This window comes from Achromobacter mucicolens (genome assembly GCF_902859725.1).
GTDB lineage: Bacteria > Pseudomonadota > Gammaproteobacteria > Burkholderiales > Burkholderiaceae_B > Achromobacter > Achromobacter mucicolens.
Window position 1 is genome coordinate 1 of the sequence record NZ_CADIJP010000023.1, and the last position, 57671, is coordinate 57671.

Consider the following 57671-nt stretch of genomic DNA (forward strand, 5'->3'; position numbering starts at 1 on the left):
GGAACCGTCGGCGTTCAGGGTGAAGGTGCCACCGTTGGAGCCAGTGATCGCAGCGCCGACGTTGGTCGTCTGGCCGTTGACGGCCGAGACGTGCAGGGTGTCGCCGTCCGGATCGGTGTCGTTGGACAGGACGCCGTTCTGCGCGTTGACGTTCAGGCTCACGCTCTGTTCAGTCGTGCCAGTGTCAGCGACTGCCGTCGGAGCCGGGTTCTTGACGTCCCACGAGAAGTCTTGCGACACCGAAGCGCCGGACTTGTCGGTCGCGGTGATGGTGACGGCGTAGACGCCAGAATCGCCGCCTTGCGAAGCCGACTTGTCGAGCGTGCCGGTGATGATGCCGGTCTTCGAGTCGATGCTCAGGCCGGGAGGCAGGCCGGTGGCCGAGTACGTCAGCACATCGCCGTTGTCCACGTCGGAGAACTGGCCGGAGATGTCCACCGGCGTGATGGCTTGGCCGTCGTTGCCAGCCTGGTCGTCCAGCGTCACGCCCGGGGTCAGGATCGGGGTGTCATTGGTGCCAGTAACGGTGATCGTCAGCGTCGCCGTGCTGGTGGCGCCCTGGAAATCGGAGACCGTGTAGGTGATCGAGGTGGTGGCCGTCTGGTTCGCGCCCAGATTCTGGAACGCCGTGCCGGGGTTGAACGTGTAAGTGCCGTCGGCGTTCAGCGTGAACGTGCCGCCATTAGAGCCCGCCACGGCCGCGCCCACGCCCGCGGCATTGCCGTTGACGTGAGAAACGTGCAGGGGATCGCCGTCCGGATCGGTGTCGTTGCCCAGTACGCCTTCGGTGCGGTGGTCGACCACCAGCACGTTGTCTTGGGTGGTGTCGTTGTTGTCGTCAGCGGCGATCGGCTCGGGGTTGCCCACCTTCCAGATGAAGCTCTGGGTCACGGTGGCGCCAGACTTGTCGGTGGCCGTCACGTTGATGAGGTACTCGCCCTTCACGCCCGTATTGGTGTGATCGGAGACCCAGTTCTTGAAAGTGCCGGAGAACGTACCGGTTGCGCCGTCGAAGGTCAGGCCGCCAGGCAGGTAGTCGACCGTGTACGACAGCGCGTCGCCGTTGTCCACGTCGCTGAAGAAGCCGGCGATGTTGTAGTTGACAGCATCGCCGTCCATGCTGTTCTGGTTGTCCAGGGGCACGGCAGTGGGCGCGTCGTTCGTGCCGAAGATGGCAACCGTCAGCGTGGCGGTGCTGGTGCCGCCTTCGCCGTCCGACACCGTGTAGGTGATCGAGCTGGTGGCGCGTTCGCCATCCGCCAGCTTTTGGAAGTCGGTGCCCGGGTTGAAGGTGTAGGAGCCGTCGGCGTTCAGCGTGAAGGTGCCGCCGCCCAGGCCGGCGACAGCCGTGCCGACGTTGGCGGCCTGGCCGTTGACCTGCGAGACGTGCAGCGCGTCGCCGTCCGGATCCACGTCGTTGGCCAGCACGCCGTTATCGGCGGTGACGTTCAGCGTCGTGTCTTCGTTGGTTTCGCCCTGGTCGTTGTCGGCGGTCGGGGCCGGGTTCTTGACGTCCCACGAGAAGTCCTGCGACACCGAGGCGCCGCTCTTGTCGGTGGCCGTGACGGTGACCGTGTAGACCCCCTGGTCGCCACCTTGCGAGGCGGACTTGTCCAGCGAGCCGGAGATGATGCCGGTGGCCGGATCGATCGTCAGGCCGGGCGGCAGGCCGGTGGCCGAGTAGGTCAGGGAATCGCCGTTGTCGACATCGCGGAACTGGCCGGAAACGTCGACCGGGGTGATGGCATCGCTGTCGTTGCCGGACTGGTTGGCCAGCGTGACTTCCGGCGTCAGCGTCGGGGCGTCGTTGGTGCCCGTGACGGTGACCGTCAGGGTGGCCGTGGACGTGCCGCCTTGGCCGTCGGAGACGGTGTAGGTGATCGAGCTGGTCGCGGTCTGGCCGGCGGCCAGGCTTTGGAAGGTCGAGCCCGGGTTGAAGCTGTACGAACCGTCGGCGTTCAGCGTGAAGGTGCCGCCGTTGGAGCCGGTCACGGCCGTGCCCACATTGGCTGCATTACCGTTGACTTGCGAAACGGTCAGCGTGTCGCCGTCCGGATCCGTGTCGTTGGCCAGCACACCGTTCTGGGCCGTGACGCTGAGCGACGTGTCTTCGTCGGTCGTGCCGCTATCGTTGACCGCGGTCGGGGCCGGGTTGGTGACGTCCCACTTGAATTCCTGCGAGGTCGAGGCGCCGGACGGGTCCGTCGCGGTCACGACCACGGTGTACACGCCGCTGGCGCCGCCTTGCGAGGCGGAATGGTCGATCGTGCCAGTGATGATGCCGGTGTTCGGATCGATCGTCAGGCCGGGCGGAAGGCCGGTGGCCGAGTAAGTCAGCTTGTCGCTGGTGTCCGGATCCGAGAAGCGGTCCGACACGTCGTAGCGCACGTCGGTCTGGGCGTCGACGCCGGCCTGATTGGTCAGGGCGGAGGAGACCGGGCCGTCGTTGGTGCCGGTCACGGTCACGACGACGGTCGCCGTGGAGGTCGCGCCGCTCGGGTCGGTGATGGTGTAGGAAATGGTGCTGGTGGCGGTCTCGCCCACGGCCAGGTAGTCGTATTGGCCACCCGGGGTGAAGACGTAGCTGCCGTCGGGCTGGACGACGAAGGTGCCGCCCGTGGAGCCCAGCACCGAAATGCCACCCGGCACCATGGGACGGCCGTTGATCGAGGTGATTGCCAGCGGGTCACCGTCGGGATCGGAGTCGTTGCCGAGCAGGTTGCCGCGCACTTGCGAGTTCTGATCGCCGGCGGCGGTGTCATTCAGCGCGTTGGGGGCATTGTTGGTGGGCGTGGTCGGCGTGGCGGCAGTGCCGTCGCCGTCGTCGGCGGTCAGCGCCGCGCCGGAAACCCGCGGCAGCGTGTCGTCGCCGCGCGCCGGATTCGGGTAGGCCAGGTCCAGCGGGCTGGTGGTTTCGAGGATGCGGGCCAGACGGACGAAGCTGCTACCGCCGGCTTCACCGCCGCCTGCCACGACGGCGGCGGTCGGGTCGAGTTCGTCGAACGGGTCGCGGCCGGCTTGCAGGGCGGCCAGCAGGCGGTCCGAATCGGTGCCCGAGGGCGGCGCAACCGCGGCTTCGGTCGGATCGGCCAGCGGGCCGGTCATGTCGCTGTTGACCGCGACTTCGCGGCCTTCGCCGATCACGATCGGCATGCCGTTTTCAACCTGAAGCGAAACCGTGGCGCCCGAGGCAGTGACGACGTCGCTGCCGGCGGGGACTTTGCTGCCTTGATGCAGTTCGGTCAGGGAACCGTCGCTATTGCGTATCCACGCGCGACCGGAGATTTCGTTGACGACTGCGGGAGAGGAGTTGGCCATGTTGGTTCCGTTTCAGGGAGTTATCCAAGATGGCCAGATACTACGGGTCGCCGCTGGCGGCGGGTATTGTCCTTGAGGACAGGTTTACGCGGTGATTTTGCTGCGCGCGTCGGTGGGCGCCGAAATGCCGTGCACCAGCAGGGCGAGCTGAAGGCGATCGGTGACGCCGAGCTTATCGAAAACGGCCGACAGGTGCGCCTTGACCGTGCGTTCGGTGATGCCCAGCGCCTCGGCGATCTGGGCGTTGGACTGGCCGCTGGCGGCGTAGCGCGCGACGGTGATTTCGCGCTCGGTGAGCCGGCCGCCGTCCCAGGCGTGCGCGTCCTGCGCACGCTCGGTGACGAGCTTGAGCAGGCGCGACACCAGCGAGCGCCCCATCCAGATGCCGCCGGAGGCGACGACTTCCAGCGCCTGGGCCATCGCGGCGGGCGGCGCATAGCTGTGGCAGTAGCCGTGCGCGCCGGCGCCCAGCGCCTGCGTGCCTTGTTCATCGTTGGGGCTGGCGCTGGCGACCACGACGTGCAGGCCGGCCAGCGTCGGCGTCCAGAACGGATCATGCCAGGCGGGCAGCTTGGGCACGTCGGCGTCCAGCACCGCCAGCGTGCGGCCTTGTTCTCGCCAGCGTTGCAGATCCGCCAGGCCTCGCCCGCGGGCAGCCATCCAGCGCGCCGGGTCAAGCGCGCGCCAGTGCTGCCAGAGCAGGTCGTCGTGCGTAATCAACAGGACGGGAATGGGTTTCATAAGGCCTTGAAGCTCTCCATTAACGTTCGGTGAAGGCGTTGGCCTTCGCCCGCAGAATGGGCTTGAGCAGGTACTGGAGCACCGTGCGCTTGCCTGTCAGGATATGAACCTCCGCCACCATCCCGGGGATGATGGGCAACAGCTTGTCGCCTACCGTGCTGCGGTCCGTGCGCACGCGCACGACGTAGTAGGAGTTGCCTTTCTCGTCGGTCACGGTGTCCGCGCCGATCTGTTCCACGCGGCCTTCCAGGCCCCCGTAGATCGCAAAGTCGTAGGCCGTGAACTTGACCTCGGCCTTCTGGTCCGCGTGCAGGAAACCGATGTCGCGCGGCTGGATGCGCACTTCGAGCAGCAGCGTGTCGTCCTTGGGGACGATTTCGATGATGTCCTTGCCCGGCTGCACCACGCCGCCGACCGTGTTGTTGAACAGGGTCTTGACGGTGCCGCGCACCGGGGCGCGCACTTCGGCCAGCTTGACCCGGTCGACCAGCGCCGCCTTGCCTTCGCGCAGGGTCGCCAGCTTGGTGTTGGTTTCCGAGAGCTCGCTGCGGGCCTGGTTGCGGATGTTCAGCTCGGCTTCCTGGATCTTGCTTTCGGCTTCCTTGATGGACGCCTGGAAGCGGTCGATCTGCGCCTCGGCGCCTTTCTGCTCGCCGCAATAGCGGGCCACGTCGCGCTGCAGGCGCAGCAGATCGACCTCGGACACGGCGCCGCTCTTGAGAAGCGGCCGGGTTACCTGCAGTTCGCGCGAGGTCAGGCCGCAGCTGGCCGACGCCTGGTCGCGCTTGGCGATGGTTTCGCGCAGGTCTTCCTGGCGCTGCTTGAGCTGTTCGCGGGCCACGTTGACCGTGGCGTTCAGCTCGGTGTTGCGCGCCTGCCAGGCGTTGCGTTCCATTTCGCCCAGGCCGGGCGCCTGTTTCAGCACTTCCTCGGGCGTGACGAAGGGTTCGCCCGTGGCCAGCGCCTTCAGCCGGGCCGCCTTGGCCAGCAACGACAGGTACTCGGCGTTGTTCTCGCCCAGCGACGAGTTGAAACGGGTGGAGTCGATCTTGAGCAGGACCTCGCCGGCCTCGACTTCCTGGCCGGGGCGCACCAGGATCTCTTCGACGATGCCGCCGTCCAGGCTCTGGATGATCTGCACCTGGCGCGACGGCACGACCTTGCCTTCGCCGCGGACCACCTCATCGATGCTGCCAAAGCCTGCCCAGACCAGCAGGCCCATCGTGGCCAGCAGCGACGTCCACAGCAGGATGCGCGAGCCGCGGGCCTGCGACTCGTGGATGACCCATTCGGCATTGCCGATGTAGTCGGACCGCTGGGCGGGCTTGCCTTTCTCGGCGCCGTCCAGCAGGCGGTCGAAGAAAAACACGAAAACGTTGCGCGGCGCGCGCAGCAGGTTGCCAAAGAAACCGTGCTTGGGGGCTCCAGGATTGTTCAGCATGGTCTTCTCAGCTTCCGCGTCCAACGCGTCCTTGACGCAGGGCTTCGACGACCTGTTCCTTCGGGCCGTCGGCCACGATATGGCCGTTGTCGATCACGATGAGCCGGTCGACCAGCTCCAGGAGCGCGGTGCGGTGCGTCACCAGCAGGACCGTCTTGGTCGCGCTGGCTTCGCCCAGACGCTTGCGCAGCTGGGCCTCGCTCTGGTGGTCCATGTTGCTGCTGGGTTCGTCCAGCAGCAGGATGGGCGGATCGTTGATCAGCGCGCGCGCCACGGCCACCGATTGGCGCTGGCCGCCGGAAAGCGATTCGCCGCGCTCGCCGATGATCATGTCAAAACCGTTGGGATGCAGGTTGGCGAATTCGGTCACGCCGGCCGTGTTGGCGGCTGCCAGGATGCTGGCGTCGTCGGCGTAGGGCGCGCCCATCGCCAGGTTGTGCTTCAGGCTGCCGTAAAAGAGCAGGGGGTCCTGCGGGACGTGGCCGATGGCCCGGCGCACGTCGGCCGGGTCGATCTGGCGAACGTCCACGCCATCGAGCAGCACGGCGCCTTCGGTGGGCTGGTACAGGGCCAGCGCCAGTTTTTCCAGCGTCGTCTTGCCCGAGCCGATGCGGCCGATGATGCCGACCTTCTCGCCGGGCTTGAGCTTGAACGACACCTTCTTGAGCACCGGCTGCGTGCTGCCGGGATACGTGAAGGTCACGTCGCGGAATTCCAGGCCGCCGTGGAACACGGGGCGATGCAGGAACTCGGCCTCGGCCGGACGCTCGATCGCCATCTTCATGTAATTGTCGATGGAGCCCAGCGAGGTGCGGGCATTCTGGTATTGCATCAGCAGGCCGGCGACCTGGCCCAGCGGCGCCAGGCAGCGGCCGGCGATCATGGACGCGGCAATGATGCCGCCCATCGACAGCGCGGATTCCTGCGCCAGGTACACGCCGATGATCACGACGGCGATCGAGACGAGCTGCTGGACGGCTTGCACGAAGCCGACCGTCGACGAGGAAATCAGCTTGAGCTTGCCGCCCGTCTGGGCGATGAACTCCGTGGCGCGTTCCCAGTTGCGCTGGATCGAGCCCTGGGCGTTCAGCGTCTTGACGGCTTCCAGGCCGGTCAGCGCTTCGACAAGCGTGGCGTTGCGCTGCGACGAGGCCTGGAACGAGGCCATCGTCAGCGCTTCCATGCGCGCCTGCGCCGCCAGCGACACCAGCAGGATCAGCACGATCGCGACCAGCGGCGGCAGGATCATCCACGGCGAAATCCAGGCCAGGGCGCCCAGGAACAGCAGGATGAAGGGCAGGTCGACCAGCGTGGTGATGGTGGCCGAGGCGATGAAGTCGCGGATGGATTCGAACGAGCGCAGGTTGGCCGCGAACGAACCGACGGACACCGGGCGGCCTTCCAGGCGCAGGTCCAGCACGCGCTCCATGATCTGCGAGGACAGGCGCACGTCGACCCGCTTGCTGGCGCTGTCCACGACATGCGAGCGCGCGGTGCTAAGGATCATGTTGAAGATCACCACCAGCGTGATGCCGATGGCCAGCACCCATAGCGTTTCGACGGCGTTGTTCGGCACCACGCGGTCGTACACGTTCATGGTGAACAGCGGCATCGCCATCGCGAACACGTTGATCAGCAGCGCCGCGACCAGGGCGTCGCGGTACAGCCGGCGGTTCTCCATGATGGCGGCCCAGAACCAGTGGCGCTCGCGCACCTTGGCCACTTCCGGGGACCGGGCGTCAAACCGGAATTGCGGACGGACAAAGCAGACCAGCCCGCTGTACTGCTCGGCCAGTTCGGCCGGATCCATGTCGATGGAGCTGCCGCCCAGTTCGGGATGGCTGACCACGAACTTGCCGCCGTCCTTTTTCAGCAGCAGGCAGGCGCGTTCGCCCTTGAGCAGCAGGATGGCGGGAAGCAGGTCCGGCGAAATGTGATCCAGCGAGCGCTTGACCACGCGCGCGGAAAGCTGCGCCCGCGCGGCCGCCCGAGGCAGCAGGGCGGGCGTGAGGCGGTGTTCTTCCAGGGGCAGGCCCGCCGACAGGGCTTGCGAGGTGGCCGCGACGCCGTGCAGGCGGGTGATTTCCACCAGGCAATCGAGCAGCGGGTCGTCGTGCGCGGATCGGGCGTCCGCGCGCCATTCCCGGGCAGCCAGATCAGATAACTTGTCCATCTTCGTCATCCAACAGGTCAAGGTGTTCCGAGAGGCGCGCACGCTGCTGCTTGCGCTGGGTGAGTTTTTGCTGGGCCTGGATAGGCAGGTCCGTCATACGCAAGGTGCCGTTGGCGATCAACGCGTCGATCAAGTCTTCCAGGACGCGGACAAAGTCCGCGTCCAACTGCGAGAAATCACTGCCCTTGTTGGCCATTGGGCCTCCTTGCGGCCTGCTCCGATCAGGGTCGGGCGGCAGGCGAGTTCACCGGCACCAGCGTCGGGGGGAGGGTGCCTTCGTTGTAATGCACGCGAACGGGAGCCAGGCGGGCGGTGTCCGGAACGGTCGAATTGCACAGCTTGATCACTTCGTCCGACACTTCCAGCTTGCCGTTTTCCTCGGGCATTTCGTTGCGCGCGGGTTGCAGCGCCAGCGCCGGCAGCAGGGTGTGGGACAGCGCCAGCCAGCGATACTGCGCAAGACGCAGATCATAAATGGCATTGGTCAACGCACGGCGCGATTCGAACAGTTCATTTTCCGTGTCCAGCAGGTCCAGCAGAGAGCGCTGGCCAATCTGGAACTGTTGCGCGTACGCATCACGCACCTTGGTCGTGGCCACTTCGTGGTCACGCAGGAAGGGCAGCTTCTGGCTCAGGCTGGTGATGTTGTTCCAGGCCACGGCCAGGTCCTGCTGCACGTTGCGGCAGGTGTAGTCGCGGATGTCGCGGGCGGCATACGACTGGTTGGCGGTCTGGCGCACGCGGGCGGAGTCGGCGCCGCCGCGGTACAGGTTGTAGCTCATCACGACCTGGACGCTGGAGCTCTGGATGTCGCGGCTTTGCGGGGTCGGGTCATTCTGGTCGCGGCCGGTGTTGGCCACGAACTCGAACTTGGGCGAGAACGCGCCCTTGGACGACTGCACGCCCGCCTGCGCGGCCTGCAGGCTGGCCTGCTTGGACAGGAAGCTGGGATTGCGGCGCAGGGATTCATTGAAGTTGCCCGGGGCCTTGGGCAGCTTGTCGGCGATATCCGGAGCCGGCAGCATCGATTCGGGCGGCAGGGCGCCGGTCACGCGCTGAAAGCGCTGCTGCACGTCCAGCAGGTTGGCCGTTTCGGTCATCAGGTTGGTCTGGGCCAGCGACAGGCGGCCACCGGCCTGCTCCAGGTCGACGCGACGGCCCACGCCGGATTCCGTGCGCTCGCCAATCTGCTTGAGGGTGTTTTCGTGCAGCGAATAGTTCTGGCGGGCCAAAAGCTCCATGTCGCGGTAGCGCTGCAGGTCGATGTAGGCCTGCACGGCGGTGAACGCGGTGTTGTCGCTGGTGGCCAGCACGTCATAGAAGCGGGCCAGCTTGTCGAAACCGGCCTGCTTGACGTCGTTGGTGGTGCGAAAGCCGTCAAAAATCAGCTGACGCAGCTCGACGCTCCAGCCGGGGCGGTTCCAGCTCTGCGAGCCGACGCCGGGCACGTTGTTGCGCCATTCGCGGCCCAGATAACCTTGCGCATTGATCTGCGGAAAGTAGGCGGCGCGGGCAACGGCCTGGCCTTCCAGGGACGCCTGGAAGTCGTGGTACTTGGCCTGGATTTCGGGGTTGCTGAGCAGGGTCTGCTCAACGATCTGATTCAACGTCACTTGCGGCTGCCCGGCCGGTGCGGTGGCAGCGGGCGTCGCGGACTGTGCAAAAACGGCAGGGGCAAATGCAAGGGCAAGGACCGAGGTCGTGCTTTTGAGCAAAAACGAAGCCATAGTGATTATTCGCGAGTCATGTTGAGATTGAATGGCCGCCATGTTGTATGTAAATGTCAGCTTTGGCCAGTCAAGATTTGTTAATTCTTGAGGTTTGTTGCCGGCGGTCCATAAGGTGAATTTCGCGCAACATCTAACTACTTCTTCGAATTTGCACGAACATCGCTAAATCTAAAATCATTTATTTCTATTAATACGGTTTATTACGCATTATTTCGAAGTGAACGATTTCAGGGCGTGGGACGATTATATCTATTTGAGAGTTCTGTATCTATTTTGTTTACCAATTTGTATCGATAGCGATATTTCCCGGCGCATTAATTGGCTATGCAACAAGTCAACACAACTGCGGGGTCGGCGCCCTGGCGCATCGGTCAGCATGGTAGTTTTAGTACTGGTATATCAGGTGTGCTTGTACTAGGTTTGGTGGCTGGGCATAATTCCCTTCATGCCGCAGCAGCCGGCGCGGCAGGGTAGCGTTTTACCCCTCGCGCCAGGCTCGAGCCGGATTGTCTATTTGCAGAGCGCATCCATGGCCCAAACTCTTTACGACAAACTCTGGGACGCCCACATCGTCCACCAGGAATCAGACGGCACCTGTCTGCTCTATATCGACCGCCACCTGCTGCACGAGGTCACCAGCCCGCAGGCGTTCGAGGGGCTGACGCTGGCAGGCCGCAAGCCGTGGCGCACCGGCGCCAACCTGGCGGTGGCCGATCACAACGTGCCCACGATGAATCGCGCGCAGGGCATCGACGATCCCATCTCGCGCCTGCAGGTGGACACGCTGGATGCCAACTGCGGCAAGTACGGCATCACCGAATTCCGCATGAACGATCTGCGCCAAGGCATCGTCCACGTGATCGGACCGGAGCAGGGCGCCACCCTGCCGGGCATGACCGTGGTCTGTGGCGACTCGCACACCAGCACGCACGGCGCGCTGGGCGCGCTGGCCTTCGGCATCGGCACGTCCGAAGTCGAGCACGTGCTGGCCACGCAGACGCTGCTCATGAAGAAAGCCAAGAGCATGCTCATCAAGGTCGATGGCGAACTGCCCTTCGGCTGTACGGCCAAGGACGTGGTGCTGCACATCATCGGCATCATCGGCACGGCCGGCGGCACGGGTCACGCCATTGAATTTGCCGGCAGCACGATTCGCTCGCTGTCCGTCGAAGGCCGCATGACCGTCTGCAACATGGCGATCGAGGCCGGCGCCCGGTCCGGCATGGTTGCGGTCGACGACAAGACCATCGAATACTTCCGTGGCCGTCCGTTTGCGCCCACCGGCGTCGTCTGGGATCAAGCCGTCAAGTACTGGCGCACCCTGCACACCGATGAAGGCGCCAAGTTCGACACCGTGGTCGAAGTCAATGCGCGCGACATCAAGCCGCAGGTCACCTGGGGCACGTCGCCCGAAATGGTGTTGCCGGTGGATTCGCGCGTGCCGGACCCCGACCGCGAAAAAGACGATGTGCGCCGCAGCGGCATGGAGCGCGCGCTGGAATACATGGGCCTGAAGCCCAACACCCCGCTGACCGATATCCGCGTGGATCGCGTGTTCATCGGTTCGTGCACGAACTCGCGCATTGAAGACCTGCGCGCCGCAGCCGTCGTGGCGCGCGGCAAGCGCGTGGCTTCCAATGTGCGCCAGGCGATGGTCGTGCCGGGCTCCGGCCTGGTCAAGCAGCAGGCCGAACGCGAAGGCCTGGACAAGATCTTCATTGAAGCCGGCTTTGAATGGCGCGAACCGGGCTGTTCCATGTGCCTGGCCATGAACGCCGACCGCCTCGAACCCGGCGAACGTTGCGCCTCGACCTCGAACCGCAATTTCGAGGGCCGGCAAGGGCAGGGCGGCCGCACGCACCTGGTCAGCCCGGCCATGGCCGCCGCCGCGGCCGTCGCCGGCCATTTCGTCGACGTTCGCACGTTCCGATAAGCGTCAAGCACCGAGTAGACAACATGCAAGCATTTACCACTCATGAAGGCCTGGTGGCGCCGCTCGACCGCGAAAACGTCGACACGGACCTCATCATCCCCAAGCAGTTCCTCAAGTCCATCCAGCGCACGGGCTTCGGGCCCAACCTGTTCGACGAGCTCCGTTACCTGGACCACGGCGAACCGGGCATGGACAACAGCAAGCGCCCGCTCAATCCGGACTTCGTGCTGAACCAGCCGCGCTACCAAGGCGCCTCGGTCCTGCTGGCCCGCAAGAACTTCGGCTGCGGCTCCAGCCGCGAGCACGCGCCCTGGGCGCTGACGCAGTTCGGTTTCCGCGCCATCATCGCGCCGTCCTACGCCGACATCTTCTTCAACAACAGCTTCAAGAACGGCCTCTTGCCGATCGTGCTGTCCGAACTGGAAGTGGCGCGCCTTTTCGACGAGGTGAAGGCGTTCCCGGGGTACAAGCTGAACATCGATCTGGACCGCCAGGTCGTGATCGCCGCTGACGGCCGCGCGATGGGCTTTGACATCGAACCCTTCCGCAAATACTGCCTGCTGAACGGCCTGGACGACATCGGTCTCACGCTGCGCCACGCCGACAAGATCCGCGCCTTCGAAGCCGAGCGCCTGGCCCGCCATCCGTGGCTCGAAAGCCGCCCCATTGCCTGATCAAACCATCGAACACAGGATCGTTATTCAATGACCCACAACATCGCAGTCCTGCCGGGTGACGGCATCGGCCCGGAAATCGTCGAACAGGCCGTGCGCGTCCTGAAGGCGCTGGATGTGCCCTTCGACATCAAACAGGCGCCCGTCGGCGGCGCTGCTTTTGACCAGTTCGAGCATCCGCTGCCGCCCGCCACGCTGAACCTGGCCAAGGAATCGCACGCCGTGCTGTTCGGCGCGGTCGGCGACTGGAAGTACGACAGCCTGCCACGCGAGTTTCGTCCGGAACAGGCGATCCTGGGCCTGCGCAAGGCGCTGGGCCTGTTCGCCAACCTGCGTCCGGCCATCCTGTACCCGGAACTGGCCAGCGCCTCGTCGCTCAAGCCGGAGATCGTGTCGGGCCTGGACATCCTGATCATCCGCGAACTCACTGGCGACATCTATTTCGGCACGCCGCGCGGCGTGCGCTCGTCGCCGGACGGCGCCTTTACCGGCGAACGCGAAGGCTACGACACGATGCGCTACGCGGAATCCGAAGTGCGCCGCATCGCGCGCATCGGCTTCGAATCGGCGCAAAAGCGCAACAAGAAGCTGTGCAGCGTGGACAAGGCCAACGTGCTCGAGACCTCGCAGTTCTGGCGCGACATCGTCATCGAAGTGGCGCGAGAGTACCCGGACGTCGAGCTGTCGCACATGTATGTCGACAATGCGGCCATGCAACTGGTGCGCAACCCGCGCCAGTTCGACGTCATCGTCACCGGCAACCTGTTTGGCGACATCCTGTCCGACGAAGCGGCGATGTTGACCGGCTCCATCGGCATGCTGCCCTCGGCGTCCCTGAACGCCAGCGGCCAAGGCCTGTATGAGCCCAGCCACGGTTCGGCGCCCGATATCGCGGGGCAGGGCATCGCCAATCCGCTGGCGACGATCCTGTCGGCCGCCATGCTGCTGCGTTACTCGCTGAACCTCGCGCCGCAGGCGGACCGCATCGAGGCGGCCGTGCGCAGCGTGCTGGCCAGCGGCCTGCGCACCGCGGACATCTTCGAGCCGGGCACGACGAAGGTCACGACCGCCGGCATGGGCGACGCGGTCTTGAAGGCGCTTGCCTGATGACGCAAAGGGGGCCGCGTCCTGATCGCGGTCTCTTTATATATGTAGAGCGAGGCCGCCCCGCGGGCGGCCTCGCTTGTTTTGCCAATGCAAGACGCCGTGTTGCCGGCGCGCGCCGAAAGTCTTTCCTTGCGCTTGCGGCCCCGTTTTTTTCTAGCTGCATCGCAACATCCCTGCGTGCATTCTGATAAATTGTTGAATTGCACGATTTTTCCCTCCTTACCTTGTCACCCCCTTTAAAGAGCGATTGAAATGAATCAAGCAGTAGGCCTTGTCGGCTGGCGCGGTATGGTCGGCTCGGTGCTCATGCAACGCATGCGCGACGAGAACGACTTCGCACTGATCGAACCGGTGTTTTTCTCCACCAGCAACGCTGGCGGCGCCGCCCCCACTTGGGCGACTGGCGCGGGCCCGCTGCAAGACGCCTACAACATCGACGCTCTGAAAAAACTGCCGATCATCGTGACGGCGCAAGGCGGCGACTACACCTCCGAGGTCTATCCCAAGCTGCGCGGCGCGGGCTGGAACGGCATCTGGATCGACGCGGCCAGCACCCTGCGCATGGCCGACGACGCCATCATCGTGCTGGACCCGGTCAACCGCCCGGTGATCGATGCGGCCCTCAAGCGCGGCGTGCGCAACTTCATCGGCGGCAACTGCACGGTCAGCTGCATGCTGATGGGCCTGGCGGGCCTGTTCAACAACGACCTGGTCGAATGGATGACCTCCATGACGTACCAGGCCGCGTCGGGCGGCGGCGCGCAGCACATGCGTGAGCTGCTGACCCAGTTCGGCGAGATCAACCAGTCGGTCAAGTCCCTGCTGGACGACCCGGCCTCGGCCATCCTGGAAATCGACCGCGGCGTGCTGGCCAAGCAGAAGGACGACGCGCTGCCCCACGAACACTTTGGCGTGCCGCTGGGCGGCAACCTGATTCCCTGGATCGACAAGGACCTGGGCAACGGGATGTCCAAGGAAGAGTGGAAGGGTGAAGTCGAAACCAACAAGATCCTGGGCCGCGGCGCCGCCTTCGGCACGCCTGTCACCCCGATCGATGGCCTGTGCGTGCGCATCGGCGCCATGCGCTGCCACAGCCAGGCACTGACCATCAAGCTCAAGCGTGATGTGCCGCTGGACGAGATCGAAGCGCTCATCGCCCAGGGCACGCAGTGGGCCAAGGTCGTACCCAACACCAAGGAAGCCACCGTTTCGGCGCTGACCCCCGTGGCCGTCACCGGCACGCTGGACATCCCGGTGGGCCGCCTGCGCAAGCTCTCGATGGGCTCGCAGTATCTGGGCGCCTTCACGGTTGGCGACCAACTGTTGTGGGGCGCGGCCGAGCCGCTGCGCCGCATGCTGCGCATCGCGCTGAACGAAGCCTGATGTCGTGGCGGGCGGCATTTCTGGCCGCCCGCCACGCGCAAGATGCAGTCAGGGCACCTTCGGGTGCCCTTGTTTTTTGGCGCGCAGCATGTTTGTCCAGCCCGCAAGGATGCACCATCGTGGCGCAGCCTGGCCGAGCCCGGCGGGCGACACGTACGCCAATAAGCGCCGCCCATGCCCGCCAGCCAACGTGCGCGCCCCTTTCAGGTTTGTGAAATGCGCTTGATCCATTACACTTTTCGGGTGAATTGAGGCCCTTTTTTGCGCGGCAAATGGCGCGAATGGGTCCAGGCCCGTAATTCGATTACAAGAACGGAATTCCAGCTTATGACCCAGCGTTCGCGCCAAGTGAAGCATGCCCGCCGTTTGAAAGCCCTTCAGTGGGCCATTGCGCTGGCGATCGGTTCAAGCGTGTGCGGTTCGGCGCTGGCCATGCGCGTCGGGCATTCGCGCGTCGTTTCCGTGCCGGGCGCGCCGCTGCAAGCCACCGTGGGTCTGCAGGAATTGACGCCCGAAGAGATCAGTTCGCTCAAGGTTTCAATCTCCGATGAAGCCGCGTGGCAGCGCGCGGGCGTCAAGCCGCCGGTGCCGCTTGCCAGCATGGTGGTCCGCGTCGAAGACGGAATGGATCCGACGCGCAAGAATTTGCGGGTGCGGTCCACGCAAGCGCCTGCGGGCGGCGCGGTGGATCTGCTGCTGGACATCAACTCCAGTTCGGGCCAGCGCCAAGTGCAGGTCAGCATCCTGGTGCCGCTGCGAGGCACCGGCGCCGACGTCACACCCGCCGCCGTGGGCGGGGCCGCCCGCGCGGGCGGTACCTCGGGCTCGGTCACGGTGAAGTCGGGCGACTATCTTTTTGCCATCGCCCAGCGCAACGCGGTGCCCAACGCCTCGGTCTACCAGATGTTGGTGGCGCTGTGGCGCGCCAATCCGCAGGCCTTCATTCAGAACAACATGAATCTGGTGCGGGCTGGCCAGACACTCAAGATCCCGGATGCCGCCACGGTGCGCGCCATCGATCCGGCCGAAGCCCGCCGCATCTTCAATGAGCACGCCGAGGCCTATGCCAAATACCGCGGCCGCGTGGGCGCGGCGGCGGGATCGAACCCGTCGGTGGTCAAGGGTCAGGACGCAGCATCGGGCACGGTCGCCCCGCCGGCCGACACCGGTGTGGCAACCGCCGCGCCGACACAGGACCGCGTGCGCCTGTCGACCGGTCAGGCCCAGGACAGCGCAGCCGCGCAGGCCGAAGCCCAGGCAGACGCCAAGACGTCCGCCGACCGGGCCTTGGCCGACGCGCAAGGGCGAGTCGCCCAGCTGCAAAGCAATGTGGACGAACTGACCAAGGCCGTCGCGCAGCAATCGGGCGCGGCCGGTACGGGCGCGGCCGGCACAGGCGCGGCTGGTACGGGCACGGCCGGCACTGGTGCGGCAGGTGCGGCGGGCGCAGCTGGCACGTCGGGCGCAGCAGGTACGCCCGGTTCGACAGGCGCGCCCGGTGCAGCAGGTACTCCCGGTGCGGCAGGCGCTTCCGGCGCAGCAGGCGCTTCCGGTGCAGCAGGCGCTTCCGGCGCAGCAGGCGCTACCGGTGCTGCAGGCGCTCCCGGTGCAGCAGGCGCTCCCGGTGCGGCAGTCGCTCCCGGTGCGGCAGGCACTCCCGGCGCTGCTGGCGCTCCCGGTGCGGCAGTCGCTCCCGGTGCGGCAGGCACTCCCGGTGCGGCAGGCACTCCCGGCGCTGCTGGCGCTTCCGGTGCAGCTGGCACTCCCGGTGCAGCAGGCGCTCCCGGTGCGGCAGGCGCTCCCGGTGCGGCAGGCACTCCCGGTGCGGCAGGCACTCCCGGCGCTGCTGGCGCTCCCGGTGCAGCAGGCGCTCCCAGCGCAGCAGGCACTCCCGGCGCAGCAGGCACTTCCGGCGCAGCAGGCACTCCCGGCGCAGCGGGTTCTCCCGGTGCAATGGGCACGCCCGGCACCGCAAGCACACCGGGCGCGGCAAGCACACCGGGGGCCGCAACGACCACGTCGAACGCCACAGGCGCGTCGAACACCACCACCTCCCCAGGCGCCGCAGGTTCGGCGCCCGCCGATGCCGACAAGCCCATCGGCACGCTGCCGGACAAGACCGTGCAAACGGGTATGCCTGGCTGGCTGGCCGACAATCTTCTCGTGATCGTTACCGCGGTGCTGGCGCTCGTCGCCTTCGCCATCGCGTGGCTGTTGCGCCGGGCCGGCGCGCGGCGTGACGACGATGACGAGGAAAGCTACACGTACAACGAGCCGGCGCTGGATACGGCAGCGCTGAACCGCAAGCTCGACACCATCAATCTCGACCTGGACGTACCGCCCACGGACGAACCGCGCCGTATCGGCGGTCCTCGGGTTTGAAGCATGTCTAGAGTTGCATTGGGGCTGGCGTATGACGGCTCCGCCTGGCAGGGTTGGCAGACGCAGCCGCACCGGCAGACGGTGCAGGACTGCCTGGAGTCCGCCCTGGCCAGTTTCTGTGGCGTCACCGAGCCGGTACCCACAATCTGCGCCGGCCGCACCGACACGGGCGTGCACGGCGCGATGCAGGTGGTCCATCTGGACACGACGCTCACCCGCAAGACGGAGTCCTGGGTCCGAGGCGTGAATGCGTTTCTGCCGCCCAGCATCTCGGTGCAGTGGGCCGAAGAAGTGTCCGACGAATTCCATGCGCGCTTTTCGGCGCGCGCCCGCACGTATGTCTATCTGCTCTGGCGGGGCCGGGTGCGTCCGGCGCTGTGGGCGGGGCGTGCCGGCTGGTGCTTCCAGCCGTTGGATGTGCAGGCCATGCGCGCGGCCGCAAAGGCGCTTGTCGGCGAACATGACTTTTCCAGCTTCCGTTCCTCGCAATGCCAGGCCAAGCATCCAGTGCGGCATATGCACAGCCTGGAGATCGAGGAGCGGGGACCGTTTCTCGTCTTTACCTTGAAGGCAAACGCCTTTCTGCATCACATGGTGCGCAACATCATGGGCGCGTTGCTGCAAGTGGGGCAGGGCAGGGAAACGGTTGACTGGATGACGCAGCTCTTGGCGTGGCGCGACCGCAAGCGCGGCGCGCCCACGTTTGCGCCTGACGGCCTGTACCTGGCCGCGATCGACTATCCCGAATCCTTCGGACTGCGCGAGCTCGACGGCGGATCGTCGCTGCTGTCGCCTTTTACTCAATCCTTTTAGGGAAGCCGCCGCGCAGGCGGCGGGATCCCGCGCCTTTCTGGAGGCATGCGCCATGCAACGCCGCGCGTTTCTGAAGCAAACCGCCTTGGGCGCCGCCGCGGGCAGCGCCGTGCTGGCGGCCCCCGCGATTGCGCAGGAAGCTCCCAACCTCACCTGGCGGCTGGCTTCGGATTTTCCGGCCGACGCGGCCACGCTGTTCGCGGGCGCGACCGACGTCGCGCGTTGTGTGGCCGAGGTCACGGCGGGGCGCTTCACCATCGAAATATCCGCCGCCGGCCAGCTGTTCCAGTCGGGTCAGGCGCTGGAGGCCGTGCAGCACCGCATCGTCGAATGCGGCCACGCGGCGTCGGCCCGCTACTTCGGCACCGATCCCGCGATTTGCTTTGACGGTGGCGTGCCATTCGGCCTGAATACCCGCCAGATGAACGCGTGGATGCGGCAGGGCGAGGGGCTGGCGCTGACCCGCGAAGCCTTTGGCAAGTATGGCATTCTGAACTTTCCGTGCGGCTATACCGGCGCGCAGATGGGCGGATGGTTTCGGGGCGAGATCAAGACCCTCGATGACCTGCGCGGACTCAAGGTGGCGGCTGACGGCTTTACGGGGCACATCCTGTCGCGTCTGGGCGCCTCGCCGCTGGCAATTCCCGCTGGCGAACTGCATGCCGCGCTGGCAGAAGGCCTTGCGGACGGGGCCGTCACGATCGGACCGTTCGAGGACGAACGCCTGGCGCTCTTTGACGTTGCGCGGAACTATTACTTTCCGGGCTGGTGGGCCGGTACGCAACAGTTGTCGCTGTATGTGAACCAGGACGCCTTTGCGGAACTGCCCAAGTCATACCAGACCGCGCTGTCGCTGGCTTGCGCGGCGGCAAGCGAAAACATGATCGCAACCTTTGATGCCAACAATCCGCAAGCGCTGCGCCGGCTGATGTCGCAAGGCGCGCAACTGAAGGCGTATTCCCGGCCGCTGCTGCAAGCCGCTCACGAAGCCACGGTGGCGGCCTGCAATGAATTGAGCGCCAAGGACGCGATGTTCAAGAAGCTCTACGACAGCATGCTGGCATTGCGTGGCAACCAGATCCCCTGGTTCCGCATGGCCGAGGGCAGCTTCGACAACATGATGGCCACGCTAGGTTCGACTGGCGCGTGAGACCGGCTTTTCGGTCCGGATATACTGATCCAGCCAGTCGCCGCGGGGCGACACTTCCAGAAAATGTCATGCGTACACGCATAAAGATCTGCGGGCTGACCCGCGAAGAAGACGTCGAAGCCGCCGTTGCCGCCGGCGCCGACGCGATCGGATTTGTCTTCTATCCCAAGAGCAAGCGTTGCCTCACGCCCACGCGCGCCGCGCAGCTGCGCCGGATGGTGCCGGCGTTTGTCGACGTCGTCGCGCTCTTCGTGAACGCGCAGGAAGAAGAGATCCGCACCGTGCTTGGTGAAGTGGGGCCCGAGCTGCTGCAGTTTCATGGTGACGAAACGCCGCTGGAATGTGCGCGCTACGGGCATCGCCATCTGCGGGCCTTCAGGGCCGGTGCGCCGGGCCTTGAAACGGCTGAGAGCCTTGCGGCCACGTGCCGCGCCTACGGAGAGGCGGCGGGCTGGTTGTTCGACAGCTATAGCGCCGGCTACGGCGGCAGCGGGCATGGATTCGACTACGCGTTGCTCGATGAAGTGCGGGCCGACCCGGTGTCCCGCCCCTTGATCCTGTCCGGCGGACTGAACGCCGAAAACGTGGGTGCCGCCATCGAATTGGTGCGGCCTTGGGCGATCGATGTGAGTAGTGGCGTCGAAGTCGAGCAAGGAATAAAAAGTTCTGATAGAATCTCGTTCTTCGTTGCTGCGGCACATGACGCAGACACGAAGATGAAGGGCAAGAAGTAGTGCTGTAAAGCGTGTGAAAAGACCTTGGTTAATGCCAAAGCATTAATGCAAGATCAAATTTCAAACGTATTGCGCCAAGGTAAGTTTGGCAAAGCCGACAGGCAAAAGCTAAATCCTCCTGAACGCAATAAAAACTGCAAAAAATCTTCCAAGACGATTTGCACAGTTTAAAAAAGCACTATATAATTCTTCTTCTTTGCAGGCGGTTAGCTCAGCTGGTTAGAGCGCCACGTTGACATCGTGGAGGTCGTTGGTTCGATTCCAATACCGCCTACCAAATTCCTGCAAAGGTGTGTTCGATAGAGCTAGTCGAACGCAGACCTAAAAAGCCGCGACAGTCTTATGACGTCGCGGCTTTTTGCTTTTCCTCGCGTCATTGCTGCGTTTGTATTTACTGCATTATCACCGCGTGGCGCGATTCCGGCATTTGATACCCGCGCCGCAATATTCCATCTTCTTCCATTCAAAAGCCCGCCCATGCACTTCACCTTGAAGGCGTTCATTCTGGCGCAATTGTTGTGGTTGCCCGGCTGCGTGACCAAGGCGCCCGCGCAATCCGATGAGCGCAACGTCGAGGCGCCGATGTATGCGGGAAAGGACCGCCGCGCGGCCGCTGCCTTGCGCGCGGGCGATGAACAACAGGCCGCCGCGGCCGTGAAGATGTTTGGATCGCCTGCCGCGGCAGCGCAGGCGCGGGTCGAGCAGGGCTACCGGCTTTTTCGCGAAGACCGGCCGGGCCAGGCCATGCGGCAATTCAATCAGGCGTGGCTGCTCAATCCCGACAACCCCGAGGTGTACGCGGGTTTCGCGGTAGTGCTGGAAAGCCAGCGCAAGGTCTGCCAGGCGATGAGCATGATGGACCGCGCGATCAGCATGAATCCGCCGGCGTTTCGCGGCATTCATGCGGATGCCGGCCGGATCGCGGCGCGTTGCGCCGCCGAGGACAAGACGTTGCCCCCCGAAGCGCGTATCGCGGCGACGACGCGGTCCGATGAGTGGTACCGCAAGGGCGAGGCCGTCGAGCCCGACAAGGGCTATCTGTATGCCTCGTGGGCCACGGCCTATTACTGGCGTGGCCAGTACGCGGAAGCCTGGGCCATGATCCACAAGTCACGCGCCGCGGGCGGCAGTCCCGATGCGAAATTCGTCAGGATGCTGCGCGCAAGGATGCCGGAGCCCGCCGCGTCGTGAATCAAGCGGCGCACAATGCCTGGCGGACTGCCGGCTGCCCATTTGCGATATCCTGCTCACCATCATGATGAGAGCACTTTGGTTATGCCTGGGCTGCTTGATGCTGGCGCTGGGCGTCATCGGCGCCTTCTTGCCGGTGATGCCGACGACGATCTTCCTGATCCTGGCGGTGGCCTGCTTCTCGCGCTCGTCGCCCCGGCTTGAAAAATGGCTGCTGGATAGCCCGACATATGGTCCGTCGCTGCGCGCGTGGCGCGACGAGGGCGCGGTGTCGCGCAAAGGCAAGACGTATGCCAGCCTGGGCATGGCGGCAGGTTACGGGATCTTTTACTGGAGCGCCCATCCCTCGCTGCCCCTGGCCATCGGCGTGGGCATTTTCTTTCTGGCCAGCGCGGCGTATGTGCTCAGCCGGCCCAGCCCCCGCGCGGGCGGCCCGGCCAGCAAGCCGCCGCGCGAGTAAGCCGCGCTCCAACACGCACCCCTCCCGGCCTCAGTGCGAATGCCGCGGATCCCCCCGCGTCTCCACCACTTTCAAATACAGCGTCGCCGCCTCCAGGCATCCGCCCGTGGAAAGCTGCCCGACGGTCTGCCGGTACAGTTCCTGCCAGGGCGTCTGCGATGGCGGCGCTTCGTACGGCGGCTCTTGGCGGCGCCGTTCCAGTTCCGCTTCGTCCACCTGCAACATGACCGACCGCTGGTTCAGGTCCACTCGGATCCGGTCGCCCGTACGCAGCAGCGCCAGTCCGCCGCCCACCGCGGCTTCGGGCGACATGTTCAGGATGGACGGGCTGGCCGAGGTGCCGCTCTGGCGGCCGTCGCCCAGACAGGGCAGGGAATCGATGCCGCGCTTGATGAGGTGCGACGGCGGCGCCATGTTCACGACTTCCGCGCTACCGGGGTAGCCCACGGTGCCGGCACCCCGGATCACCAGAATGCAGTGTTCGTCGATGTTGAGCGCCGGGTCTTCGATGCGGGCGTGATAGTCCTCCGGGCCTTCGAACACGATGGCGCGCGCGTCGAAGGCGTTTTCCGACCCCGGTTCGGACAGGTACGCCCGGCGAAAGGCTTCGCCCACGACCGACATCTTGATGATGGCGCTGTCAAAGAAGTTGCCCGACAGCACGATGAAGCCGGCGCGGTGCTTGAGCGGCGCGTCGCAGGTCCGGATGACGTCGGTATTGTGGGTTTTGGACGCCGTCGCAATTTCGCCGATGGTCTTGCCGGATACGGTTCGGCAGTCCGGATGCAGGCGGCCGGCTGCCTGCAGCTCATGCAGCACGGCGGGTACGCCTCCCGCGCGGTGAAAGCCTTCGCCCAGATGCTCGCCCGCCGGCACGCAGTTGACCAGCAGCGGCACGTCTTCGCCCAGCCGTTGCCAGTCGTCCAGGCCGAGGTCGACGCCCATGTGGCGCGCGATGGCAATCAGGTGCGGCGGGCAGTTGCTGGACGCGCCCAGCGCCGAGGCCACGACGATGGCGTTCTCGAACGCCTCGCGGGTCAGGATTTGAGATGGGCGCAGGTCTTCTCGCACCATGTCGCAGATGCGCATGCCGGTGGCATAGGCCATCTGCCCACGCTCGCGATACGGCGCCGGAATGCTGGCGCAGGTGGGCAGCGACATGCCTAGCGCTTCGGCCAGCGAGTTCATCGACAGCGCGGTGCCCATGGTGTTGCAGTGGCCGATGGACGGCGACGATGCCGTGGCAAGCGTCATGAAACCTTCGTAATCCAGCTTGCCGGCCGCCATCAGGTTGCGCGCGTGCCAGATGACCGTGCCCGAGCCCACGCGCTGGCCCTCATGCCAGCCGTCCAGCATGGGACCGCCGGACAGCACGATGGCGGGAATGTCCACGGTCGCCGCCGCCATCAGGCACGCGGGCGTGGTCTTGTCACATCCCGTGGTCAGCACCACGCCATCCAGCGGATAGCCGTGCAGGATCTCCACCAGGCCCAGATACGCCAGGTTGCGGTCCAAGGCCGCCGTGGGCCGCCTTCCCTGTTCGGCCAGCGGGTGCACCGGGAACTCCATCGGAATGCCGCCGGCGTCGCGGATGCCCGCCTTGATGCGTTCAGCCAGCGCCAGATGGTGGCGATTGCAGGGCGCCAGGTCGCTGCCTGTCTGCGCGATACCGATGATCGGCCGCCCGGACTGCAGTTCCTGGCGCGTCAGGCCATAGTTGAGATAGCGCTCGACGTAGATCGCCGTCATGTCGGCGTGCGAGGGATCGTCGAACCATTTCTGGCTGCGCAGTCGGCGGGGTGTCTGGGACATGGCTGTCTCGCTTTGCTTCGGTTGCATACAGGCCCGGACCCCCACGGGATCCGGGCCGACACGGTTAGTTCCGCGCCTTCTGGATTTCGTCGTTCAACTGCTTGATCAGTTCCGGCCCGAGTTCCTGGGTGTACTTGTCGACCACGGGCTGCACCTTCTGGCGCATGCGGGCCACTTCCTCCGGCGAGACGGTGTTGATCTTCATGCCGTTCTTCTCGAGCGTGCCCATGGCCTTGGTGGAGTCGGCGCGGCTATCCTGCCGCTCGAAGTCGCGCGACGACGCGGCGGCCTGACGGATCAGCTTCTGTTCGTCGGGTGAGAGCGTGTCCCACCACTTCTTGGAGGCCATCACCACCCACGGCGTGTAGACGTGGCGCGTGATGGTCAGGAAGGGCTGCACCTCGTAGAACTTGCTGCTCTGGATCGTGGTGATGGGGTTCTCCTGGCCGTCCACGGTGCGGGTTTCCAGCGCGGTGAACAATTCCGAGAACGGCATCGGCACGGCATTGGCGCCCAGCGTATTGAAGACGCCCAGCGCAATCTGGTTCTGCATGACGCGCAGCTTGATGCCCTGCAGGTCCTCGGCGCGCGTGATGGGACGCTTGGAGTTCGTCATGTTGCGAAAGCCGTTTTCCCAGTACACCAGGCCGACCAGTCCCTTGGCTTCCAGCTTCTTGAGCAGATCCTGTCCGAGCTGGCCGTCCAGCACCGCGTCGGCTTCCTTTTCGCTGTTGAAGAGGAAGGGCAGGTCAAACACGCCGAACTCCTTGACCATGCCGGCCAGCGGCGCGGTCGACCCCACCATCATTTCCTGCGCGCCGCCCACCAGCGCGCTCTGCATCTGCTCGTCCGAACCCAGGTTGGCCGAGCCAAACGTCTTCATCTTGAGTTTGCCGCCGCTGACTTTCTCCAGTTCCTGCGCCAGATGGCGGGCCGCGCGGCCCTGCACGCTTTCCTCGTTCAGCCCGTAGCCAAAGCGGATGAGGCGCGGCTTGACGTCCGCCGCCGCGGCCACCCCGGCGACGGTGCAGGACAGCACCGCCGCCAGGACAAGAACGCGGGTCTTCAATTGCTTGATCATGGTGTTTCTCCTCGGGGGTTTGTAATTGCCGCTAGTGCATCCAGCGTGCGGGTACGGTGATCAGTTCGGGGAAGATCACCAAAAGAACCAGCAGCAGCGTGTAGGCCACGACATAGCGCCACACCCCTCTGCAGATGGTTTCCATATTGATGCGGGCCACGCCGCACACGACGTTGAGCACCGTGCCGACCGGTGGCGTCAACAGGCCCACGCTGCCGACCATGACGAACATGACGCCGAAGTAGACGGGGTCGATGCCGGCCTTGGTGACGACGGGCATCAGCACGGGGCCGAGAATCAGGATGGTCGGCGTCAGGTCCATCACCGTGCCCACGAGCGTCAGCAGGATCAGCAGCGCGAACATCAGCAGCTTGGGCTGGTCCATGACCGGCTCCAGCAGGGCGATGAGATCCTGCGGCAGGTCCGCCAGCGTGATCATGTAGGACGACACCATGGCGGCCGCCACCAGGAACATGACTACAGCCGTGGTGCGGGCGGCGTTGATGAAGAGCGGACCCAGGTCGCGCCAGCCGATCTCGCGGTACACGAAGATGCTGACCAGCAGCGCATACACGGCGGCGACGACCGCGGCTTCGGTTGGGGTGAAGATGCCGCCGCGCAGCCCGCCGATGATGATGACTGGAAGGAACAGCGCCCACAGCGATCCGCGCAGCGCTTTCAGACGGTTGGACCACGGCTCGCGCGGCGAGGGCGTGATGCTGCCGTGCTTGCGCGCCACCCACGTCCATACCGCCACCAGCGTCAACCCCATCATGAGGCCCGGCGCGATGCCGGCGAAGAACAGCTTGGTGATCGACACATTGGTGGCGACGCCGAAGATGATGAACGAGATCGACGGCGGAATGATGGGCGCGATGATGCCGCCCGATGCGATCAGGCCCGAGGCCTGGCCCGCGTCATAGCCTTTTTCGCGCAGCATGGGGATCAGCAGCGATCCCAGCGCCGCGGCGTCGGCCACGGCCGAGCCCGACAGCGATGCCAGCAGCACGCTGGCGAAGATGGCCACGTAACCCAGGCCGCCCTGGATGTGGCCCACAAACGTGTTGGCCAGGTGAACGATGCGGCGCGAGATGCCGCCGGCATTCATCAATTCGCCGGCCAGCATGAAGAGCGGCACTGCCATCAGCGTAAAGCTGTTGGCCCCGGACAGCATGTTCTGGGCAAGAAGCTGGGTGTCGTAGAAATCCAGCTGGAACATCATGACGATCGCGCTGATGATGAGCGCGAAGGCGATCGGCAGGCCCAGGGCAATCAGCCCCAGCAGCACGACTAGGAAGACGGTCAGGATCATTGCGGGTATCCGGGCGGATGGGTGTGGGGCGCTTGTTGGGGCGGGTGAGGTCCGGATCAGACCAGCGGGTCTTCCGGACTGGATTCCGCCGGCAGCGGGCCGCCCGCAATCACGCGGACCAGGTCGACGACGGTCAGGATGCCCATTGCCACCGCGGCGTACAGCCCTGCGGCGTTGAACACGGCCTGGGGCATGCCGGTGACAGGCAATACGGTGTCAAGCCCGATGACCGTCTGGACCCAGCTGCCTTCGGCCATCAGCCACAGCACCCACAGGATCATCAGCTGGCAGGCAATATGCGACACCCGGCGCGCGCCCGGGCCAAAGCGTTCCACCAGCATGGTCACGCCGATGTGCTGGTGCTCGCGCAGCGCAATCACCGAACCCAGGAAAATCATCCAGACGAACGCCAGGCGCGAGACCTCGTCCGAGACGTTGATGCCGGAGTTAAAGAGATAGCGCAGCGCCACGTTGCCGAACAGCAGCACGACCATGATGACCAGACAGGCGACCATCAGCCAGGTCTGTAGCGCAAAACACCAGTCCGCGGCGCGGGCCAGCGGCGAGCGGCCCGGACGCGATGGTCCCGGCCGCCCCATGGGGGAAGCTTGCATGTTTGTCTCCTCTCCGTTGGCCGGAATTTTTTTAGAGGTTTGATGCGGATCATGTTAGCGCTAACATTTTTGCTTTGGCAAGCCCCTTTTTTTCGGTCAGACTACGCGCTTGCATTCACCGCGAGGGTCCATGTCCATCCGCAAACCTCGAAGCTCGCGCGCTGGCCGCGTCACCATGCAGGATGTCGCGCGGCGCGTGGGCGTCAGCGCGATCACGGTATCGCGGGCGTTGCGCACGCCCGATAAGGTGGGCCAGGATCTGCGCCAGCAAATCGCGCGGGTGTGCCAGGAACTGGGCTACGTGCCCAACCACGCCGCCAGCGCGCTGGCGTCGGCGCGGTCGCAGACCATCGTGGTGCTCATCCCGTCGCTCAGCAACGTGGTGTTCGTGGACATCATCACGGGCATCAAGGAAGTGCTGGACCAGCACAGCTACCACATGCTGATCGGCGTGACGGGCTATTCGCCGGACGAAGAAGAAGCGCTGCTGCGCAAGTATCTGCAGCATTCGCCCGATGGGGTGGTCCTGACCGGCATCGACCACAATCCGGGTGTCTGGGAACTGCTGCGCGCGCAGTCGATTCCCACGGTGCACACGATCGAAACGCTGGAGAGCAGCAATGACATGAGCGTCGGGTTCTCGCAGTTCGACTCGGGCTACGCAGCCGGCCGCCATCTGGTCGAACGCGGTTACCGCCGCATCGGCATCATCGGCGCGCAGCTGGATCCCCGGTCGCTGCGCCGCTGCGAAGGGTGCCGGCAGGCGTTGCGCGACGCGGGGCTGTACGACGCGGCCCTGGAAATCATGACGCCGGAAAAATCGTCGATCAGCCTCGGAGCGTCGTTGATCCAGGATCTGCACGCGCGCCATCCCGACTGCGACGCCGTGTTCTTCTGCAACGACGATCTGGCGCAAGGCGCGGTGTTCCAGTGCGGCCGGGATGGCGTGCGTGTGCCAGAACAGATGGCTATCGTCGGCTTTCATGATTTCCCGGGCACGGCCTGGACCACGCCGCCGCTGTCCACCATTGCCACGCCCCGCTACCAGATCGGCCTGTCAGCCGCGCAACTGCTCATGCGGCACCTGGCGGGCGAACCCGTGCCCGAGCGGCATGTGGACTTGGGTTTTACGTTGGTTCAGCGCGAAACCAGTTGAGGACGCCGCCGCAAGAGGCGCCGTGCCTGTTCAAGCGGCGGGCGTCGATGGCGTTCTGACCGGGCGCAGCGCCAGAAAGACCCCGGCCGCCATGATCAGCCCCATGCCCGCCAGCGCCAGCGCGTCTGGCGGGCGCTGGAACCAGAACGTGCTGAAGCCCAGCGCCAGCAGCAACTGGAAGTAGTTCAGGGGCGCCAGCGTTGCCGCCGGAACCCGCTGGAAGGCCGCGATCAGCAGGACCTGCGCCAGGCCGCTGCAGGCGCCCAGGGCAAGGATGATGACGGTATCGGCCGTTCCGGGCCAGGGGTCGGGCAGGAAGAAGGGCGCGGGCAGCGCGGTCACGATCAGGCAGATGAACGCCGTGTACGCATACTGCACCGGCCCCGGCACCTTGTTCGACAGCTTGCGCGTCAGCACCTGGAAGATCGCGTAACTGACGGCCGACACCGCCATCAGCAACGTGCCCAGCAGGGGCAGGTCGCCGCCGGGCCGCACGATCAGCAGCATGCCGGCAAAGCCGGCGGCCACCGCGCCCCATTGCGCTGCCCGGACGCGTTCGCCCAGCAGCCACGGAGACAACGCCACCATGATGAGCGGGGCGGTGAAGTAGATCGCGGTGGCCTCGGACAGCGGCATCCAGATCAGCGCGGTCATGAAGCACGTAGCCACCGTGGCCAGCATGATGCCGCGCAGCACCAGCAGCGGCTTTTCCGGCGCGTCGCGCAGCCGCAGGCCGCGGCCGTGGCGCCACAGCATGCCCATCGCCAGCGTCGCCACCGCCAGGTAGCGCATCACGTTCAGAAAGGGCGCCGGATAGCGTTCCAGAAGCTGCTTGGCGCCCGCATCGAAGGTGGCGAACGCCACCAGCGCCGCGAAAAACAGCAGGACGCCAGTCTGGCGCGCGCCTTCATTTGCCGCCACGGCCAAAGCCTTCAAGAAACGCATCCAGCGCGGGCCCGATCGCCTCGACCATGTAGCCGCCTTCCTGCACCACGACGGTAGGCACGCGCAAACCGGCGACGCGCGCGCCGATGTCTCGGTACGCATCGATGTCCAGCCTGAGCACGCTGATCGGATCGTCCTTGTAGGTGTCGAATCCCAGCGGCAGGACCAGCGCCTGCGGCGCATAGCCCGCCAGGGCATCCAGCGCGGTGTCCAGCGCCTGCAGGAATTCCGCGTTGCCGCAGCCGTGCGCCAGCGGCAGGTTCAGGTTGTAGCCTTCGCCCGCGCCGTGCCCGCGCTCGTGCGCGTAGCCGGTATAGAAGGGGTAATACCCGGCCGGATCGGCGTGCAGCGAGACGGTCATCACGTCCGCCCGGTGATAGAAGATGTTCTGTGTGCCGTCACCGTGGTGCGCATCCACGTCCAGCACCGCCACCTTCGACCACGTCTGCAACAGGCGGCTTGCCGCGGCGGCGCTGTTGTTCAGGTAGCAAAAGCCGCCGGCGCGGTCGCGATGGGCATGGTGGCCGGAAGGCCGGGAGAGCGCGTAGACCACGCCACCGGCGCTCGCCACATGGTCCGCGGCCGCCAGCGCGCTATGCGTGGACCGCAGCGCCGAGCGCCAGGTCTGCGGCCCGATGGGGCAGGCGAGGTCGCTCAGGTAATACCCGGTTTGCGCCACGATGGACGGGGACGGGCAGGGGCCCCGTCCGGCGGCATCGATGCGGCCGTTGTAGTAGGGCGAAAGATTAGGCAGTACTTCCGGACCAGGATCGACGCCTGGCGCCTTCAGGGCCTGCCAGCGCGCAAAGGCGGTTTCCAGGTAGTCCAGATAATCCGTGCTGTGCACGTGTTCAAGCGGCTTGCGGCCATAGTCGGATGGCGCTTCGACCTTCACGCCGCGGGCCGCCAGCGCCTGCTGCAGGCTCTCCGCGCGCGACGGCAGGTCGGTGGGGGCGCTGATGCGGCCCAGCCGCATGAATTGCCTGGGCGAATGCAGCAACTGTTCTTCGGAAAAAAACGCCTTCATGGATATCCTCGCTCAGACCGTCACGGTCGCTACCAGATGCGTGGGGCTCAGGCCCGCTTGAGTTCGATCTCGACGAACACGAATTCCGTGTCGCTGGGGTTGATGACGTTGTGCTCCACGCCCACCGGCCGGTAATACGCCACACCCGTGGTGAGTTGGCTGGTGACCTGGCCGTTGGGCGTGTCCAGCAGCAGCGGGCCGGTGGTCTGCGGCACCACCACGTAGTTCATGCCATGCCGGTGCCAGCCCGTCTCGCCGCCCGGCGGAAAGCGCCATTCGGTGACGGTGACCAGTTCGTTGTCGATCTGCACGGTGGGTACTGCGGCGGGGCGTTGCATAAGGCGTTCTCCTGTATGGCGATGACGGGGTTGCAGTCAGGCGGCCTGCGCCTTGGTCGGGTCCCAATGCTGTCCGGGCACCGCGGCGATCAACTGGCGCGTGTAGGCGTGCTGCGGGTTGTCGAAGATCTGGGCGGGCGACCCGTACTCCACCACCTTGCCGCGATGCATGACCAGCACCGAATTGCAGATCTGCGCCGCCACGCGCAGGTCGTGGGTGATGAACACCAGCGCAATCTTCAGCCGCTGCTGCAGGTCGTGCAGCAGTTGCAGCACCTGCGCCTGAACCGACACGTCCAGCGCCGACACCGATTCGTCGGCCACCAGCACCTTGGGCTCCAGCGCCAACGCGCGCGCGATGCCGATGCGCTGGCGCTGGCCGCCCGAGAACTGGTTGGGATAGCGGTCAAAGGCGGACGGGTCCATGCCCACCAGCGACAGCAGTTCGCGCGCCCGGGCCTCGGCTTGAGCGCGCGGGACGCCATTGGCGACCGGGCCGTCGCTGATGATGCGGCCCACGGTGTGGCGGGGATTGAGCGAGGCGAACGGGTCCTGGAAGATCATCTGGATCTCGTGCCGCATCGGCCGAAAGCGCGATTCGGGCAGCGTGGCGATGTCCTGGCCGTTGAACAGCAACTGACCGCCATTGATGCCGACAAGCTTGAGCAGGCATTTGCCGATCGTGGACTTGCCCGAACCGGATTCCCCCACGATGCCCAGCGTCTCGCCGCGCCGCACGGCAAAGCTCACGCCGTCCACCGCGTGCACCTGGCGCTTGTTGCCCAGCCAGCCGTGGCCGATCACGTAGGTCTTTTTCAAATCTTTGACCTCCAGCACTGGCGTGTCGTCGGCAAGTCCGGCGCGCTTCTCGCCGCGCCGGTGCGGCACGGCCGCGATCAGGCGCTGGGTGTAGGGATGGCGCGGGCGGTTGAGCACCTCGCTTGCCGGGCCTTGCTCCACCAGAATGCCTTTTTCCATGACGGCCACGCGGTGGGCAATCTCGGCCACCACGCCGAAGTCGTGCGTGACGAACATCACGCCCATGCCTTTCTCTTTCTGGATGCGCGCGATCAACGCCAGGATCTGCGCCTGGGTGGTGACGTCCAGCGCGGTCGTCGGCTCGTCGGCGATCAACAGCGCGGGCTCCAGCGCCAGCGCCATCGCAATCATCACGCGCTGGCGCTGCCCGCCGGACAAGCGGAACGGATAAACGTGATACAGCGTGGCCGGATCCGGCAGGCCGACAAATTCCAGCAGTTCGAGCGTGCGCTTCAAGCGTTCTGCGCCGGGGTAGGCGTTATGCACGCGCATCACCTCGCTGATCTGTTCGCCCACCGTCATCAGCGGGTTCAGGGCCGACAGCGGCTCCTGGAAGATCATCGCCATGTCCTTACCGCGCATGGCCTGCAGGGCGGGTTCGTCCAGTTGCAGCAGGTCCTGGCCACGGAACAGGATGCGCCCGGCCTGCGGCGTCAGGTAATCGGGCAGCAGCCCCATGATGGCGTTGGCGCTCATCGACTTGCCCGAGCCCGATTCGCCCACGATGCACAGGATTTCACCGGCGCGAATGTCGTACGACACGTCCTGTACCGCGTAGGGACGGTCGCCGCCCTTGGGCAATGCGATGGTCAGACTCTGGATCGACAGGAGCGGCGGGGTTGTCAGGTTTTCATTCATGCCGGCCTCCTATTCGCCGCGCTTGCGCAGTTGCGGGTTGAGGGCGTCGTTCAGGCCTTCGCCGATCAGGTTGATGGCCAGCACGGTCAAGAGGATGGCGACCCCGGGCCACACGCTCATCCACCAGGCCTCGCGGATCATGGTGCGCGCCGCGCCGATCATGAAACCCCAGCTCATCAGGTTGCGGTCGCCCAGGCCCAGAAAGGACAGCGACGACTCCGTCAGGATCGCGGTCGCCACCATGAACGAGGCCGACACGATGATGGGCGACATGGCATTGGGCAGGATCTGCGTGCCCACGATGCGGGCCGGCGTCTGGCCGATGACGATCGCGGCCTGCACGAATTCGCGCTGCTTGAGCGTCATGAATTCCGAGCGGACCAGCCGCGCGGCCGGCGGCCAGGACACCACCGCGATGGCGCCCATGATCGAATAGACCGACGGGCTCAGGATGGCGACCAGCACCACGGCCATCGCCAGTTGCGGAATGGTCTGGAAAAACTCGGTGAACCGCATCAGTGCGTCGTCCACGCGGCCGCCGCAGTAGCCGGCTATCGAACCGACCACGATGCCAAAGAGCAGCGCGACGGCGGTGGACAGCAGGCCCACCATCAGCGACACGCGCGCGCCCCACACCAGTCCCGCGGTGATGTCGCGGCCCAGCATGTCCGTGCCGAAAGGATAGTCCGCATTGGTGAACGGCGGGATCAGCGGGTCGGCCACCATCATCCAGGGCGACTCTTCGTACAGCAGCGGCGCCGCCAGGGCCACGGCCACCACGATCAGCATGATGACCAGGCCGGCCACTGCCCCGTAGTTGCGCAGGTAACGTCGGGCGAATGACTTCATGCGGAGGCTCCTTGCTGCGCACCCGCGCCAATGCGCGGATCGATCAGGCGGTACAGCACGTCGGTCAGCAGGTTGAAGACCACGACCATGATGGAGGTGACCAGGAAGATGCCCAGCAGAAGCTGGTAGTCGCGTTGCAGCAGGGCGTCGAACATCAGGCGTCCGATGCCGGGCCACGCGAAGACGGTCTCGGTCAGCACCGCGCCGCCCGCCATCTGCCCCAGCTGGATGCCGGCAAACGTGATGACCGGCAGCAGCGCGTTGCGCAGCACGTGCGCGCGGATCACGCGGCTGGGGCTCACGCCCTTGGCGCGCGCCGTCTTCACGAAATCCATGCCGATCACTTCCAGCATCGACGCGCGAGTCAGCCGCACGTAGACGGCCATGAAGAAGCAGCCCAGCGTCACGGTCGGCAAGATGAGATGCAGGGCGATATCGCCCGCGCGCGCCCAGCCGGTCAGGTTTGCGCCCACGGTCTCCATGCCGAAGGCCGGCAGCCAGCCCAGCACCACCGAGAACAGCAGGATGCCCATCAGCGACAGCCAGAAGAGCGGCGTGGCGTACAGCAACAGGGCGCCGGTCATCACCGAGCTGTCGATCCAGCGGCGCTTGTTGCGATAGCGCGCCTTGGCGGCCACCACGCCCAGCAGCACGCCCAGCACGATGGAAAACACGAAGGCGCACGACATCAGGAGGAACGTGGCGGGCAGGCGCTCGACGATCAGGTCCAGCACCGGCACATGATTGCGGTACGAAAAGCCCAGATCCAGCTGCACCACGCCCTTCAGGTAGAGAAAAAGCTGCGTCAGGACGGGCTTGTCCAGGCCAAAGGCGACACGCAGCTGGTCCACGTAGGCGGCATCGCCCGCGCCGGCCTGGCCGGCCAGCACGGCGGCGGGATCGCCGGGCGCAAGCCGTATCAGGAAGAAATTGATGATCACCACGCCCAGCACCACCACCAGGGCCTTGCCGATGCGGGACAGCAGGAAAGACAGGAATCTCATGCTCGGGTCCTTTCAGGACGGACGTGCCTCGCGGCAACCCTGCCCGCCGCGCAGCCAGGCGCCGCCGCGGACACTGGATCCGCGGCGGCGCCCCGGGGGCGCTTACTTCTTTTCGAGGTAGACGTCGTCGAACGACTCGTTCAGGCCGATGGCGGTCTTGACCAGGTTCTTCACGTTGGCGCGATACAGGGTCGGAAACTCCATGTCGACCAGGAAGCCATTGGCGACCTCGTTGACGAGCGTCGTCTGGATCTGGGTGTAGAGCGCCTGGCGCTTGGCCGGATCGACCTCGGAGGCGGCGGCCTCCCACAGTTTGTCGGTCTCGGGGTTGCTGTAGCCCTGCACATTGGCAAAGGGCGATCCCTTGACGATGTTCGACGAGATATACAAGCGCTGCACGCCCAGCGCGGGGTCGCCGTACTGGTACGTGAAGGTGGTGGTCAGGTCGAAGTCCCAGTTGCCGGTGCGGCTTGCCCAGCCGCCCGCGTCGGTGGATTCCACGTTCACCTTGAAGCCCAGCTGTTCCAGCGCCTGCTTGGTGTATTCGCCCAGCCGGTCCCAGGTCGAGCCGTACGGGAAGCTCAGTTGGCGGATCGTGTAGTCGCCGGGCTTGATGCCCGATTCCTTGATCAGCGCGCGCGCCTTCTTCATGTCGAACGGCATCGGCGGCATGTTCTTGTCGTAGAACATCTCGGTGGTCACGAAGGGGCTGGTCGACACTTTGCCCAGACCGAAGAAGATGTTGTTGACCACCATGTTGCGGTTCATCGCCGCCATGACCGCCTGGCGCACCTTCAGGTTGTCGAAGGGCGGCTTACGCATGTTGAAGATCAGGTAGGCCTGCGGCGAGAACATTTCCCAGCCCGCGGTCGTGTATTCCACGTTGGGCAGGCCGCGCAGGCGCTTGATGTCGACGTTGTCCACGTCGCCGCCGCGCAGCACGTCCACGCTGCCGCGCTCGAAGGCCACCGCGCGCGACGCCGCGTCCGGAATCACGTTGAACACCAGCTCGTCCAGATACGGCTTGCCGGGCTTCCAGTAATCGGGATTGCGCGCCAGCTTGATGTATTCGCCGCGCTTCCATTCCTTGAAGACGAACGGGCCGGTGCCCACGGGCTTCTGGTTGGCCGGGTTGGTCATGTAGTCCGTGCCGGCGTACAGATGCTTGGGCATCATCGGCGCAAAACCGGGTTCGAACATCAGCATGAAGGCCGGAAACGGCGTCTTCAGCTTGATGACCACGGTCTTGGCGTCGGGCGCCTGCACGGACTCGACGAACTTATTCAGAATGACGCGGGCACGCGCGTGGGTCTTGGGCAGCATGTCCGCCAGCGAGAACACCACGTCCTCGGACGTGAACGGCTTGCCGTCATGCCACTTCACGTTGTCCTGCAGGTGGAAGGTGTAGGTCAGGCCATCGGCGGCGGCCTCCCATGACTTGGCCAGTCCGGGCTGCGGCTTGAGGTCGGTGGAGTAGGTCAGCAGGCTCTCGTAGATCTTGCCCGCGACGAATTGCGTCGGCCCCTGCTGATTGATGGCCGTGACGATCACCGGCGGTTCGGGCTGGACGATCATGTTCAGCGTGCCGCCCTTGGTCTGGGCCAAGGCCTGCGTGGCGGGCAGCGCGGCCGCAAGGACCAATGCGCCGATGCTTAGGGAAAACCAGTTTTTCGATTTCACTGCGAGCCTCCGGGCTGGAAAGGGTCGGACAGGCGGCCGCTCGGACGCGGCGATAGCCGTGCCGGATCAAGCAAACCTCATGCCACCTGCGTTTCTCGGGTACTGCGGGTGGAGCTGCTGCAACAATGCTTCGTTCAGGTGCTGGTTAAGGCGCCGCGCACCAATGCGGAGAATTCAGTGGTGCTTGGCCATGTCTGCGGTGGCGGCTTGGGGCGCATTGGCCCGCGCCACCATGGCGTCGAGCAACACGTTGCAGCCGGCTTCCAGATGCTCGGGCCGGGCGTCTTCGATTTCGTTGTGGCTGATGCCGTCCTTGCACGGCACGAAGATCATCGCGGTGGGCGCCACGGCAGCCATGTAGACGGCATCGTGTCCGGCGCCCGTGACGATGTTCATGGCGGGCAGGCCACGGTTTGCGGCGCCCTGGCGTACCTTGTCCACCAGATCGGGATCGAACGGCGTCGGCGGGAAATACTGCACGTCCTTCACGTCGACGCGAACGCCGTGCGCGACCGCGATGTCGTCGCAAATGCGTCGCCATTCCGCATCCATGCGTTGCAGCGTCGCCTCGTCTTCGTGGCGCAGGTCGGTGGTGAATCGAACCTGGCCTGGTATGACGTTGCGCGATCCCGGGAACGCGTGGATCTCGCCCACCGTTCCGCGTCCGTGGGGCTGGTGGGTATTGGCAATATTGACGACGGCCTGCAGCAGGAAGCTCGTGGCGAAGAGGGCGTCGCGGCGGATCGGCATGGGCGTCGGACCGGCATGCATTTCCATGCCGGTCACGGTGACGTCGTACCAGCGCAGGCCCAGCGACCCCGTCACGACGCCGACCGTCTTTTCCTCGTGCTCCAGGATCGGACCCTGTTCGATATGCGCCTCGAAGTAGGCGTCCACCGGGCGCCCGCCGACGGGGTCGGCGCCGGCGTAACCAATGGCCTGAAGTTCGTCGCGCACGCTGATGCCCTGCGCGTCGCGCGCCGACAGCGCGGTTTCCAGCGGAAATTTGCCGGCAAAGACACCCGATCCCATCATCACGGGCACGAAGCGCGAGCCTTCCTCGTTGGTCCAGATGGCCACTTCCAGCGGGGCCTCGGTCGTCACGCCCGCGTCATTGAGCGTGCGGATCACTTCAAGACCGGCCAGCACCCCGTAGCAGCCGTCGAACTTGCCGCCGGTAGGTTGGGTGTCGATATGGCTGCCCGTCATCACGGGCGGCAGGCTGTCATTGCGGCCCGCGCGCCGGGCGAAGATGTTGCCCACCTGATCCACCCGCACTGTCATGCCGGCCTCGCGCATCCAGCCGGTCACCAGATCGCGGCCCTGGCCATCGAGCGCGGTGAGCGCCAGGCGGCAGTTGCCGCCCTTGGGCGTCGCGCCGATCTGCGCAAGATCCATCAGGGACTGCCACAGCCGGTTGCCGTTGATGGACAGAGGGGGTGTCGTCATAGGTCGCCTCGGGGGTGGGAAACGTCGCCAAAGTCCTCGCGCAGGCGCGCCAGGATGCCAAGCAGGTGAGCGTGCATGGCGTGCCGCGCACGAATGGGGTCGCGCGCCACGATCGCGGTCAGGATGCGCTGGTGTTCGGCGTGGGCAACTGCCCACACCTTGGCATCGACGAAATAGTCCTGCATCCGCCGGTACACCGAGCTGGATTGGGTCAGGTTCCACAGATGGGCGACGGCGGCGGCCAGCGCGGCGTTGCCGCAGGCGGCGGCGATCGCGCCGTGAAACTCCCGGTCATGCCGGCCTGGCGAATCCGTCAGGGACATGCCGTCGTGGGCGTCGAGGATGGCCGCCAACTGGGCGGCGGTGGCATGCTGCGCCGCCATGCCCGCGCATTCGGGCTCGATGAGGAGGCGCGCTTCCAGCAGGTCGAACGGCCCGATGTCGTCGACGCCCTGCGCCGCGCTGGGCGGTGTTCCGGCGGCGGCCGCCATGCCGGCGCCTTCCTTGTCCGCCACGAACACGCCGGTGCCCACGCGGACCTCGACGTAGCCCTCGATTTCAAGCGCAATCAGCGCTTCGCGGATCGACGCGCGGCTGACCTGCAGTTGTTCGGCCAGGTCCCGCTCCGACGGCAAACGCCGGCCGCGCGGGAAGTCGCCGGCCCGGATCCGTCCTGCGATCTGGTCGGCGATCATGCGATACAGACGGGTGACGGCGACGGCTTGGAAAGTGCTCATCGGGCGGGGGGCTTGGCCTGGTGGTCAGGCCACCAATATAGGCACCTCGCCATTGAAACAAAAGGGAAAACTAGCGCTTTCAGGGAAAACGATGTGAGGGATTCCACCGCTGTTCGTCTGGTGGTCAGGCCAGTGGACCGGCCCTTTTTAGGTCCGCCGCTGGGGCAGGGCGGCGGGATGCAGAGTTCGCTACGCTTCGTCGTCCGGTTCGGGCGTCTGCGTGAAGGCGCGGACCAGCCGGGCGATGCCGTCCAGTTCGTCGTGCGCGCCCACCACCCATTCCGGCTTGCCGAACGGGCTGTCCGCCGGCGTGTTGTCCAGATTGGCTTTCAGGTCGCCCAGCAGTTCCAGCGCCATGTCGGTGGCCTGGGGGCTGCTGCGGGTGGATAGGGCGATCGCAATCGCCAGCGCCTGGCGCATGGCCAGCAGGCGGCCTTCCAGTTCGGTTTCCATTGGGGGTCCTTGTTTGCTGCGGGAATCGCGGCATTTTACGGGGCAGGGCGCGGGCTGGTAACGCCCCGCCAAAGCTTGCCCGACGGCAGAGGCCTTGCGCTCGATTTGCGCAAGATCAATGTGAAGGGCGCGGGGCAGGCGAATAATCCGGGTTATGCAAGCCGCTCTACGCCCTCAATCTTCGGAATCGCCGGCGCCCGCCACCGCCGAGCCGTTTTTTCCTCCCCAACTGCTGGCCCGGTTGGACAAGAACGGGCCGCGATACACCTCGTATCCCACGGCGGACCGCTACCACGGGGGCTTCGCCGAGCAAGACTACCGGCTTGCCTTGCAACAGCGGCGCGCCGCCACTCCGGCCGAGCCGCTGTCGCTCTATGTACACATCCCGTTCTGCGAATCGGTCTGTTATTACTGCGCCTGTAACAAGGTGGTGACTCGCCACCATGACCGAGCCGCCCGCTACCTGGATGCCCTGTCCCGCGAAATCGCCTTGCACGTGCAAGAACTCGGCCCCGGCGTACCGGTGTCGCAGCTGCATTTCGGGGGCGGCACGCCCACTTTCCTGTCCAACGAGGAATTGGCGCGCCTGATGGGCGATCTGCGCGGCGCCTTCCGTTTCCAGCCCGACGCCGAAATCTCCGTCGAAGTCGATCCGCGCACTGCAACGCCCGAGCGCCTCGCGTTCCTGCAGCAGCTGGGCTTTAACCGCCTGAGCTTCGGCGTGCAGGATTTCGACGAACGGGTGCAGGTGGCGGTGCATCGGGTTCAGTCTTTCGATGACGTCGCCGCGCTGATGCACAGCGCCAGGGCATTGGGCTATGCGTCGGTCAACGTCGATCTCATCTATGGCCTGCCGCTGCAAACCGCGGCGTCGTTTGCCCGCACGATCGAACAGGTCATCGCGCTGCGCCCCGACCGCATTGCGCTCTACGCCTACGCGCACCTGCCCGAACGCTTCAAGCCGCAGCGCCGCATCAACGAAGCAGACCTGCCCGATCGCGAGACGCGCGTTGGCCTGCTCAGTTCGGCCATTCAGGGCTTCCTGAATCAGGGCTACACCTACATCGGCATGGACCATTTCGCGCTGAACACCGACGCGCTGGCCATTGCCAAGCAACGCGGTGAACTGCACCGTAATTTCCAGGGATACAGCACGCAGCCGGATCGCGACCTCATCGCGCTGGGCGTGTCGGCCATCGGACGCATTGGCGACACCTACAGCCAGAACGCGAAGATCCTTGACGAATACTACGCGGCCATTGAATCCGAAAAGTTTGCGATCGAGCGCGGCCTGACGCTAAGCGCCGACGACCTGGTCCGCCGCGAGGTCATCATGGACATCATGTGCCAGGGCCGGGTGGACTTCTCGCGGATCGAAGCCAAGCACGGCCTGCAGTTCGGCGACTACTTCAGCCGCGAGCTCTCGCAGATGGCCAGCCTGGCCGAACTGGGCCTGGTGAACCTGCACCTGGGAGAACTGCGAGTCACCGGCCTGGGTTGGTATTTCGTGCGGGCGGTGGCCATGACCTTCGACAAATACCTGCGCTCAGCCATGCCGACCGCCAGGTACTCCCGCATCATCTGACCTGCGCGCGGCCGCGGCGCCGCGCGCTCATTCGGCAAACTTGTCGCGCAGGTACAGCGCCAGCGACAAATCATCGGACAGTCCCAACTTGCGCATGGCGCGGCGCTTGTGCGTGCTGACTGTCTTCTTGCTGCGCACCAGCCTTTCGGCGATCTGCGTCACCGACATCCCCTGCCTGATGTGGCGCAGGATTTCCACTTCCGAAGTCGTCAACAGCGCGTGCGGCGCCGTCGGCTCCATGCAGCGGATCTTTCCGTCCTCTACCGTCAAAAAAGGGGCCTTGGCCTCGATGACGCCGCGGATCATGTCCGGCAGCAAGACCAGCCCCCATTGCTTTGCCAGATAGCCGGCGGCGCCGGCGCGGTATGCCGCGTACTCGGTCTCTTGCCGGTTGCCGGCCGAAAACGTGATGACCGCCATGCTGGGGTGGTAGCGGCGCACACGCCGCAGATAGTTGACGCCGTCGCAGGGTTCCAGCGGCAGATAGAAATCGATGAGCGCGACGTCGCACGGCTGCTTCGCCAGTTTTTCCAGCAACGCGCGCGCGGAGGTTTCGCGATGAACGACATGAAAGCCAGGCCGGCTTTCGAGGAACGCGCCGATGCCCAACGCCACCACGGGATGGTCGTCCAGGACCGCGACCCGGATAACGGGCGGCGGCCGCGACAGCAGCAGGTGCTTTCGAGTTTCAAAGCCGTCCTCCGGCGCGATAAACGGGCCGTGAAGCGAGCCGCCGGTCATCTGGCTTGCAGTCTCTGAAACGCAATTCATCGTTGCTCCACGATCGGATGGGGGTTCAGGGCGATCCGGGCGGGCACGAGGGGGCGGTCGCGTGGCGCGTTTCCTTGAGCAGCCCTGAAATTGGTGGGCAGATTACGTGGTCGGCGCGGGTTTGGGTCGCCAAACGAGGCAAAATCAGACCGATGCACTCGGCGCAATTGATCCGTTGCGGTCCCCCGCGTCGCCTTGCAATCCTCCGTGGCGTTTTCGCCACGGGCGGGGCGCAAACGGTGCTACAATCGGCAACGATCCATGCAGCTATTTCGGCTGCATTTGTCTTGCTGCATCTTGATTCGCGCTGCGCTTCGCGCGCGCCCACAGGCTCAAAACATGCTTTTCCCGCCCGCACGAACTACGACCCGGAACTTTCGCCCCATGTCGCGTTAGTTTTTTCGTGCGTCGGGTTTCACCGTGTCAGGTCAGCGGTAGGACTCATCAAGACAATCAAATGAACGCGGCTTTGAAGCCGCGTTTTTCGTTTCTGTTTTCGTTTTTCAGTTCCAAGAACCCCAGGAAGCACTCCCGATGGTACAGATCACATTGCCCGATGGTTCGCAGCGCCAATTTCCGGGACCGGTCACGGTCGCCGAAGTGGCGCAATCGATCGGTACGGGCCTGGCGAAGGCTGCCCTGGGCGGCCGCGTGACGTTCGACGGCGCGGAATCCAAGCTCGTCGACACCAGTTTCCGCATCGCGCAAGACGCCCGTCTGGCCATCGTGACGGCCAAGGACGCGGACGGCCTGGATCTGATCCGCCACTCGACAGCTCACCTGCTGGCCTACGCCGTCAAAGAGCTCTTCCCGGACGCCCAGGTCACCATCGGCCCCGTGATCGACAACGGCTTCTACTACGACTTCTCCTACAAGCGCCCCTTCACGCCCGAAGACCTGACGGCCATCGAAAAGAAAATGGCCGAACTGGCCAAGAAGGACGAAGTCGTCACGCGCGAAGAATGGTCGCGCGACGACGCCGTCGAATTCTTCAAGGGCATCGGCGAAAAGTACAAGGCGGAAATCATCGCCTCGATCCCGTCCAACGAGACGCTCAGCCTGTACCGCGAAGGCGACTTCATCGACCTGTGCCGCGGCCCGCACGTGCCGTCCACCGGCAAGCTCAAGGTCTTCAAGCTGATGAAGGTTGCCGGCGCCTACTGGCGCGGCGACAGCAAGAACGAGATGCTCCAGCGCATCTACGGCACCGCCTGGGCGACCAAGGAAGAACAGGAAGCCTACCTGCACATGCTCGAAGAGGCCGAGCGCCGCGACCACCGCAAGATCGGCCGCGAACTCGACCTGTTCCACTTCCAGGACGAAGCCCCGGGCCTGATCTTCTGGCACCCCAAGGGCTGGACCCTGTGGCAGCAGGTCGAGCAGTACATGCGCAGCGTGTACCGCGACAACGGCTACCAGGAAGTCAAGGCGCCGCAGATCCTGGACATTTCGCTCTGGAAGAAGACGGGCCACTGGGACAACTACCGTGAAAACATGTTCACGACCGAGTCCGAAAACCGTGTCTATGGCCTGAAGCCGATGAACTGCCCGGGCCACGTGCAGATCTTCAATGCGGGCCTGCATTCCTACCGCGAACTGCCCCTGCGCTACGGCGAATTCGGCCAATGCCACCGCAACGAGCCCTCCGGCTCGCTGCACGGCATGATGCGCGTGCGCGGCTTTACGCAGGACGACGGTCACATCTTCTGTACCGAAGAGCAACTGCAGGACGAATGCGCCGATTTCACGGCGCTGCTGCAAAAGGTCTACCGCGATTTCGGCTTTACCGAAGTCCTGTACAAGGTCGCCACGCGCCCCGAAAAGCGGATCGGCACGGACGAAGTCTGGGATACGGCCGAAGCCGCCCTGATGGAAAGCCTGCGCCGCACGGGCTGCGAATTCGAAATCTCGCCGGGCGAGGGCGCCTTTTACGGCCCGAAGGTCGAATACACCCTCAAGGACGCCATCGGCCGGCACTGGCAGTGCGGCACGATCCAGGTCGACTTCTCCATGCCCGTGCGCCTGGGCGCCGAGTACGTGGACCAGAACGACCAGCGCCGCCCGCCCGTCATGCTGCACCGCGCGATCCTCGGTTCGCTCGAGCGCTTCATCGGGATGTTGATCGAAAACCACGCTGGCGCCATGCCGCCGTGGCTGGCGCCGGTGCAAGCAGTTGTGTGCTGCATTTCCGAACCTTCGGCCGATTATGCGGCGCAAATCACGCAAAGCCTGAAAAAACAAGGCTTTAGAGTTGAGTCCGATTTGCGCGGTGAAAAAATCACTCGTAAAATTCGGGAACACAGCCTGCAAAAGGTGCCGTACATTCTTGTCGTCGGCGACAAGGAAAAGCAAAACGGCACTGTTGCCGTACGCGGACTGGGCGGCCTGGACCTTGGCGCCATCCCCTTCGACGACTTCGTTTCCCGGTTGTCCGACGACGTGGCCGCCCGCCGCGACGTCCAACCGACTTGATAGCAGCGCTGCTTAACATTTCTAGGAGCTTTCAACATCGCCACTGAAAAAGCCAATCGCATCAACGGTGAAATCCGCGTCCCCGAGGTGCGCCTGATAGGTCTGGACGGAGAACAGCTGGGCATCGTCAAGATTGCCGACGCCTTCCGTCTTTCCGAGCAAAACGACGTGGATCTGGTGGAAATCGCGCCGAACGCCGAGCCCCCGGTCTGCCGTTTGATGGACTACGGCAAGTTCAAGTACCAAGAGCAAAAGCGCCAGGCCGAAGCCCGCTCCAAGCAAAAGGTCATCCAGGTCAAGGAAGTCAAGTTCCGCCCGGCGACCGACGAGGGCGACTATCAGGTCAAGCTGCGCAACCTGCGCCGCTTCCTCGAGGAAGGCGACAAGGCCAAGGTCACGCTGCGTTTCCGCGGCCGCGAAATGGCTCACCAGGAACTTGGCATGCGCGTCCTTGAACGCGTGCGCGACGATCTCCTGGAGCTTGCCCAGGTCGAAGCCATGCCCAAGCTCGAAGGCCGTCAGATGGTCATGGTGCTGGCGCCGAAAAAGAAGGCTGTGCCTGCAGGCAAGCCTGAATCGGCAGCCTGAGTCCCAGCCGTACCGACAGGCAGGGCCCAGCCGCCCATTCCTGCAACCCGCCGTGTCCGTCTCGTGACCGGCGGGTTCGCTTATTGGCTGGCTCTACGCTACGATGTCACAAAGCATAGCCGCCTTCCCAGCAGGGGAGGCGGCGTCCGTTCAGGGTGTCGCGATGCACGTTTTGTTCGTTTTGGATCCCTTGCCGCTGCTCAAGGCGTACAAGGATAGTTCGGTCGCCATGATGCGTGCCCTCGTGGCGCGCGGCCATACGCTCAGCGTGGCCATGCAGGGCGACCTCTACATCGAGGCGGGCGTCGTCAAGGCGCAGACCACCCCGATCGAGCTCGTCGCCGATGCCGACCTGCACGGCCACGACTGGTGGCGCGAATCCGTCCCTCAGGATCTGCCGCTGGCGGATTTTGGCGCGGTCGTGATGCGCAAAGACCCCCCGTTCGACATGGAATACGTGTATTCCACGCATCTGCTCGAATACGCCGAGGCTCAGGGCGCCTGCGTGTTCAATGGGGGCGCGGCCATCCGCAACCACCCCGAAAAACTGGCGATCACCGAGATCAGCGAGTTCACCGCCCCGACGCTGGTGACCCGCAACATGGCTCGCCTCAAGGCGTTCCACGACAAGCACCAGGATGTCATCGTCAAGCCGCTGGACGGCATGGGCGGCACGGGCGTGTTCCGCCTGCAGCCCAAGGATCCCAACCTGAACGCCATCCTGGAAACGCTGACCGACAACGGCGCGCGCACCATCATGGCGCAGCGCTTCATTCCGGACATCGTCAAGGGCGACAAGCGCATCTTGCTGATCGGCGGTGAACCCGTGCCGTATTCGCTCGCGCGCATCCCGTTGGCTGGCGAAACGCGGGGCAATCTGGCCGCAGGCGGCCGCGGCGTCGCCCAGGAACTCTCCCCTCGGGACCGCCAGATCGCCGAAGCCGTGGCGCCCAAGCTGGCCGCCCGCGGCCTGCTTCTGGTTGGCCTGGACGTCATCGGCGACTTCGTCACGGAAGTCAACGTCACCAGCCCCACCTGTTTCGTCGAAATTGCCGAGCAGACCGGTTTCGATGTGGCCGGCATGTTCGTGCAGGCGCTCGAGAAAGCGGTGGCGGCCAAGGCCGCAGGCGCTGCCGCCGTCGCAGCCTGATTTTCCGGAACCGACATGACTACGGGTATTGTGATCGTCGTGCATGCGCCCCTGGGCGCCGCAATGCGCGAATGCGCCAGCCACGTCATGGGCGATCTGGACGGCATGCTGGCTATTCACGATATCCAGCCCGAAGATCAGCCCGACGACCTGGCGCCGGATGTCCTGAAAGACATCCTTGAACAGGACCACGGCGCGGGCGTGCTGGTGCTGACCGACCTGATCGGCGCCACGCCCGCCAATATTTCCAAGCGCGCGGTCGCCGACGCGCAGGCCCAGGGCATCCAGTGCTGTGTGCTCGCGGGGCTTAACACCCCGATGCTGTTGCGCGCGTTGACCTACCGCAACCTGCCGTTGGCTGAAACCCGCGAAAAGGCGCTTGCCGGCGGCGTGCAAGGTGTCTTGCGGGTAGACTGACGGGCATAAAATTGCCCTATTATGTCGGCTATTATTTCAAGCCGACGATCGGTTCGACGATTGGCTGCGATCAACACTGCGGCATGGTCCGCGGTCACCATCTTTCCTATGCCTAATACTGACATTGTCATCAGCAACAAACTGGGATTGCACGCTCGGGCCGCGGCCAAGCTGACGCAGCTTGCCAGCAAGTTTTCCAGCGAAATCTTCATTTCGCGCGGTGCGCAGCGCGTGAACGCCAAGAGCATCATGGGCGTCATGATGCTGGCGGCCGGTCTGGGCGTCACGGTCAAGCTCGAGGCCTCCGGCAGCGATGCCGAGCAGGCCTTGTCCGAAATCGAAACTCTGTTCGACAGCAAATTCGGTGAGCAGGAATAAAACGTCTTCTGAAGCTGCCGGCCCGGCTCGGGCCGGTTCGCCTGCACCCGCGACCGGCGCGCCCGCTGCTGGCGCGCCCCACGGGGCTGGCTCTGCCAGCCCCGTTGTGTGTCTGTACGGCAAGGGCGTCGCCAAGGGGTACGCCATCGGCCGCGCCGTGGTCATGGGCGCAGCCGCCCTTGAAGTGGCGCACTACCGGATCTCCCCGGAAGACGTGCCTGCCGAGAGCGCACGCCTGACCGAAGCGCTGGCGTCGGCGCAGCAGGAACTGCTGCAACTGGCCGACACGCTTCCGGCCGACGCGCCGCGCGAACTGGGCGCGATGCTCAATGTGCACAGCCTGCTCCTGGGCGATCCGCTTCTGGCCGAACAGACGCTTGCCCTGATCGCCGAGCGTCACTACAACGCCGAGTGGGCGCTGACGACGCAGGGCCAGATCCTGGGGCAGCAGTTCGACGCCATGGAAGACGAGTACCTGCGCGAGCGCGGGGCGGATGTGCGCCAGGTGATCGAGCGCGTGCTGCACGTCCTGGCCGGCACGTCGGCGATCCTGCCCGACATGTCCCACATGGGCGGCGACGATGCCCTGGTGGTGGTGGCGCACGATATCTCTCCCGCCGACATGCTGCGCCTGCGCGGCGGCCGGTTCGCCGCCTTCGTCACCGACCTGGGCGGCCCGACGTCTCACACCGCGATCGTGGCGCGCAGCATGGGCGTGCCCGCCGTGGTCGCCATGGGCAACGTGCGCGAGCTCGTTCGCGACGGAGACATGCTGATCATCGACGGCTCGGTCGGCGCGGTGGTGGTCAACCCGTCCGACCGCATCCTCCAGGAATACCGCCGCCGCCAGGCCGCGTACGCAGACGAGCGCGCCGAACTGAGCCTCCTGCGCGACGAGCCCTCCGTCACGCTGGACGGCATCGACATCGTGCTGCACGCCAACATCGAGCTGCCGGACGAAGCCGCGCTGGCGCTGGCGTCCGGCGCGCATGGCATCGGACTCTTTCGCAGCGAATTCCTCTTCATGGGCCGGCCAGACCTGCCCGGCGAAGAAGAGCAGTACGAGGCCTATGCGTCGGTCGTCAAGGTGATGGCCGGCCGTCCGGTCACGATCCGTACGCTGGACATCGGCTCGGACAAGACGCTGGACGGCGAGGCCACCGTGGCCACCAACCCCGCTCTGGGACAGCGCGCCATCCGCTATTGCCTGGCGCGTCCCGAGATGTTCGCGACTCAGCTGCGCGCCATCCTCAGGGCGTCCGCCCACGGCCCGGTGCGCCTCTTGATCCCGATGATCGCGCACATGCACGAAGTCGTGGCTGCCAAGGCCGCCATCGAATCCGCCCGCCGCGAACTCGATGCCCGTGGCCAGGCCTATGCGCCACACATGGAAGTGGGGGCGATGGTCGAGGTGCCCGCGATCGCCATTGCGATCGAACCCTTCGCCCAGGCGCTGGATTTCCTGTCCATCGGCACCAACGACCTGATCCAGTACACGCTTGCCATCGACCGGGGTGACCACGACGTGGCGTCGCTGTACGATCCGCTGCATCCGGCGGTGCTGCGCCTGGTCGCCAACACCATCAATGCGGGCGAACGCGCGGGCAAGCCGGTCGCGGTCTGCGGCGAAATGGCGGGCGATTCGCGCATGACGCGCCTGCTGCTTGGCCTGGGCCTGACCGAGTTCTCCATGCACCCGCAGCAGCTCCTGGACGTGAAACGCGAGGTGCGCCGCGCGCATTCCAACGCGCTCCGCATCAAGGTGGCCTCGGCGCTGAACCGCGCCTTGCCCGTCGACCTGGACGCCCTCGGCCCGGCTTGATTCGTCCTTCGCGGCAGTGACTGAACCGGGTGTCAGACACCCGTGGAGTCGCCGCAAGCAGACGACCCTTCCCGCCGGGTGTCTGACACCCTCCCAAGCAAGCTGACAAAAAAAGAGCCCTTCATGATGAAGGGCTCTTTCATTTTCCATCCCGCCCCGCCGCAGGGCGCGGCGGGAGCGTCGCAGCAGCTTAGCTGTGATAGGCGGATTCGCCGTGGCTGGTGACGTCCAGGCCTTCGCGCTCCTGGTCTTCCGGCACGCGCAGACCGCACAGGGCGTTGGCGATCTTGTAGGCAATCCATGCCACCACGCCCGACCACACGACCGTCAGCAGGACGCCTTCGAGCTGCACCCACAGTTGGTGGGCGATCATGCCGGGCTCGGCCAGGCCGGGGCCGCCGAAGACCTGCGCGTTGAACACGCCGGTGAGCAGGGCGCCGACAATGCCGCCCACGCCGTGGATGCCGAACACGTCCAGCGCATCGTCAGCACGCAGCAGGCGCTTCAGGCCATTCACGCCCCAGACGCAGACCACGCCGGCAACCACGCCGATGATCAGGGCGCCCACCGGACCGACCAGGCCGGCGGCAGGGGTGATGCCGACCAGGCCGGCGATGGCGCCCGACGCGGCGCCCAGCATCGAGGGCTTGCCCTTGATGGCCCATTCCGTGAACAGCCAGGCCAGGACGGCGCCCGCCGTGGCGATCATGGTGTTGAAGAAGGCCAGGGTGGCGTTCTCGTTGGCGGCCAGAGCCGAACCCGCGTTGAACCCGAACCAGCCCACCCACAGCAGGGCGGCGCCCACGAACGTCATCGGCAGGTTGTGCGGCTGCATGGCTTCGCGGCCGTAGCCCACGCGCTTGCCGACCACATAGGCGCCGACCAGGCCAGCCACGCCAGCGTTGATGTGCACCACGGTGCCGCCGGCGAAGTCCAGCGCGCCTTGGGCATTCAACAGGCCGGGCGCCGTTTCAGAGGCGAACCACACCATGTGCGCAATGGGGATGTAGGCGAACGTGAACCAGATCACCGTGAACACCAGCACAGCCGAAAAGCGAGCGCGCTCGGCAAAGCTGCCGACCACCAGGGCGCAGGTGATGCCGGCGAACGTGGCCTGGAACGAGGCGAACAGCAGCTCGGTCAGGGTGTTCGACATGGCATACGTGCCGTCGGCCGGGTTGAACATGCCAGAGAAGAAGGCGCGCGAGAGCCCGCCGAAGAACGCGTTGCCCTCGGTAAACGCGAGGGAGTATCCATAGATGAACCAGAGAACCAGGCCCAGCACGAACGTGCACAACACTTGCAGCAAGACGGACAGCACGTTTTTGCTGCGCACCAGGCCGGCGTAGAACATGGCCAGGCCGGGTACGGCCATCATCAATACAAGCAGGGTAGAGACGAGCAACCAGGAGATATCTGCTTTATCCATTTTCAGGCTCCATTGAGGCTTTATTTATTTACAGCGCAGCTTCGCCGGCTTCGCCAGTTCTGATACGGATGACTTGTTCAAGGGGGGCGGCGAAGATCTTGCCGTCGCCGATCTTGCCGGTGCGAGCGGCTTGTTCGATCGCTTCGATGACCTGATCGACAAGGTGATCAGGCACGGCGGCCTCGACCCGCAGCTTGGGCAGGAAGTCCACGGCGTATTCCGCGCCGCGATAGAGTTCGGTGTGGCCCTTCTGGCGGCCAAAGCCTTTGACTTCGGTGACGGTCAGGCCCTGGACCCCGATCCCGGACAGAGCCACCCGCACTTCGTCGAGCTTGAAGGGCTTGATGATGGCGATGATGAGTTTCATGGCATTTCCTCTCATGGTTGCACGCACCCTGGGTAAAGCAATATCCGTGCCATGTTGGACAGCGCCGGGCGCGGCCGGGAAAGGCGCAAATGTTGTGCGGAAAGGCACCATCATGGTGCGCAATGCACCGTGGGGCGGCCTCTTTTTGGTGCGCAACAATGGGTATCCCCGCCATGCAACCAGATGTATGCCGCACGAAGGATTTGTAGCCATTTAATGCGGACGTGTCGGGCACGTCCGCGTGCAAGCCGCCGCATCCGCCGGTGCGTTGCGCCGGCTCCGCAGGCCGCTCAGCGTTACCGGCTGCGGCTCCGCGCATGCAGCGCGGGTTTCGGGGATGGCCGCGTTTGCCCCAAAGCGCCGCTAATTGGGGTGCGAGCCTGATACGAGGGTTTACACCGATCGGCTTGTTGGCAGGGGTGGGGTCGAGAAGAATCGAAACCAGGACGTGTATCGGGCAAATGACCGATGCACAGCGCGGTCTCAGCGACCGGCGGCAAGGCTAGTGGTGTTGGTAGGGGGTTGCCGTCAGGCAGCCCGGTTTTCTCCTGTGCTTTGAAGGGCGGTCACCGCATGCGGCCCGCCCTTTTTTTTGCGGCGGCGCAAGCCGCGCGGCCTGAACCCGGCAACCAACGCACTACACTTGAGGCATCCGGAACATCGAGAGGCAACTATGAACAATCGCACCCAGTGGATGGAAGACCTTCAGAAGAACATTTCCGACCTGATCGCGCGAAGCCCGGCGGCTGACGTGGAGCGCAATGTGCGCGCCATGATGACGCAGGCGTTTTCCAAGCTGGATCTGGTCACCCGCGAAGAGTTCGACGTGCAGGCGGATCTGCTTGCCCGCACGCGCGCCCGCGTCGATCAACTGGCTGCCCAGGTGCAGCAGATGGAACAGCGCCTGAGCGGGCTGGACAAGGGGCCGGCCACAGGGCTGGACAAGTAAGCAAGCCCCGCGCGCCCGCTTTGCGCGGGCCCTGCGCGAGATCGTTTTGTCACGGCCGCTTCCCGCGGCCGTTTGTTTTTTGCGGATACAGGCGGCCCGAACCATCCGGAGACCGTCGTGACGCTTGCCGTACTTGCCAGCCGGGCCCTTTGCGGCATGCATGCCCATGCGGTCCGCGTGGAAACGCACCTGGGGCCTGGGCTGCCGGGTTTCAACGTCGTCGGGCTGGTCGACACCGAAGTCCGCGAAAGCCGCGAGCGGGTCCGGGCGGCCATCATCAATAGCGGTTTCGAATTCCCGGCGGGGCGCATCACCGTCAACCTGTCGCCGGCCGACATGCCCAAGGAGTCCGGCCGCTTCGATCTGCCGATTGCGCTGGGGGTGCTGCTGGCGTCCGGGCAGTTGGCTGCCCCTGCGCAAGACGGCGCGCCTGCCGGCGCGCCGGAGCCCGCGCTGGCCGGGTTGGTGCTTGCAGGCGAACTTTCCCTCACGGGGGCGCTTGTGCCCGTCGCCGCGCCGCTGGTGATCGCCCTGAGCGTCGCCCGGGACGCGCCCGACGCCACGCTTATCCTGCCAGCCGGCAGCGCCGAGCAGGCCGCCTGGGTTCCCGGCTTGCGCGTGCTGTCGGCCCGCTGCCTGGCGGACGTGGCAGCCCACGCGGCGGGCGCCTGCCTGCTACCCAATGCGGTGCCCGCGCCGTGGCCGCCCGCCGCGCCCGTCCCCTGTCTGTCGGATGTGCGAGGCCAGGCGGGCGCCCGGCGGGCGCTTGAAGTCGCGGCGGCGGGTGGCCACAGCCTGTTGATGCTGGGGCCGCCTGGAGCGGGCAAGAGCATGCTGGCCGCACGCCTGCCGGGCCTGCTGCCGCCGCTTGAGCGCAATCAGGCGCTTGAAGCGGCGGCCGTGGCGACGATGGCCGGAATGCCCGATACGCTCACCGGGCAGCCGCCGTTCAGGGCGCCGCACCATTCGGCGTCGGTAGCCGCGCTGGTCGGCGGCGGCGGCCGTCCGCGGCCCGGCGAAATCAGTCTGGCGCACCACGGCGTGTTGTTTCTGGACGAGCTTCCGGAATTCAGCCGCCGCTCGCTCGAGGCGCTGCGAGAGCCGCTGGAGGCGGGCAGGGTGGTCATCTCGCGGGCGTTGCACGCCGCGCAGTTTCCAGCCCGTTTTCAGCTCGTGGCCGCCATGAATCCCTGTCCTTGCGGCTGGCGCGGCCATCCGGCGCGCACGTGCGCCTGCACGCCGGATCAGGTGACGCGTTATGCAGGCAAGATATCGGGACCGCTACTGGACCGGATCGATCTGCATGTGGCCCTGCCGCCGTCCGATCCCGCCTGGATGACCGCGCCGCCCGGCGAATCGTCGCAAGCCGTCCGCGAGCGTGTGGTCCGCTGCCGTGAACGCCAGATGGCCCGCCAGGGCAAGATCAACGCCGGGCTTGCCGGGGCCGAACTGGACGAATTCTGTGTGATGGATGCCGATGCCCAGGCGCTGCTGCAGCAGGCCATGCGCCGCCTGACAGGCTCGGCGCGGGCGATGCACCGGGCGCTGCGCGTGGCCCGCACGATCGCGGATCTGGACGGCCAGGCGGTGCTGGCGGCCAGTCATGTCGCGCAGGCGGTGCAGTACCGGCGTACGGGGGTATGATCCCCGGGCGGTGTCGGCCCTCCGATCCCGTTGTTCCCGGCGTACGCACTGGCTCGACAAAGTCCGGGAAATCACCATATAATCAAAGGCTTTTCCGGATGTGGGTCAGTTTTGTCCGCCTTCGGGAAACAATCGCGAAACCGCTTGGCCGGATGCTTTACCGAATCGATGCACTTCGTTCGGAACCGGCTTGTCAGATTTCGCGACCCCCAGAAGTGGCAACAGGTCTACAAGTTTTGGCGTCTTTGGCGCCAAGCACCTGGCGTCATGTAAATCAACAATGCGTGTTTTAGTTTAGGGAATCATCATGCCCAAGATGAAAACCAAGAAAAGCGCCTCCAAGCGCTTTAAGGTGCGCGGCAGCGGCTCCATCAAGCGTGGTCAGGCGTTCAAGCGTCACATCCTGACCAAGAAGACCACCAAGGCCAAGCGTCAACTGCGCGGCTCTGCGGCGGTTCATGACTCCAACGTGGCCTCCGTCAAGGCCATGATGCCTTTCGCTTGATCTAAGGGAGATCTACTATGCCTCGCGTCAAACGCGGCGTAACTGCCCGCGCACGTCACAAGAAAGTCATTGCCGCCGCCAAGGGTTACCGTGGCCGCCGCGGTAATGTGTTCCGTATTGCCAAGCAAGCAGTCATGCGCGCTGGCCAATACGCCTACCGCGACCGCCGCAACAAGAAGCGTACGTTCCGCGCTCTGTGGATCACGCGTATCAACGCGGCCGTCCGTGAGCATGGCGTCAGCTACAGCGTGTTCATCGCTGGCCTGAAGAAGGCTTCGATCGAACTCGACCGCAAGGTCCTGGCCGATCTGGCCGTGCGCGACAAGGCCGGCTTTGCCGCCATCGTGCAGCAAGCCAAGGCTGCCTTGGCTGCCTGATCGCGCGCTTTAACTCATCGCGCATCGCTGCAAACGGGGCTGTAATGGCCCCGTTTGCGTTTTGAAGGCTGGATTTCATGACTCGATTGGTTGACGACCTGGTAGCCCAGGCGCAAGAACGGTTCGCCGCGGCTACGGATGCCGCCGCGCTTGAGAACGCAAAAGCTCGCTTCCTGGGCAAGGAAGGCGCCTTGACGGTGCTGCTCAAAGGCCTGGGCAAGCTCGATCCCGAGCAGAAGCGAGAGGCCGGCGCACGAATCAACCAGGCCAAGCAGAAGATCGAAGAGCTTCTGACCTCGCGCCGTGCCGAACTGGCGCAGGCGGAGCTGGATGCTCGTCTGGCATCCGAAACCATTGACGTCACCCTCCCGGGCCGCGGTCGCGCGCCGGGCGGTATCCATCCGGTGATCCGGACCTGGGAACGCGTGGAAGAAATCTTCCGTTCCATTGGCTTTGACGTGGCCGACGGTCCCGAAGTGGAAAACGACTGGACCAATTTCACCGCATTGAACAACCCGCTGGACCATCCGGCGCGTTCCATGCAGGACACGTTCTACGTCGACATGAACGACGCGGACGGTCTGCCGCTGCTGCTGCGCACGCACACCAGCCCCATGCAGGTGCGTTATGCCCGCATGCACAAGCCGCCCATCAAGGTCATCGCGCCCGGGCGCACCTATCGCGTCGACAGCGACGCCACGCACTCGCCCATGTTCCACCAGGTGGAAGGGCTCTGGATCGCCGAGGACATCTCGTTTGCCGACCTGAAGGGCGTGTACACCGATTTCCTGCGTTGCTTCTTTGAAAGCGATGATCTGGTCGTGCGATTCCGTCCGTCGTTCTTCCCGTTCACGGAACCGTCCGCCGAGATCGACATGATGTTCACCTCGGGACCCAACCGCGGCCGCTGGCTGGAGATCTCCGGTTCTGGCCAGGTGCATCCGCAGGTGGTGCGCAATTTCGGGCTGGATCCCGAGCGCTACATCGGCTTTGCTTTTGGCTCCGGACTCGAGCGCCTGACGATGTTGCGCTACGGCGTCAACGATCTGCGCCAGTTCTACGAAGGCGATTTGCGCTTCCTGCGCCAGTTCAACGAATAACAGACGGCTGATCATGCAATTTCCCGAATCCTGGCTGCGTACGCTGGTCAATCCTCCGATCGCAACCGATGAACTCGCGCACCGGCTCACGATGGCCGGCCTGGAAGTCGAAGAAACCGAACCCGCCGCGCCCGCCTTCTCCGGCGTGGTCGTCGCGCACATCGTCGAAATCGCCCCGCACCCGGACGCCGACAAGCTGCGCGTCTGCCAGGTCGACGACGGCTCGGGCGAACGCCTGCAGATCGTGTGTGGCGCGCCCAACGCGGCCGCCGGCCTGAAGGTGCCGCTCGCCCGCGTGGGCGCGGAATTGCCTGGCGGCATGAAGATCGGCGTGGCCAAGATGCGCGGCGTGCAGTCCTCCGGCATGTTGTGCTCGGCGCGCGAACTGGGTCTGTCGCAAGACCACGCGGGCCTCCTGGAACTGCCCGCGGACATGGTCCCCGGCCAGTCCATCCGCGAAGCGCTGGATCTGGACGACACGCTGTTCACGCTCAAGCTGACGCCCAACCGCGCCGACTGCCTGTCGATTCTGGGCGTGGCGCGCGAAGTGGCCGCGCTGACCGGCGCGCCGCTGTCGGTACCCACCGCCGCCGCCGTGCCCGTCACGCTCGATGAGCGCCTGCCCGTCAAGATCGAAGCGCCCGACCTGTGCGGCCGTTTCGGCGGCCGCGTCATTCGCGGCGTGAACGCGCGCGCAGCGACGCCCGAGTGGATGAAGACGCGCCTTGAGCGCGCCGGCCAGCGCTCGCTGTCCGCGCTGGTCGACATCTCCAACTACGTCATGCTTGAACTCGGCCGTCCGTCGCACGTGTTCGATCTGGACAAGATCGGCGGCGACATCAGCGTGCGCTGGGCACGTGAAGGCGAAACGCTTGAACTCTTGAACGGCCAGACCGTCACGCTCGACCCGAAGGTCGGTGTGGTCGTCGCGGGCGATCAGGTCGAAAGCCTGGCGGGCATCATGGGCGGCGAAGCCACCTCGGTGACGCTCGACACGCAGAACATCTATCTCGAAGCCGCATTCTGGTGGCCGCAAGCCATTGCCGGCCGCGCGCGCCGCTTCAAATTCAGCTCCGAAGCGAGCCACCGCTTCGAACGCGGCGTGGACTACGCCAGCATTCCCGAGCACATTGAATTCATCACCCGCCTCATCGTCGACATCTGCGGCGGCCAGGTGGGTCCCATCGACGACCAGATCGTCAATCTGCCGCAGCGTCCGCCGGTGCGCATGCGCCTGGCGCGCTGCCATCGCGTGCTGGGCGTGCCGGTCACGCGTGAGCAGGTTGCAACCATCTTCGGCAGCCTGGGCCTGGATTACGCGGTCGAGGGCGACGACTTCATCGTCAATCCGCCGTCGTACCGTTTCGATCTGGAAATCGAAGAAGACCTGATCGAGGAAGTGGCTCGCATCTACGGTTTTGAAAGCATCCCCGACGTGCCGCCGATGGCGCGCGCCAAGATGTTCTCGCAGCCCGAAGTGCGCCGCGGCGCGCATGCGCTGCGTCGCCTTGCGGCCGCGCAGGACTACCAGGAAGTCGTCAACTACAGCTTTGTCGAAGCCGACTGGGAACGCGATTTCGCGGGCAACGACAACCCCGTGCGGCTTGTGAACCCGATCGCCAGCCATCTGTCGGTCATGCGTTCCAGCCTGATCGGCGGCCTGGTCGCCAACATCCGTCACAACGCCAACCGCAAGCAGTCGCGCGTTCGCCTGTTCGAACTGGGACGCGTGTTTTTCCGCGATGCGTCGGCCGAGGACGGTCCGCTGCAAGTGGCGGGTGTGCGCCAGCCCATGAAGCTCGCGGGCGCAGCCTGGGGCCCGGCGGCCGAAGAACAGTGGGGCGTGCCCACGCGCCAGGTGGACTTCTTTGACGTCAAGATGGACGTCGAGTCGCTGTTCGGCGCACGCGGCCGCCGCCTGCGCTTCGAGGCTGCGGCGCATCCCGCGCTGCATCCCGGGCGTGGCGCGCGCGTCATGCTGGATGGCAAGCACGTAGGCTGGATCGGCGAATTGCATCCGCGCTGGGCGCAACAGGCCGACCTGGCGCATGCGCCGGTGGTCTTCGAGCTGGACGTGGACGCGCTGTCGGAAGGCGAATTGCCGCAGGTGCGCGAGCTCTCGCGCCAACCCGTGGTGGTGCGCGACCTGGCGCTGTGGGTCGACGAGGACGTGACGGTCCAATCCATGCTCGATACCGTCGCCAAGGCCGTCAAGGCCGATACGCAACTGGCCGTTGTGCAGGATGCGCGCGTGTTCGACGTGTGGCGCGACAAGGCGCAAGGCAGCGAACCGGTCGCCGAGAAAAGCCTTGCGTTCCGTTTCTGGCTACAGGACACTGAGGTCACTTTGGACGAAGCCCGCGTGGCCGACTGCCTCGCGCGCATCAAGGAAGCCCTGGTTGCCGCGCACGGCGCGCGCCAACGTGGCTGAACATGGGGACCAGTATGCTTGCCGAGCAACGCACCCTCACCAAGGCCGAGCTGGCCGAGCTGCTTTTCGAGCGGGTCGGCCTGAACAAGCGCGAAGCCAAGGACATTGTCGATACGTTCTTCGAGGAAATCCGCGACGCCCTGGCGCGCGGTGATTCCGTCAAGCTCTCGGGTTTCGGCAACTTCCAGGTGCGCGACAAACCGCCGCGCCCTGGCCGCAACCCGAAGACCGGAGAAACCATTCCCATCGCGGCGCGGCGTGTCGTCACCTTCCACGCCAGCCAGAAACTCAAGAGCGTGGTCGAGCAGGCCGTTCCTACAACGCCCGACGCCGCGGAGTGATACGCTTTGTCGGTAATTGTTATCGGCACACCACGCATCGCGCGCATAAAATCCGCTTATGACACGTACTGAATCCACCGTTACCTTACCGCCCATTCCCGCCAAGCGTTACTTCACCATCGGCGAAGTCAGCGACCTGTGTGGCGTCAAGCCTCATGTGTTGCGGTACTGGGAACAGGAATTCACTCAGCTCAAGCCCGTGAAGCGCCGCGGCAACCGTCGCTATTATCAGCACCACGAAGTGCTGCTCATCCGCCGCATCCGTTCGCTGCTTTACGAACAAGGCTTCACGATCAGCGGCGCGCGCAATCGCCTGGGCGATGCGCGCGACGTGCCGCACGACCAGGACGCCGCCGTGCGTCTGTCTGGCACCGAGATGCAGTCGCTGCGCGCGGAACTCGGCAACGTGTCCGCGATGCTTGCCGAAGCCTTGGGAACGACGGGCACTGCGCCCGCCGCTGGCGCGACGCAAGCTGCGCCCGCTGCCTGAGCCGTTTTCTTCACGACGCATCGATTGCAATCCAGCGTCTGATTTCAGTACCCGCGACGCGCGACCGCCTTCATGGCAGCGCGCGTAGCAAACCGTAGTGCCTTGCGCTTGGCGCGCGCCGCTTCATCACTTGCACTGATGTGAACGGCAAACGCAAAGCGCAAAATTTTTTCCGGTATTCAGCACTTTTTTTGCACCAATGCGTGCAAACATTTTTTAGTTCTGCTATACTCTTTTTCTTTCGGGGCGTAGCGCAGCCTGGTAGCGCACTTGCATGGGGTGCAAGGGGTCGCGAGTTCGAATCCCGCCGTCCCGACCAGTAGTTCCAAGGCCGTTAGTGAGAAATCACTAACGGCCTTTCTCATTTCTTCGGCTTTATTCTTGCGCTCAAATTACCGGGTCTAAATACCGGGTCCAATAACCGGGCCCGATAACTGGGCCCGATAACCAAGCCAAATCGCCGCTACAGCAAAAGCAACGCGCCCGCCGCAACTGCCGTGGGACCCAGCGCGCCAAGCAGCAGTCCACCGATGCTGATGGTTTCGTCTGAAAAGCCGCGCTTTAGCAGTGCCACGCCAGCAGGGTTTGGGGCGTTTGCGATGACCGTCAAGCCGCCACCGGCCACGGCGCCTGCCACCAGCATGTACTTGGATTCGTCGGAGATGCCGTCGATCAGCGAGCCCAGATAGGTCAAGGCTGCGTTGTCAGTGATCGCGGTGAGCGCCAGGGATCCGAAGAATAGTGCGATGGGTTCCAGGCTGGAGACGATGGGCTGCAACCACCACGCCTGCATGCCTCCCAGGATGACGAGGCCGGCCAGGAAGAAGCCAACCAGCAGAGCCTCTTTGAGGATCAGCGGATTCTGATGCCGCTCATAGGCTTGCGTGAATCCCAGGAACATCAGGAACAAGCCGAGAAACGCGACCGGATGGTGCGCCAGGGCAACCACAGCGGCCAGCACGGTCAGGTGCACGATGACCACGGAGATCGGCACGGGAGGGCGCTCGGACCGGGTCATGCTTTCAGCCGGCAGCTGAAGCAGATACTTGCGCATCACAAACGTGGCCACGGTCGCATTCAAGAGCACGGCAATGGCAGCCTTCCAGCCGAAGGTGGCCAGCATGAAGGCCGAGTCCCAATTCCAGGTGGCGGCGACCATCAGAACGGGGGGCGCCGCATAGGCGGTCAGCGTTCCGCCGATCGAGATGTTGACGAACAGCACGCCAAGCGCGAAGTACTTTGGGGCCGCCGGAACCTCTGGGCGGAATAGTTGCGGCGCAAGCATCAGGGCCGCGATCGTCATGGCGGCGGGCTCGGTAATCAGTGATCCCATGAGCGGAACCGCCGCTAGACCCAGCCATGCCGTGGCGACAGAGGTATGGAAAGGCAGGTGCTTTGCGACCAGGTTTACCGCGACCATGACCGTTTGCAGGACAGGGCGGGATGCCGCCACGACCATGACCACAAAGACGAAGAGCGGTTCGGTGTAGT

The 57671-nt window shown here is 65.0% G+C and carries 50 protein-coding genes and 2 tRNA genes (1 of these 52 running past the window's edge); 28 read left to right on the forward strand and 24 right to left on the reverse strand.

Annotation, left to right across the window (positions count from 1 at the left end):
• The 6 genes from HV786_RS23595 to HV786_RS23620 all read right to left on the reverse strand — a co-directional run.
• Positions 1-3318, reverse strand: a 3318-nt coding sequence (locus HV786_RS23595) for a retention module-containing protein (protein WP_175211943.1), incomplete at its 3' end; no start/stop codon positions are given.
• A gap of 84 nt (positions 3319-3402) precedes the next feature.
• Positions 3403-4059 carry a response regulator transcription factor gene (locus HV786_RS23600; protein ID WP_175211944.1) on the reverse strand — a complete coding sequence of 219 codons (657 nt, stop codon included), beginning with the start codon at positions 4057-4059 and terminating at the stop codon, positions 3403-3405.
• Between the two features lie 19 nt (positions 4060-4078).
• Positions 4079-5500, reverse strand: a complete 1422-nt coding sequence (locus tag HV786_RS23605; protein ID WP_056318595.1) for an HlyD family type I secretion periplasmic adaptor subunit — start codon at positions 5498-5500, stop codon at positions 4079-4081.
• Positions 5501-5507: 7 nt separating this feature from the next.
• Positions 5508-7673 (reverse strand): type I secretion system permease/ATPase, encoded by a 2166-nt coding sequence (locus HV786_RS23610; protein WP_420809657.1) that lies wholly within the window; start codon positions 7671-7673, stop codon positions 5508-5510.
• Complete coding sequence (locus HV786_RS23615; RefSeq protein ID WP_056315801.1) at positions 7657-7869, reverse strand: hypothetical protein; 213 nt, start codon at positions 7867-7869, stop codon at positions 7657-7659. The genes HV786_RS23610 and HV786_RS23615 overlap by 17 nt, the downstream gene beginning before the upstream one ends.
• Positions 7870-7894: 25 nt before the next feature.
• On the reverse strand, positions 7895-9400 hold the full coding sequence (locus HV786_RS23620) for a TolC family outer membrane protein (protein WP_056315805.1): 1506 nt from the start codon (positions 9398-9400) through the stop codon (positions 7895-7897).
• 532 nt (positions 9401-9932) lie between these two features.
• On the opposite strand from HV786_RS23620, the gene leuC reads away from it, so the two are divergent.
• From leuC to HV786_RS23675, 11 genes are all read left to right on the forward strand, one after another.
• Positions 9933-11336 (forward strand): 3-isopropylmalate dehydratase large subunit, encoded by a 1404-nt coding sequence (gene leuC, locus HV786_RS23625; RefSeq protein WP_056315809.1) that lies wholly within the window; start codon positions 9933-9935, stop codon positions 11334-11336.
• Positions 11337-11359: 23 nt separating this feature from the next.
• The gene (leuD, locus tag HV786_RS23630; RefSeq protein ID WP_056315812.1) at positions 11360-12010 is read left to right on the forward strand and encodes a 3-isopropylmalate dehydratase small subunit; all 651 of its coding nucleotides are present in this window, start codon (positions 11360-11362) and stop codon (positions 12008-12010) included.
• A gap of 30 nt (positions 12011-12040) precedes the next feature.
• Positions 12041-13117 carry a 3-isopropylmalate dehydrogenase gene (gene leuB / locus HV786_RS23635; protein ID WP_056315814.1) on the forward strand — a complete coding sequence of 359 codons (1077 nt, stop codon included), beginning with the start codon at positions 12041-12043 and terminating at the stop codon, positions 13115-13117.
• Positions 13118-13369: 252 nt separating this feature from the next.
• Positions 13370-14500, forward strand: a complete 1131-nt coding sequence (gene asd / locus HV786_RS23640; protein ID WP_056315817.1) for an aspartate-semialdehyde dehydrogenase — start codon at positions 13370-13372, stop codon at positions 14498-14500.
• A 327-nt stretch (positions 14501-14827) separates the two neighbouring features.
• Positions 14828-16882 (forward strand): type IV pilus assembly protein FimV, encoded by a 2055-nt coding sequence (locus tag HV786_RS23645; RefSeq protein ID WP_254599507.1) that lies wholly within the window; start codon positions 14828-14830, stop codon positions 16880-16882.
• Between the two features lie 3 nt (positions 16883-16885).
• A complete protein-coding gene (truA, locus tag HV786_RS23650; protein ID WP_128827962.1) occupies positions 16886-17695 on the forward strand; it encodes a tRNA pseudouridine(38-40) synthase TruA in 810 nt (269 codons plus the stop codon).
• A gap of 52 nt (positions 17696-17747) precedes the next feature.
• Positions 17748-18845, forward strand: coding sequence for a TRAP transporter substrate-binding protein (locus HV786_RS23655; protein WP_128827963.1), 1098 nt, complete (start codon positions 17748-17750; stop codon positions 18843-18845).
• Positions 18846-18913: 68 nt separating this feature from the next.
• A complete protein-coding gene (locus HV786_RS23660) occupies positions 18914-19579 on the forward strand; it encodes a phosphoribosylanthranilate isomerase (protein WP_128827964.1) in 666 nt (221 codons plus the stop codon).
• A gap of 200 nt (positions 19580-19779) precedes the next feature.
• Positions 19780-19856 (forward strand) — tRNA-Val (locus tag HV786_RS23665).
• A gap of 200 nt (positions 19857-20056) precedes the next feature.
• Complete coding sequence (locus HV786_RS23670) at positions 20057-20770, forward strand: tetratricopeptide repeat protein (RefSeq protein ID WP_128827965.1); 714 nt, start codon at positions 20057-20059, stop codon at positions 20768-20770.
• A gap of 64 nt (positions 20771-20834) precedes the next feature.
• Positions 20835-21230, forward strand: coding sequence for a YbaN family protein (locus HV786_RS23675; RefSeq protein ID WP_196589544.1), 396 nt, complete (start codon positions 20835-20837; stop codon positions 21228-21230).
• A 30-nt stretch (positions 21231-21260) separates the two neighbouring features.
• On the opposite strand, the gene HV786_RS23680 is transcribed toward HV786_RS23675, so the two are convergent.
• The 4 genes from HV786_RS23680 to HV786_RS23695 all read right to left on the reverse strand — a co-directional run bounded on the left by HV786_RS23680 (position 21261) and on the right by HV786_RS23695 (position 26049).
• Positions 21261-23042 carry an IlvD/Edd family dehydratase gene (locus HV786_RS23680; protein WP_128827966.1) on the reverse strand — a complete coding sequence of 594 codons (1782 nt, stop codon included), beginning with the start codon at positions 23040-23042 and terminating at the stop codon, positions 21261-21263.
• Positions 23043-23106: 64 nt separating this feature from the next.
• Positions 23107-24123: a TRAP transporter substrate-binding protein gene (locus HV786_RS23685; protein WP_128827967.1), complete on the reverse strand. Its 1017-nt coding sequence runs from the start codon at positions 24121-24123 to the stop codon at positions 23107-23109.
• 31 nt (positions 24124-24154) lie between these two features.
• Complete coding sequence (locus HV786_RS23690) at positions 24155-25435, reverse strand: TRAP transporter large permease (protein WP_108696955.1); 1281 nt, start codon at positions 25433-25435, stop codon at positions 24155-24157.
• Between the two features lie 56 nt (positions 25436-25491).
• On the reverse strand, positions 25492-26049 hold the full coding sequence (locus tag HV786_RS23695; RefSeq protein WP_128827968.1) for a TRAP transporter small permease: 558 nt from the start codon (positions 26047-26049) through the stop codon (positions 25492-25494).
• 130 nt (positions 26050-26179) lie between these two features.
• On the opposite strand from HV786_RS23695, the gene gntR reads away from it, so the two are divergent.
• Complete coding sequence (gene gntR, locus HV786_RS23700) at positions 26180-27205, forward strand: HTH-type transcriptional regulator GntR (RefSeq protein ID WP_128827969.1); 1026 nt, start codon at positions 26180-26182, stop codon at positions 27203-27205.
• A 30-nt stretch (positions 27206-27235) separates the two neighbouring features.
• On the opposite strand, the gene HV786_RS23705 is transcribed toward gntR, so the two are convergent.
• The 10 genes from HV786_RS23705 to HV786_RS23750 all read right to left on the reverse strand — a co-directional run bounded on the left by HV786_RS23705 (position 27236) and on the right by HV786_RS23750 (position 37364).
• Complete coding sequence (locus HV786_RS23705) at positions 27236-28150, reverse strand: DMT family transporter (protein ID WP_128827970.1); 915 nt, start codon at positions 28148-28150, stop codon at positions 27236-27238.
• Positions 28113-29177 (reverse strand): histone deacetylase family protein, encoded by a 1065-nt coding sequence (locus tag HV786_RS23710; RefSeq protein WP_128827971.1) that lies wholly within the window; start codon positions 29175-29177, stop codon positions 28113-28115. The genes HV786_RS23705 and HV786_RS23710 overlap by 38 nt, the downstream gene beginning before the upstream one ends.
• Positions 29178-29224: 47 nt before the next feature.
• Entirely contained in the window at positions 29225-29515 is a 291-nt protein-coding gene (locus tag HV786_RS23715) for a cupin domain-containing protein (protein ID WP_092582112.1), read from the reverse strand.
• Positions 29516-29551: 36 nt separating this feature from the next.
• Complete coding sequence (locus HV786_RS23720; RefSeq protein WP_128827972.1) at positions 29552-31192, reverse strand: ABC transporter ATP-binding protein; 1641 nt, start codon at positions 31190-31192, stop codon at positions 29552-29554.
• Between the two features lie 9 nt (positions 31193-31201).
• A complete protein-coding gene (locus HV786_RS23725) occupies positions 31202-32041 on the reverse strand; it encodes an ABC transporter permease (RefSeq protein WP_062841887.1) in 840 nt (279 codons plus the stop codon).
• Positions 32038-33045 (reverse strand): ABC transporter permease, encoded by a 1008-nt coding sequence (locus tag HV786_RS23730; RefSeq protein WP_056315866.1) that lies wholly within the window; start codon positions 33043-33045, stop codon positions 32038-32040. The genes HV786_RS23725 and HV786_RS23730 overlap by 4 nt, the downstream gene beginning before the upstream one ends.
• A 102-nt stretch (positions 33046-33147) precedes the next feature.
• Positions 33148-34725 carry an ABC transporter substrate-binding protein gene (locus tag HV786_RS23735; protein WP_062841886.1) on the reverse strand — a complete coding sequence of 526 codons (1578 nt, stop codon included), beginning with the start codon at positions 34723-34725 and terminating at the stop codon, positions 33148-33150.
• Positions 34726-34899: 174 nt separating this feature from the next.
• On the reverse strand, positions 34900-36174 hold the full coding sequence (locus HV786_RS23740; RefSeq protein ID WP_128827973.1) for a Zn-dependent hydrolase: 1275 nt from the start codon (positions 36172-36174) through the stop codon (positions 34900-34902).
• On the reverse strand, positions 36171-36911 hold the full coding sequence (locus tag HV786_RS23745; RefSeq protein WP_128827974.1) for a FadR/GntR family transcriptional regulator: 741 nt from the start codon (positions 36909-36911) through the stop codon (positions 36171-36173). The genes HV786_RS23740 and HV786_RS23745 overlap by 4 nt, the downstream gene beginning before the upstream one ends.
• A gap of 189 nt (positions 36912-37100) precedes the next feature.
• Positions 37101-37364 carry a hypothetical protein gene (locus HV786_RS23750; protein WP_128827975.1) on the reverse strand — a complete coding sequence of 88 codons (264 nt, stop codon included), beginning with the start codon at positions 37362-37364 and terminating at the stop codon, positions 37101-37103.
• 154 nt (positions 37365-37518) lie between these two features.
• Between HV786_RS23750 and hemN the strand changes: the two genes are divergently transcribed.
• Positions 37519-38949, forward strand: coding sequence for an oxygen-independent coproporphyrinogen III oxidase (gene hemN / locus HV786_RS23755; protein WP_128827976.1), 1431 nt, complete (start codon positions 37519-37521; stop codon positions 38947-38949).
• A gap of 27 nt (positions 38950-38976) precedes the next feature.
• On the opposite strand, the gene HV786_RS23760 is transcribed toward hemN, so the two are convergent.
• A complete protein-coding gene (locus tag HV786_RS23760; RefSeq protein ID WP_056315872.1) occupies positions 38977-39690 on the reverse strand; it encodes a response regulator transcription factor in 714 nt (237 codons plus the stop codon).
• Between the two features lie 564 nt (positions 39691-40254).
• Between HV786_RS23760 and thrS the strand changes: the two genes are divergently transcribed.
• The 6 genes from thrS to ptsP all read left to right on the forward strand — a co-directional run bounded on the left by thrS (position 40255) and on the right by ptsP (position 46547).
• Positions 40255-42192: a threonine--tRNA ligase gene (gene thrS / locus HV786_RS23765; protein WP_128827977.1), complete on the forward strand. Its 1938-nt coding sequence runs from the start codon at positions 40255-40257 to the stop codon at positions 42190-42192.
• A gap of 36 nt (positions 42193-42228) precedes the next feature.
• Complete coding sequence (infC, locus tag HV786_RS23770) at positions 42229-42780, forward strand: translation initiation factor IF-3 (RefSeq protein ID WP_076812461.1); 552 nt, start codon at positions 42229-42231, stop codon at positions 42778-42780.
• A gap of 163 nt (positions 42781-42943) precedes the next feature.
• Entirely contained in the window at positions 42944-43930 is a 987-nt protein-coding gene (gene gshB / locus HV786_RS23775) for a glutathione synthase (protein WP_128827978.1), read from the forward strand.
• A 15-nt stretch (positions 43931-43945) separates the two neighbouring features.
• Positions 43946-44347 carry a PTS sugar transporter subunit IIA gene (locus HV786_RS23780; protein ID WP_056315884.1) on the forward strand — a complete coding sequence of 134 codons (402 nt, stop codon included), beginning with the start codon at positions 43946-43948 and terminating at the stop codon, positions 44345-44347.
• A gap of 108 nt (positions 44348-44455) precedes the next feature.
• The gene (locus HV786_RS23785) at positions 44456-44725 is read left to right on the forward strand and encodes an HPr family phosphocarrier protein (RefSeq protein WP_006387993.1); all 270 of its coding nucleotides are present in this window, start codon (positions 44456-44458) and stop codon (positions 44723-44725) included.
• A 112-nt stretch (positions 44726-44837) separates the two neighbouring features.
• Positions 44838-46547 carry a phosphoenolpyruvate--protein phosphotransferase gene (ptsP, locus tag HV786_RS23790; RefSeq protein ID WP_128828397.1) on the forward strand — a complete coding sequence of 570 codons (1710 nt, stop codon included), beginning with the start codon at positions 44838-44840 and terminating at the stop codon, positions 46545-46547.
• 190 nt (positions 46548-46737) lie between these two features.
• Here ptsP and amt read toward each other — a convergent pair whose 3' ends face one another.
• On the reverse strand, positions 46738-47976 hold the full coding sequence (gene amt, locus HV786_RS23795; protein ID WP_056315887.1) for an ammonium transporter: 1239 nt from the start codon (positions 47974-47976) through the stop codon (positions 46738-46740).
• A 28-nt stretch (positions 47977-48004) separates the two neighbouring features.
• Complete coding sequence (locus HV786_RS23800; RefSeq protein ID WP_006218735.1) at positions 48005-48343, reverse strand: P-II family nitrogen regulator; 339 nt, start codon at positions 48341-48343, stop codon at positions 48005-48007.
• Positions 48344-49016: 673 nt separating this feature from the next.
• Here HV786_RS23800 and HV786_RS23805 point away from each other — a divergent pair.
• From HV786_RS23805 to HV786_RS23845, 9 genes are all read left to right on the forward strand, one after another.
• Positions 49017-49292 (forward strand): accessory factor UbiK family protein, encoded by a 276-nt coding sequence (locus HV786_RS23805; protein ID WP_128827979.1) that lies wholly within the window; start codon positions 49017-49019, stop codon positions 49290-49292.
• Positions 49293-49409: 117 nt separating this feature from the next.
• Positions 49410-50936 (forward strand): YifB family Mg chelatase-like AAA ATPase, encoded by a 1527-nt coding sequence (locus HV786_RS23810; protein ID WP_175211945.1) that lies wholly within the window; start codon positions 49410-49412, stop codon positions 50934-50936.
• Between the two features lie 307 nt (positions 50937-51243).
• The gene (gene rpmI, locus HV786_RS23815) at positions 51244-51441 is read left to right on the forward strand and encodes a 50S ribosomal protein L35 (protein ID WP_008159912.1); all 198 of its coding nucleotides are present in this window, start codon (positions 51244-51246) and stop codon (positions 51439-51441) included.
• 17 nt (positions 51442-51458) lie between these two features.
• Positions 51459-51818, forward strand: coding sequence for a 50S ribosomal protein L20 (rplT, locus tag HV786_RS23820; RefSeq protein ID WP_006218741.1), 360 nt, complete (start codon positions 51459-51461; stop codon positions 51816-51818).
• A gap of 77 nt (positions 51819-51895) precedes the next feature.
• The gene (pheS, locus tag HV786_RS23825) at positions 51896-52918 is read left to right on the forward strand and encodes a phenylalanine--tRNA ligase subunit alpha (protein ID WP_056315894.1); all 1023 of its coding nucleotides are present in this window, start codon (positions 51896-51898) and stop codon (positions 52916-52918) included.
• Between the two features lie 13 nt (positions 52919-52931).
• Positions 52932-55349 carry a phenylalanine--tRNA ligase subunit beta gene (gene pheT / locus HV786_RS23830; protein ID WP_175211946.1) on the forward strand — a complete coding sequence of 806 codons (2418 nt, stop codon included), beginning with the start codon at positions 52932-52934 and terminating at the stop codon, positions 55347-55349.
• Positions 55350-55351: 2 nt separating this feature from the next.
• On the forward strand, positions 55352-55690 hold the full coding sequence (locus tag HV786_RS23835) for an integration host factor subunit alpha (RefSeq protein ID WP_081101104.1): 339 nt from the start codon (positions 55352-55354) through the stop codon (positions 55688-55690).
• A gap of 58 nt (positions 55691-55748) precedes the next feature.
• Complete coding sequence (locus HV786_RS23840) at positions 55749-56180, forward strand: MerR family transcriptional regulator (RefSeq protein ID WP_128827980.1); 432 nt, start codon at positions 55749-55751, stop codon at positions 56178-56180.
• Positions 56181-56422: 242 nt separating this feature from the next.
• Positions 56423-56499: transfer RNA gene (locus HV786_RS23845), tRNA-Pro, on the forward strand.
• A 144-nt stretch (positions 56500-56643) separates the two neighbouring features.
• On the opposite strand, the gene HV786_RS23850 is transcribed toward HV786_RS23845, so the two are convergent.
• Positions 56644-57671, reverse strand: the 3' portion of a protein-coding gene (locus HV786_RS23850) for a putative Na+/H+ antiporter (protein ID WP_128827981.1). The gene runs 244 nt beyond the window's last position; the window shows 1028 of its 1272 coding nt (coding positions 245-1272); the start codon falls outside the window, past its right edge; the stop codon is at positions 56644-56646.

Excerpts from the sequence above, each read along its gene's own strand:
- HV786_RS23840 (WP_128827980.1), top strand. The coding sequence starts at position 55,749 with ATGACACGTACTGAATCCACCGTTACCTTACCGCCCATTCCCGCCAAG.
- HV786_RS23600 (WP_175211944.1), bottom strand. The coding sequence starts at position 4,059 with ATGAAACCCATTCCCGTCCTGTTGATTACGCACGACGACCTGCTCTGG.
- HV786_RS23750 (WP_128827975.1), bottom strand. The coding sequence starts at position 37,364 with ATGGAAACCGAACTGGAAGGCCGCCTGCTGGCCATGCGCCAGGCGCTG.
- HV786_RS23800 (WP_006218735.1), bottom strand. The coding sequence starts at position 48,343 with ATGAAACTCATCATCGCCATCATCAAGCCCTTCAAGCTCGACGAAGTG.
- HV786_RS23805 (WP_128827979.1), top strand. The coding sequence starts at position 49,017 with ATGAACAATCGCACCCAGTGGATGGAAGACCTTCAGAAGAACATTTCC.
- HV786_RS23680 (WP_128827966.1), bottom strand. The coding sequence starts at position 23,042 with ATGTCCCAGACACCCCGCCGACTGCGCAGCCAGAAATGGTTCGACGAT.
- HV786_RS23780 (WP_056315884.1), top strand. The coding sequence starts at position 43,946 with ATGACTACGGGTATTGTGATCGTCGTGCATGCGCCCCTGGGCGCCGCA.
- HV786_RS23720 (WP_128827972.1), bottom strand. The coding sequence starts at position 31,192 with ATGAATGAAAACCTGACAACCCCGCCGCTCCTGTCGATCCAGAGTCTG.
- HV786_RS23745 (WP_128827974.1), bottom strand. The coding sequence starts at position 36,911 with ATGAGCACTTTCCAAGCCGTCGCCGTCACCCGTCTGTATCGCATGATC.
- HV786_RS23725 (WP_062841887.1), bottom strand. The coding sequence starts at position 32,041 with ATGAAGTCATTCGCCCGACGTTACCTGCGCAACTACGGGGCAGTGGCC.
- HV786_RS23705 (WP_128827970.1), bottom strand. The coding sequence starts at position 28,150 with ATGCGTTTCTTGAAGGCTTTGGCCGTGGCGGCAAATGAAGGCGCGCGC.
- HV786_RS23740 (WP_128827973.1), bottom strand. The coding sequence starts at position 36,174 with ATGACGACACCCCCTCTGTCCATCAACGGCAACCGGCTGTGGCAGTCC.
- HV786_RS23645 (WP_254599507.1), top strand. The coding sequence starts at position 14,828 with ATGACCCAGCGTTCGCGCCAAGTGAAGCATGCCCGCCGTTTGAAAGCC.
- amt (WP_056315887.1), bottom strand. The coding sequence starts at position 47,976 with ATGGATAAAGCAGATATCTCCTGGTTGCTCGTCTCTACCCTGCTTGTA.
- HV786_RS23760 (WP_056315872.1), bottom strand. The coding sequence starts at position 39,690 with ATGACCGGCGGCTCGCTTCACGGCCCGTTTATCGCGCCGGAGGACGGC.
- HV786_RS23675 (WP_196589544.1), top strand. The coding sequence starts at position 20,835 with ATGATGAGAGCACTTTGGTTATGCCTGGGCTGCTTGATGCTGGCGCTG.
- HV786_RS23655 (WP_128827963.1), top strand. The coding sequence starts at position 17,748 with ATGCAACGCCGCGCGTTTCTGAAGCAAACCGCCTTGGGCGCCGCCGCG.
- HV786_RS23615 (WP_056315801.1), bottom strand. The coding sequence starts at position 7,869 with ATGGCCAACAAGGGCAGTGATTTCTCGCAGTTGGACGCGGACTTTGTC.
- pheT (WP_175211946.1), top strand. The coding sequence starts at position 52,932 with ATGCAATTTCCCGAATCCTGGCTGCGTACGCTGGTCAATCCTCCGATC.
- truA (WP_128827962.1), top strand. The coding sequence starts at position 16,886 with ATGTCTAGAGTTGCATTGGGGCTGGCGTATGACGGCTCCGCCTGGCAG.
- leuB (WP_056315814.1), top strand. The coding sequence starts at position 12,041 with ATGACCCACAACATCGCAGTCCTGCCGGGTGACGGCATCGGCCCGGAA.
- HV786_RS23610 (WP_420809657.1), bottom strand. The coding sequence starts at position 7,673 with ATGGACAAGTTATCTGATCTGGCTGCCCGGGAATGGCGCGCGGACGCC.
- HV786_RS23715 (WP_092582112.1), bottom strand. The coding sequence starts at position 29,515 with ATGCAACGCCCCGCCGCAGTACCCACCGTGCAGATCGACAACGAACTG.
- HV786_RS23730 (WP_056315866.1), bottom strand. The coding sequence starts at position 33,045 with ATGAGATTCCTGTCTTTCCTGCTGTCCCGCATCGGCAAGGCCCTGGTG.
- HV786_RS23690 (WP_108696955.1), bottom strand. The coding sequence starts at position 25,435 with ATGATCCTGACCGTCTTCCTAGTCGTGCTGCTGGGGCTGATTGCCCTG.
- gshB (WP_128827978.1), top strand. The coding sequence starts at position 42,944 with ATGCACGTTTTGTTCGTTTTGGATCCCTTGCCGCTGCTCAAGGCGTAC.
- HV786_RS23620 (WP_056315805.1), bottom strand. The coding sequence starts at position 9,400 with ATGGCTTCGTTTTTGCTCAAAAGCACGACCTCGGTCCTTGCCCTTGCA.
- asd (WP_056315817.1), top strand. The coding sequence starts at position 13,370 with ATGAATCAAGCAGTAGGCCTTGTCGGCTGGCGCGGTATGGTCGGCTCG.
- hemN (WP_128827976.1), top strand. The coding sequence starts at position 37,519 with ATGCAAGCCGCTCTACGCCCTCAATCTTCGGAATCGCCGGCGCCCGCC.
- HV786_RS23670 (WP_128827965.1), top strand. The coding sequence starts at position 20,057 with ATGCACTTCACCTTGAAGGCGTTCATTCTGGCGCAATTGTTGTGGTTG.
- HV786_RS23835 (WP_081101104.1), top strand. The coding sequence starts at position 55,352 with ATGGGGACCAGTATGCTTGCCGAGCAACGCACCCTCACCAAGGCCGAG.
- rplT (WP_006218741.1), top strand. The coding sequence starts at position 51,459 with ATGCCTCGCGTCAAACGCGGCGTAACTGCCCGCGCACGTCACAAGAAA.
- HV786_RS23695 (WP_128827968.1), bottom strand. The coding sequence starts at position 26,049 with ATGCAAGCTTCCCCCATGGGGCGGCCGGGACCATCGCGTCCGGGCCGC.
- leuC (WP_056315809.1), top strand. The coding sequence starts at position 9,933 with ATGGCCCAAACTCTTTACGACAAACTCTGGGACGCCCACATCGTCCAC.
- leuD (WP_056315812.1), top strand. The coding sequence starts at position 11,360 with ATGCAAGCATTTACCACTCATGAAGGCCTGGTGGCGCCGCTCGACCGC.
- HV786_RS23785 (WP_006387993.1), top strand. The coding sequence starts at position 44,456 with ATGCCTAATACTGACATTGTCATCAGCAACAAACTGGGATTGCACGCT.
- pheS (WP_056315894.1), top strand. The coding sequence starts at position 51,896 with ATGACTCGATTGGTTGACGACCTGGTAGCCCAGGCGCAAGAACGGTTC.
- HV786_RS23685 (WP_128827967.1), bottom strand. The coding sequence starts at position 24,123 with ATGATCAAGCAATTGAAGACCCGCGTTCTTGTCCTGGCGGCGGTGCTG.
- gntR (WP_128827969.1), top strand. The coding sequence starts at position 26,180 with ATGTCCATCCGCAAACCTCGAAGCTCGCGCGCTGGCCGCGTCACCATG.
- rpmI (WP_008159912.1), top strand. The coding sequence starts at position 51,244 with ATGCCCAAGATGAAAACCAAGAAAAGCGCCTCCAAGCGCTTTAAGGTG.
- HV786_RS23710 (WP_128827971.1), bottom strand. The coding sequence starts at position 29,177 with ATGAAGGCGTTTTTTTCCGAAGAACAGTTGCTGCATTCGCCCAGGCAA.
- thrS (WP_128827977.1), top strand. The coding sequence starts at position 40,255 with ATGGTACAGATCACATTGCCCGATGGTTCGCAGCGCCAATTTCCGGGA.
- HV786_RS23605 (WP_056318595.1), bottom strand. The coding sequence starts at position 5,500 with ATGCTGAACAATCCTGGAGCCCCCAAGCACGGTTTCTTTGGCAACCTG.
- HV786_RS23660 (WP_128827964.1), top strand. The coding sequence starts at position 18,914 with ATGCGTACACGCATAAAGATCTGCGGGCTGACCCGCGAAGAAGACGTC.